Origin of the sequence: Shewanella putrefaciens (assembly GCF_016406305.1) — a bacterium.
GTDB lineage: Bacteria > Pseudomonadota > Gammaproteobacteria > Enterobacterales > Shewanellaceae > Shewanella > Shewanella putrefaciens_C.
This window is the reverse complement of record NZ_CP066369.1, coordinates 346,029-403,699: the sequence shown is the minus strand read 5'-3', so window position 1 is coordinate 403,699 and position 57,671 is coordinate 346,029. Positions and strand designations below refer to the sequence as shown.

Below are 57,671 nucleotides of genomic sequence, written 5' to 3'. Positions count from 1 at the left end.
CGAAGCGGCAATAGGCCCCATCAATACGATACAGTGGTTGTCGAGCTGACGTTTCAAACCTTGGGCATCAATCCGGCGCACTTTACCGCTCAGGCAAAAATCCACGCCATTATCCACACCCAGCGGCTGGGCAATCACAAAGTTGCCACTCACTAAGTTAATTTGCGCGCCCTGCATTGGAGTATTACTTAAACTCATGGATAAACGTGCGGTGATATCAAACTGCAGCGCACCGGCCACCTGTTTAATCACTTTGAGTGAGTCTTCATCCGTGATGCGTACACCATCATGGTAGGCAGGTTCAATACCGTTGGCAGCTAGCGCAGCATCTATCTGCGGCCTAGCACCATATACCAACACCACTTTAATCCCTAAACTGTGCAGCAAAGCGACATCATTTAAGATGGCGCGAAATTGATTTTGAGCCAAAGCTTCGCCACCCAGCATGACCACAAAAGTTTTACCTCTGTGAGCATTAACATAGGGGGCAGAATGACGAAATCCATCAACCAGTTCAGTGGTACGCACGCGTTATTTACACCTCATTTTTGAGCTGGCAACGTCACTATTAACACGCCAGGAATGAATCGTTAAGTTTCGCGTATGGTATTGCATTTTAATTCACATATAAAGAATTTATTCTCATTAAAATGCAGTTTTAATACATTAAAGTGCTTACATTCGCACAATTTTACACTTTCAGTAAGTGTTTACATTTTTTTAACTGTACGGCACAAAATTATAAGACTTAAGTTTGCGATAAAATTATCTCAACTTGATGACTTGCAGCTAAAAAAGCGTAAAAAAAAGCCCCTTAAATAAGGGGCTTTTCTCGAAACACTAACCAAGGATTACTTGATTTTGGCTTCTTTGTAGATAACGTGCTGGCGAATAACTGGATCAAATTTTTTGATTTCCATTTTTTCAGGCATGTTACGCTTGTTTTTTTCAGTTGTGTAGAAGTGACCAGTTTTAGCTGTAGAAACTAATTTGATCTTCTCACGATTACCTTTAGCTTTAGCCATGATCTATTACACCTTCTCGCCACGGGCACGAAGTTCAGCAACAACAACTTCAATACCTTTCTTATCGATCAGACGGATACCTTTAGTAGATACACGTAACTGTACGAAACGTTTTTCTTCTTCTAACCAAAAACGGTGGTTTTGTAGGTTAGGTAAAAAACGACGACGGGTCGCGTTTTTTGCATGCGAACGGTTGTTACCAACCATCGGCTTCTTGCCAGTAACTTGGCATACTCTTGACATGTCAATCTTCTCCAAAAAACAATTTTAACGCTCGAGCATTAATGTGCCTCGTATGGCCGTCGCCCGAGGCACAAAGAGGGCGCATTTTATACACGATCACAGAGTGAAGATCAAGTGTTAGATTAATTAATCCAGCCTCGTTCCGCAAAAGAAACTATCTCTCGATCACCGACAACCATATGATCCAACAAGGATACATCTATGGTTGCTAACGCATTTTTTAATCGCTCAGTTATTCGTCGGTCAGCCTGACTGGGCTCGGCAATCCCCGACGGATGATTGTGACACACTATGACGGCAGCAGCCTTTTTTTCAAGCACTAAGCTCACCACTTCACGTGGATATACTGAGGCTGAATCTATGGTTCCGCGGAATAATTCGACAAACTGAATTACTCTATGCTGGCTATCCAGCAGCAAAATTGCGAACACTTCATAGGAGCGGTCAGCTAATTGTCGCATTAAATAGTCCCGAGTTAAATCGGGATTTGTCAAAACCTGACCTCTCTGCAGGTTTTCTTGTGCCACACGCCGCGCTAATTCAGCCGCAGCTTGAAGCTGAGCGTATTTTACAGGTCCCACGCCCGGAAGTCGACACACCTGATGCTTTGGTGCACAAAGTAAGCTTCTTAATCCACCAAATTCCTGGATAAGTGAACGTGCCAAATCCACCGCATTGAGTCCAGATAAGCCATTACGCAGCAAAACGGCAAGCAATTCCGCATCGGACAGATGCGCGGCTCCTTTTTGTAGCAGTTTATCCCGGGGCCCTTCTCCCTCTGGCCAGTCCTTAATCGCCATACGACCTCCTGTCATTCCCCTTATTTGCAGTTTACAGAGTATGGACGAGATTTTTTGAACTGTGATAGTCACTAAAATTAGCCGCTTTGTGATATCGTTGGCGGCATTATTTCAATCTCGGATCATGTCTGTGAGTCTGACAAATAAAAACGTCCTTCTGGGCATTGGCGGCGGTATTGCGGCCTATAAAAGTGCTGATTTAGTGCGCCGACTAAAAGAACGCGGCTTTGATGTGCGCGTGGTGATGAGTCAAAGTGCGCAGGAGTTTATCACCCCCCTCACACTGCAAGCCTTGTCAGGGCATCCAGTCGCCTCGAGTTTGCTCGATCCTGCGGCAGAGGCCGCGATGGGGCACATTGAACTCGCTCGCTGGGCCGATTTAGTGATCATCGCCCCAGCAACGGCCAACTTACTCGCCCGTATCAATGCCGGTATGGCGGATGAATTAATCACCACCACGTGTCTTGCCACCGAGGCGCCTATCGCCCTGTGTCCTGCGATGAATCAGCAGATGTATCGCAATGTGGCGACTCAAGCGAATTTGACTAGCCTAGCTTCACGGGGTTACACACTGTGGGGACCCGCGAGCGGCAGCCAAGCATGCGGCGAAGTCGGCCCTGGACGTATGCTCGAACCGCTAGAAATTGCCGAGCTAGCCAGTGATTTTTTTGCAACAAAAGAAGTCTCTGCGCAGCCTCTTGCTGGCCAGTCGGTACTGATCACCGCCGGCCCGACCCGCGAAGCTATCGACCCCGTTAGATACATTTCGAATCACAGTTCGGGGAAAATGGGCTTTGCCCTCGCCAAAGCCGCGGCAGAGATGGGCGCAACTGTGACTTTGGTCTCAGGGCCAGTTAATCTAGCCACTCCCGAAGGCGTCACTCGTATCGATGTTGAATCAGCGCAAAACATGCTCGACGCTGTAATGGATAATGTTGATAAAAAACATATTTTTATTGGTTGCGCCGCCGTTGCCGATTACCGCATTAGCGATGTCGCCACCTGTAAAATCAAAAAATCCGCAGAAGAAATGCAACTTGCACTGGTGAGGAATCCTGATATCTTAGCCACGGTCGCAAGCTTGCCAAACCGTCCCTTTGTGGTGGGATTTGCCGCAGAGACCCATAATGTAGAAACCTACGCCCGCGATAAACTCAAACGTAAAAACTTGAATATGATCGCCGCAAACGACGTTTCCGTCGCAGGCCTTGGTTTTAATGCCGATGTCAATGCCCTGCGCGTGTTCTGGCCGCAAGGTAGCCAAGATTTGCCCGCCACTGACAAGCTCACGCTGGCACGGCAATTACTTTCGTTGATAGTGAAAGAAAAAACAAATACATGAAAACACCGATTGAATTAAAGATCCTCGATTCCCGTATTGGTTCTGAGTTTCCCCTGCCCGCTTACGCCACCCCAGGCAGTGCGGGTATGGATCTTCGCGCCATGATAGACACCACAATGACGATAGCACCCGGTGAAACTCGGCTTATCCCAACGGGGATTGCCATCCATGTAGCCGACCCAGGGCTGGCGGCGGTGATTTTACCCCGCTCCGGTCTTGGCCATAAACAGGGTATCGTACTGGGGAATCTGGTCGGGCTTATCGACTCCGATTATCAAGGCCCCTTATTGGTGTCTTGCTGGAATAGAAGCGATTGCCCATTTACCTTAGAAATAGGTGATCGTCTCGCACAGTTGGTGTTTGTTCCTGTGGTACAGGCCCAATTCAAACTCGTTGATGAGTTCGACAGTTCAGATCGTGGTGAAGGTGGATTTGGCCATTCAGGCACTAAATAATCCCCCAAGTCGTTATTAAGCCAAGGATACTGCAATGGCTGTAAGCCCAAAAATTAATCGTCGTGAACATATTTTGCAATGCCTAGCGCAAATGCTAGAAACCAGTCCCGGACAACGTATTACCACCGCCAAACTCGCCTCGGAAGTGGGAGTATCGGAAGCCGCGCTTTACCGCCATTTCCCCAGCAAGGCGCGGATGTTTGAAGGCTTAATTGAATTTATCGAAGAGTCACTGCTCTCGCGCATTAACTTAATCATGGATGATGAGAAAGACACCATGAAGCGCTGCCAACTGGTGCTGCAACTACTGCTGATTTTTGCCGAGCGTAATCCCGGGATTTCCCGCGTGCTCAATGGGGATGCGCTTCTGGGGGAAAACGAACGCCTGCGCAGCCGGATCAGCACCCTATTTGCCAAGATCGAAACTCAGCTAAAGCAAATTTTACGGGAAAAAACCCTGCGGGAAGGCAAAGGCTTTAATTTAGACGAAGCCATATTGGCTAATTTGCTATTAGCCTTTGCCGAAGGCCGAATCGCTCAATTTGTACGAAGTGAATTCAAACTCAAACCAACCACACACTTCGATGAACAGTGGCGATTTATCCAACACCAGCTTTTGCAAAGTTAATGAAATTACAGCATATGGGACGGTAAAACCGTCCTTTATTTTTATCTGCTCTCCCTTGCTCCACTGCAACGTTTGATTTAGTCTTTACCGCCATATAACAAAACACCAACATTAGAATACAAGGAATGTAGATGAAACATCTTCAAAGATGCTTGCTTCTCATTTGCGGGTTACTCGCAACAAACCTCTATGCAGAACCAAGCCAATTAATCAAAGCCTTCAGTGCCTCAGCTGAATTTACCGACATACAAATATCTCCAACGGGTGAGTATCTGGGTGGCATAACCATAGACAAAGCGGAAGATAAACGGGCTCTTATCATCCTAGATATGAAAACCATGAAACCGTCCTATATCGTCAACTTTGATGGAAAAGGTGAAGTCGGTGCCTATTATTGGGTCAATGATGAGCGGGTCGTTCTGCAGAAAACCTATAAACAAGAGCGTATAGAAACATCGGCTTACTACGGTGAAATGTTAGCGGTGAATGCCGATGGCAGTAAACCTAAATATATCTTTGGTTATAAAGGCGATGGCAGAATTTCTGCTGGCACTAACATTAAAAAATCAGAACCGATTTTTGCGACAAGTTACATGCTCGATCCACTGCCAGATGAAGAAGATGATATTTTAGTGTTCGCATACCCTTGGACAGGCACTAACCACGCAATAACCGAAATATATCGCGTCGACGTTTATTCCGGAAAACGCAAGAAGCTGGCCTCATCACCAGTACAGAACGCCAATTTTTTAATCGATCATAATCAAAATGTACGCTTTAGTTTTAGCCAAGATGCAAAGTTAAATGATTTGCTTTACTACTTTGATGAAAACCAAGACAAATGGATTTCAGGTGATAAATTTAAAGGAGACTTACTGGAGTTTAGACCGCTCGCCTTTACAACTGATAACAAGTCTATTTATGCAATTGGTGCGAAAAAGAATGAAACGCGCGCTATCTACAAGATTGAGCTAGCTACAGGCAAGCAGCATAAGATCATTCAGCATCCGGTGGTTGATCCTAACGAGATATTAATCGATAAAAAGACCAAAGAGTTATATGCCGTTGAATTTGAAAATGGTCATCCAGAATATGAGTTTTTAGATAAGGAAAGTAAAAAAGCCAAAGTGCTTAATCAGCTTATGCAGGCTGTTCCAGATCATCGTATTCAAATCATTAGTGAAACCCGAGATGGTGAAAAATTGATCGTGGTTGCGATGAATGACAGAAACCCCGGAGATTACTATCTATTTGATAGTAAAAAATTCAAGCTTAAACACCTTTTTGCACAAAAAAGTTGGCTAGACCCTGAATCAATGGCTGAAGTTAAACCAATTACGTTTACCGCCCGTGATGGTCAAGAACTCCATGGTTATTTAACGCTGCCAAATGGCCAAGAGGCCAAGAATTTACCACTAGTAGTCAACCCTCATGGCGGCCCCCATGGTCCAAGGGATTATTGGGAGTTCAACGCTGAAAACCAATTGCTAGCCCAACATGGCATTGCCGTACTTCAAGTAAACTTTAGAGGCTCTGGCGGTTACGGCCCCAAGTTCGAAGAAGATGGCTACCAGCAATGGGGCGAGAAGATCCAATATGACATTATCGATGCCACGCAATATGCTATCGATCAAGGCTGGGCAAACAAAGATAAAATCTGTATCTCTGGCGGTAGCTTTGGTGGTTACTCTGCGTTAATGGCTCCTATGCTCGCACCCGATATGTTCAAATGTGCAGTAGGGACTGCAGGAGTATATGATCTCGAAGAGTTACATGACAGTGGCGATATACCTCAATCATATTCGGGTGGTGCATTCCTCGATAGGGTGCTCGGCAATAATATACAGAAGCTGCGAGATATGTCGCCAACCCACAATGTCGATAAACTCAAAGCGTCTGTTTTACTGCTTCATGGTGAAGAAGATGTTCGTGCCCCGATGGAGCAATTCGATGCGATGGAAGCTGCATTGAAAAAAGCCAATTACCCTTATGATAAAAAGATTTGGGATAAGGCAGGTCATGGCTTCTATACACCTGAAAGTCGTGAAATCTATTACGAAAGCATGCTCAGCTTTATTAAGAAACACTTATCAATTTAGCCACTAAAACGCAGGTCAAATATCTGAAAGTCAGATATCAATCCTTTACCAGGCCGCACGCAATAGCGGCCTTTTTCATAGGTTTAATGTACGATTTTAGTATGAATTATCTGCGATTCACGCTATTCTCCCAACCCGTTTCTTGCCCATGCAAGACTCCCAATTTGCACCCTAGTTCGCCTAGGTTTCTGGTTATAGCCGCTACGATGTAGTGGAGGATAAGATGGCATTAAGTGAAGCAGCAGTAAAAGTACAGGCAGCCCTACAGGAACGCGGGCTTGAAACCCCGATGCTCCCAAACGTTTACAGCAGTGAAGAACGTAAGGACAAGATTGAGCATCATATGAAGGAGATACTGACACTTATGTCATTGGATCTTTCGGATGATAGCCTGGCCGATACGCCGCGCCGCATCGCAAAAATGTACGTCGATGAGATTTTCTCAGGCTTAGACTATGAAAATTTCCCTAAGATTACCGTCATCGATAACAAAATGGGTTTCGATGAAATGGTGCGCGTGCAAGACATAAGCCTGACCAGCACCTGCGAACATCATTTAGTGACGATCGATGGTACTGCGACCATTGCTTATCTACCACGCAAAAAAATTATTGGTTTATCAAAGATTAATCGTATTGTGCGTTTCTTTGCCCAGCGCCCACAGGTACAAGAGCGTTTAACTCAACAAGTGTTAGTCGCGCTGCAAACCTTGCTTGAAACCAAAGATGTTGCGGTCAAAATGGATGCGGTGCATTACTGCGTAAAATCCCGCGGCGTGATGGACTCCACCAGTTCCACCACTACCACGGCCTTAGGTGGCATTTTTAAATCCAACCCAGCGACCCGCGCCGAGTTTTTGCACCAGTCTAAATAGCCTTAACTCGGGGCACATAAGAGTGCTTGGCTGCCGCGAGTTAACGCCAGTCAAACCGCCAATAAAAAACGCTGCCACTCTAAGAGTCGCAGCGTTTTTTATTTATGCGTTACCCCGTCATTCGGCATTTGAGCGATGACTGTGCTCTTTTGTCACATCGCCCAACAGATGCTGGTTCAACCTATTTCGCTATGGCTTAAATTCCGTATTGCTCGCGGTATTGGCTCACCGCTGCAAGTTGGGCTTCCATTCCTGGTTTTTCAGACAGATAACTGATTAGGTCTGCCAGTTTGATAATCGCCACTATGCCGCAGCCAAAATCACGCTCAACTTCTTGAATCGCCGATAACTCGCCCTTGCCTTTCTCTTGTCTATCTAGCGCAATCAATACACCCGCTAATTGCGCTTTATGGGCTTCGATGATTTCCATCGACTCACGAATCGCAGTACCTGCGGTGATCACATCGTCCACCAGCATCACCCGGCCTTTCAGCTCGCTACCGACTAAGCTGCCACCTTCCCCGTGATCTTTTTTCTCTTTGCGGTTAAAGCAGTAAGGAATATCGATATTGTGGTGTTCACACAGTGCCACGGCGGTCGTCGTAGCAATCGGAATACCTTTATAGGCAGGGCCAAATAACAGGTCATACTCAATACCCGAATCCACTAAGGCCGCGGCATAAAAGCGGCCTAAACGCGCTAAGTCACGGCCAGTATTGAATAAGCCTGCATTAAAGAAGTAAGGACTGATACGGCCCGATTTAAGGGTAAACTCGCCGAATCGCAGTACCTGACGCTCTAGGGCAAATTCAATAAACTCACGTTGATAGGCTTTCACAATCTCTCCTTACGACTTTGTCTTTTATGGTTAACTGTTAATTCGGTACAGAGTGTGTATTCAATCTTGCTGCACACTAAAGTTACAGCTAATAAAAAGCCCCGCACTCTATAAATGACGGGGCTTGTTATCAATCGGCATTAGTTCAATGCGGCTTTCTGCACATCGACGATTTCACGAATACTGTTCTTCGCCAATCCGAGTAGCTCAATCAGTTCTTCGTGGCTAAAGGGCTCGCCCTCTGCAGTACCTTGGATCTCAATAATCTTACCAGTTTCAGTCATCACCACGTTCATATCGGTTTCGGCGGCGCTGTCTTCCACATATTCGAGATCGCTTATCGCTTCACCCTTATAAATACCGACGCTGACTGCCGCAATCAAAAACTTAAGCGGGTTAGATTTAATAATCCCCTTACCACGGGCCCAGTTCAACGCATCGACTAAAGCGACACAGGCGCCAGTGATAGAAGCGGTGCGCGTACCACCATCGGCTTGGATCACATCACAGTCGATCACTATTGTGTTTTCGCCTAGGGCCTTCATATCCACACAGGCGCGCAGCGCACGACCGATAAGACGTTGAATTTCTTGTGTACGACCAGATTGCTTACCGCGAGCGGCTTCACGGTCCATACGGCTATGGGTCGAACGTGGCAACATGCCGTATTCCGCCGTCACCCAACCTTGACCTTGACCCTTAAGGAAACGTGGCACACCTTCAGTAAAACTGGCGGTACAAAGCACTTTAGTTTCGCCAAATTCCACTAACACTGAACCTTCGGCATGGGCCGTAAACTGGCGAGTGATAGTGATGGGGCGTGTTTGTGCTGGCGTTCTGTTACTTGGACGCATGCGGGATTCCTGTATTCTGAGTCATTGACCGATTTTGGCTGCATATTATAGGGGCTTGCGCTCTAGGATGCCATGCCTAGGGCAATTCTCTGGCAAACTCATCTTGCCAATCTACCCTATAACTTGCACTAGTATACTGTATGCCTTTAATCCTAAAGCCATTGACTCTATAATCCCCTCTCATTATGACGATTACACCATTAGGACAACCCATGATCCAAAGCATGACAGCCTACGCTCGCATCGAGCACAAAGCACAATGGGGCACAGCCTCCTGGGAAATTCGCTCAGTCAATCAACGCTATCTCGAAACCTATCTACGTTTACCCGAGCAATTTCGCAGCTTCGAACCCGTACTACGCGACCGTCTACGTAAGCGTTTAAGCCGTGGCAAAGTCGAAGTCAATCTGCGCTACGAACTGGCCGACAATAGCAATAACGAACTGCAATTAAATCAAGGTCTAGCTAAGCAATTGCTCGATGCCGCCACTTGGCTCAAGCAAGAAGCAGGACAAGGTGAAGTGAATCTTACCGACATCCTCCGTTGGCCGGGCGTGCTCTCAAGCTCTGAGCAAGATATGGATGCCATAGGTGCCGATCTCATGGCAGCCTTCGATTCAGCCATAGATCAATTTATCGAAGCCCGCGGCCGTGAAGGCGAAGCCATCAAAGACATGCTGTTAAGCCGCTTAGAGGGTGTGAGCGAGCAAATCGCCATCGTACGCGAGCACATGCCAAAAGTGATGGAATATCAGCGCGAAAAGTTAACCAATCGCCTAGCCGAAATCAAAGGTGAACTCGACCCTGCCCGCATCGAGCAAGAAATGGTGCTACTGGCGCAGAAACAAGATGTCGCCGAAGAAATGGACAGACTCGAAGCCCATGTCGCCGAAGCCCGCCGCATCCTCAAAAAAGGCGGCAGCGAAGGTCGTCGTCTCGATTTTATGATGCAAGAATTTAACCGCGAATCTAACACCCTCGCCTCAAAATCCATCAGCACAGAAATCACCTCAGCCGCAGTGGAACTTAAAGTGCTCATCGAACAGATGAGAGAGCAGATCCAGAACGTGGAATAGTGTGTTGTGGTGTTTAACTGCAATCTAATAAATAAAAACCCTGATTTATCAGGGTTTTTATTTGGGTAAACTCAATCTAATTCACTTTTTTGCAAGTTTTAGGCTAATTGATGGGTGTGATTTAGCCCAGCGCTTGCACATTCGAGTATTTGAGGGCCAGTGTTGACTCTGGATGCAAGTCCTCTGTGGCCAGAGTTACCTGCTGGGACTGAGTATGGAAAGCGGGATCCTGCGCGACTTCTTTTATGCCATTAATACAAAATTGCATTCCCATACAAACAAGTAGAAAACCCATGATCCGCGTCATAGCATCGATCCCCGTAGCGCCGAGAACTTTACAAACGGGATCCGCCAGCTTAAGTACGCCCCAACTGATCAGGCTCATTAAAGCAAAAGCCGTCACCATACCGCTATAAATAGTAAAACGGCTGTATTCCTCCGGCAGTTCAGCAATTTGAGCCGCGCCACTAATCACCAATGCCATAGTCCCCGGCCCACACATGCTGGGCATAGTCAGCGGAACAAAGGCAATACTCTGATTAATATCAACATTATTAGCTTGTGTTGGCGCAGGGAACAGCATCCTAAACCCAATAAAACCGATAATCAGTCCGCCGGCTAAACGTAATCCCGGAATCGAAATACCAAATAATTCTAAGATTGAAGAGCCAATAAAAAAGCTAATGCACAGGGTGCAGAACAGATAAATAGCGGCTAAATTCACCTGTTGACGCACATGCTCCCGCGACATTCCCTTGCTAAGTCCGAGCAATAGCGTCGCTGTGGTGGGGGGATTAACCATTGGCAATAGTGCCAATAAAGCTAAAATCACGACTTGAAAATACATGTTATTCCTCGACTGATAGGGTCAATGTTTATCTAAACAGTAAATACCTAATGCATAGTATTCTATGCAGAATAAATGAAGCAAAACGCATCACTCGATCACAGCGCCATAGCTATATGCATTAAACAGCCTATATCAAAGCGATAAGCTACTGTTAACACATTCGAATCGATAATACTGATATTCACTCATGGCTGGCTCACGTTGATTTTCTCGTTCTGCATTATGGCGACAGGTCGAACTGACGCACTTCATCTTAAACTGAGGATCCACAAAGCTGAAGACAACTTTGGTACTTGTGGCTCAGCCTGACTACACTCATAAACAATCCTGAAATCCTGAATGTGTCACTCGGCTGAGGTCAATAAAATTGGCTGCGGATAAAATTCCCCTCTTTTATGACGATAGAGAACATGCAGAAACCATCCTCTATGAGCTGTCACTGCACGAAGATCTCTCGCTCATCAAAAAACGCCTAAAATTGGGTGATTACCAACTCAATGATTGGCTGATTGAACGCAAAACCTTGCCCGATCTTGTGCAATCGCTATGTGATGGGCGCTTATTCGCTCAAGTTGCCAGGCTAGCCACGAGTGCAAGCTATACGGCGCTACTCATCGAAGGCTGCACTCAAGATATCGCCGATTACCAGATCCGCAGAGAGGCGCTTATCGGAGCGCTGTGCTCCATTTCAATCAATTTCCATATCCCAATACTTCGCAGTTTATCGCAAACTGAAACGGCCAAAATACTGTATTTTTTCGCCACTCAGTTAAATCGCAGAGAAAATGAATTAACCCTCACGGGACGTAAGCCCAAACGCAAGAAAAATCAGCAACTGTTTATCTTGCAAAGCCTACCCGAGGTCGGCCCCAAGCTTGCCAGCAGGCTGCTATACCACTTCAAAAATATCGAGGCCGTTTTCACCGCTCCCGAAGAGGCATTAATCCGAGTCGAAGGCATAGGTAAGGAAAAAGCCCGAAAGATCCGTGAAGCGCTAACTGGGTGATTGAGCCGCTATTTAAAAATTATGCAGTTTACACCCCAAGCAACAGGCTATGCAGTTCTTGATGGGAGCGCACTTGATAGTGCGGCGCGATCCCTGCGGGCACATCGTGGCCGTGGACGTTATACCAGCAAGTATGAATACCCGCATTAATGCCACCTTGAATATCGGAATGGGGATTATCACCGACCATAAGCACAGTTTCACGCTCAGGATGTCCCATCAATTCAAAGGCATGTTCAAAGATGCCCACATCGGGTTTGGCCATGCCGACTTTTTCTGAAATCACTAAAATATCAAAATGATGCTGCAAGCCTGTACGCTCTAAACGCACGGTTTGTAGCTCAGTAAAACCGTTGGTGATAATGCCCAATTTAGCCTTACCCTGCAGCGCGGCTAACAACTCGCGGGCACCGGGTAGAGGAGAACAAATTTCAGCCATAGCCGCTAAAAAGGCACTATTGAGCGTCATTGCTGATACAGCTAATTTGGCCGCCCACGCTTCGAAACGTGTGATTTGCAATTCGGCGGCGGTGATTTTACCGTCTTGATAATCGACCCAAAGTGGTTTGTTAACTAACTGATACTCATCAAAATCAGCTTGAGTAAAATCGACACCAAAACCGGCGAACATCAGTTTAAGCCCTGCAAAGGCATCGAAATAAAATAAGGTTTCGTCGGCATCGAAAAGCACCCAAGTATAAGGTGTGGCCATGAAACTAGCTTGGCTTGAGGACAAGATAACACTCCTAACGAAAGATAAAATGTACTGATTAATCAGTAAAAATCTAAAAAAACAAACCAGTCGCAGTATTGAAAACCGCTACGCCATACCAGATTAACTAATCCCGAGATAAAGCAGGAGCATCATTCAAATGGGGTAACGAACTTACAGAACCTGCGACCACATTCTCTTAGTGGGGCATATTTTTTGTTGCAAAATAGTCTATAGTCTTTGCCTATGATTGATAATACCGTACTAATGCAACCTATCGTTGAGTATAACTCAACAGTAAACACCTTCTATCTTCTCAATCACACAGAGAGTTAAATCGAAGGTTGATAAAAATCCAACGGTAATTCAGCCATCTAGCTTAAAAGAATGGAGCACATATGGAACATTTTTCAGCTCTGCCGATTTTTGTCACTGTGGTGGAATGTGGTAGTTTTTCAGCGGCGGGACAAAAGCTTGGGCTCAGCAAATCGGCCATCAGCAAACGCATCACTCTGCTAGAACAACATTTAGGGATTCAACTATTACAACGCACTACGCGCAGCTTGAGTCTAACAGACGCGGGTGCGCGTTATTTCGAGTATGTTCGCCCCGCGGTGCAGCTCGCCCAAGAAGGTCTAGACGCCATCTCCGAGCTACAGCAAACGCCTAGAGGCAATCTGCGGATTTCGGTGCCTATGGTGTTTGGTCGCTTGTATATTGCGCCATTAATCGCTGAATTTTTAAGGCGTTACCCAAATATCCAGCTGCAAATGCAGATGGATGATAAGACTACAGATTTAATCTCAGGTGGCTTCGATCTCGCCATTCGCATCGGCGAACTACCCGACTCAAGCCTTATCGCCCGCAAGTTGGCACCTTGTTTAAGTGTGATTTGCGCATCCCCTAGCTACCTTGCTCAGCATGGCTTACCCAACACACCAGCGGTATTAACCCAGCACAACTGTTTGTTTTACTCATATTTTCAAGATGGTGTGGAATGGACCTTCCACAGTCCCGAAAGGGCGCAGCGTATCCAGCCTAAGGGCAACTATCAGGTCAATAATAGTGACGCCATCCATCAAGCCTGTCTCGATGGCTTAGGTATCGCCAACCTACCGCGTTTTATTGTAGAGCCCGATCTGCAAACCGGGCGTTTACAGGCATTACTCACGGACTATCCGCTGCCCGAACACGGTATTTATGCCGTGTATCCACAGCGAAAATACCTTCCAACCAAAGTGACGGTATTGATTGAATTTTTGATGGAGAAGCTGGGAAGTGGCAAGTTTGGATAATTTTCAATTTGTCGGTAATAAATAATGACAAATATCTTAATACCAATGAGAGATAAACCAGAGGCCATCAGACTAACGCTCTCGAGCGGCTGATACCGGGTCATTTGAACAATCCGATTTATGTTTTTAATCAACACTACACTTGCATTTTTAGCCCCTATTTATACGCCACAGCGCACAAGCACCATCTACACTCTATGGCGTATAAACCATAAATTATACGCTATAGCGCATTAAAAATTGACTATACGCTACAGCGTGTTAAATTGTGTTGATACTTTAAAGCGTATTGGGAAACCATGGGAATTCAAGATGAAGATCACCACAACCAAACAGCTTAGCGCTTATATACAAGATGTTCGCCAATCACAGGGACTCTCCCAGGCTAAAATTGGTGAGAAAATTGGCTTGCGCCAAGGCACAATTTCCAACTTCGAACAGAATCCCGACAGCACTAAACTTGATACATTTTTCAAACTCATATCAGCCCTCGAACTCGAAATAGAACTCAAACCTCGCAACGCAAGTGACAGTGATACAGGCACATCTGACAATAAACAATGGACTCAGGAGTGGTGATGGCTGCACTTGACGTTTATATGAATGGCTTTCTAGTCGGTGTTTTCTCTAAAGAAGAGACTGGCGCCCATCGATTTCAATACAATGCCGATTGGCTGGCAACTCCAGGAGCTCGTCCTATATCGCTGTCTATGCCTCTACGCCAACGACACTATCAGGGCGATGAAGTTTATAACTTCTTTGATAACTTATTGCCCGACTCGACGGAGATTCGCCAGCGTATCCTCGCACGCCATCACGCTAGTTCAACCCAACCCTTCGATTTACTGACGAAAGTCGGCCAAGATAGTGTCGGTGCCTTGCAACTGGTACCACAAGGTATTGAACCCAGAGACATCAAAAAAATTGAATGTGAACCGCTAGATGACTTAGCCCTTACACGGGTATTGGCAGGTTACCAATCCAAAATCCCATTAGGCATGCTCGAAGAATATGACGACTTTCGGATCTCAGTTGCTGGGGCGCAGGAAAAAACCGCCCTGCTGAAATATGATGGACAGTGGTGTTTACCCCATGGTTCAACGCCAACCAGTCACATAATCAAACTCCCTATCGGCCAGATAACCACCCATTCCCACACCTTAGATCTATCGGACAGTGTCGAAAACGAATACCTATGCATGTCTATTGCTCGAGAATATGGTTTACCAGTTCCCGATTGCGAAATCCTTAAGGTTGGGAATATCAAGGCGCTCGCAGTTGAACGCTTCGATCGCCGCTACGCAGCGGACAATAGTTGGCTGATGCGTCTACCACAGGAAGATTTTTGCCAAACCCTCAATATCCCCTCGGCGAGGAAATACGAGAACCAAGGTGGACCAGGCATTAGCGAAATAATGTACGTATTGATGGGATCGCTTGCCCCAGAAAGAGATCGGCGCATCTTCATGAAAGCACAAGTGCTATTTTGGTTACTGGCAGCGACAGATGGCCACGCAAAAAACTTTTCGTTATTTATCAGGCCAGAAGGTAAATACGAACTTACCCCACTCTACGACATCATCTCCGTTTATCCAGTGCTGGGGGGAACAGGACTTAACATCCGCGATGCGAAACTGGCCATGGGACTGTCAGCCACTAAAGGGAAAAAATACCAGATTGAACAAATCTTTCCCCGCCATTTTCTCGCTACTGCAAATCAAGTCGGCTTTAGCCAACACGCAATGAACGAGCTTCTAGAGGAGTTTGTTAAAAAAACGCCTATGGTTATCCAACGGGCACAAGCGCAACTGCCAGATGATTTCCCCCCGCATATCCAACACAGCATCCTGAGCGGGTTAGAGCATAGGGTAAGGCGACTGCTATAACAGCGTTCAAAAAGTGATGCCATCTACCATGCCACACTCGATGGCCTAGGTATAGCCAACCTACCGCGTTTTATTGCTGAGCCCGATCTGCAAACCGGGCGTTTACAGGCATTACTCACGGACTATCCGCTGCCCGAACATGGTATTTATGCCGTGTATCCGCAACGAAAATACCAACCGACCAAAGTGACGGTATTAATTGAATTTTTCATGGAGAAATTGGCGATTTTAGATTCCATATCCCCTTTATAGCAACTTAGATATTTAATATCTCTTCAGCTTGCCTTTGCTTTAATCGCGATGGATACACTGTATCCATCGCGATTAAAAACTCTACGATATTCGAATATACTTCGCTTTCATATACTAACTTAGCAACTTCCTCTGCAAGCCTTCGTCCATGGATCAAGATAATTGGATACTTGTCTTCAATCACTTCTCGTTGAACTGAATCAGAAAAATAACTGGTAGTTACATATACGCCTAGCCAACCACGCTTTAAGCGGGCCACAGTACGAGCAATATGATTACCACCCGTAGGCGTATTGAGTAACTCACATTTTGCCTGCCCTAGCACAATCAACTCCACTTTGGAGAATCCACTGCCCAACGTCACCTTACCGATAAAATCGGCACCACCGTCACCCGAGCCTTGAGTCACCCAGCCTTTTTGATAAATGCCAAGCTCTCTATCGATTACGCGTTCTGCAATAACCTCTGCAAGCGCCTCAAATCTATGTTTCTTGTTGGCATAGTAATCATAAATTTGATTTAAAATTTTATCGGACTCAGATCCCGGAATAGGCTTTTGATTTACCGTTTTCTCAAGACTCAGTTTGGAAACTCGGCGGCGTAATTTATTAAGGGAATTACTGCCTTCATTTAGCCATTGTCGCCAGCTTTTAGGGGCGGCGTTATTGGTTATCGCGAGCGAAAAGCCTTTCTTACGGCGGCTATTTATCCAATCCCATTCGAACACTTCATGCTCCGCAGCAATACAAAGAACAGTAAAATCAAAGGCATAATTTGTAAAAGTGCGAGCTAATTTATTGTCCCACTGAGTCACTAATTCGACACTATTGATGATCCCCAATCCATAAAATTGCGGATAGCCTTTAGCGACGCCATTAACTATCGCCCGCTTAAAAAACAAGATAGGTGGAGTTAATAATCTCTCGTCCACACTGTGTGAATGGGCTAAACGAAACGCTTCAAGTAGTGCTTTATTTCCTGGAGCTGTGGCAGGATCTTTACCAGGTTCTTTATTATCACCAAAGTAGCGAATATGACCGTTATCAGCATCATAAAAATCTTCCCAGGGGGTTTCTATTGATCCTTTTTTATTTGGGCTACTGGAAATCAGTATTGCCGGGCGGACGAGTTGACCCAGACTCGTTTTGATTTTGGCGCAGGGATTGATTCCCTTTTCAAGTTGCAGGTTGTTAGCGTCGATTGATTTGGTTAGAAAGTGGAAATTGAGGTAGCCATCTTCATACATGTTTTCTCCACATGCTGGCTTTTTATATCTCAGTACATCACCAATCTGAATTTCCATTATTCGTCACCAATCCTTATCTAAGCAGCTTGATGAAATATAACATACTGATATTTAATTAAAAGAAGTGTAGATATCAATTGTGAGTATGCGCTTATTCAACTGCTAATTTGTAACCCCATTTAAGGCTCACACTGAAGTTGACGCGATACGAGGGCTGAATGGTATCGATAAGCAGGCCCTCTGCGCCATGGATGGCGCGGTGGAGCCCTCATGGAAGAGTTTACGGCGTGCCTGCGGGCGATACCATTTTGTGGCCACTGTTGAGCCTTAAATCTAAGCACTCACTACTGCCCACTCGGCAATAAGTATCTGGTACTACGTCCGCCGGCGTCGGCTTTCACTAAAAAGCCTTGCTCGACCATTTGCGCAAGGTGACGGGTGGCGGTGGCGCGGCTCACCTTAGCGACCTTTTGATACTGGCTACTATTAATCCCTAATTCAAAATCGCCATCTAACATCCGATTGAGCACTTTGGCTTGCTCTTGAGTCAATAAGGATTGATCGACATTTTGCCAATACTGCGTTTTCCGCAGAGTCTTGTTCACATCAGCCATCGCATTGAGTAAGCAATCATTGAGGGTTTCAAAAAACCATTCTAACCAAGGAGTAATATCGACATCGCCCCTTTGGGTGGACTCTAAAATGTCATAGTAGGTTTGGCGACGGGCCAGAATACTGACCGACATAGCGTAAAAACGAATCGAGCGTTTTTCCGCTTGCGCCAAGGCTAAATCGGTCAATAAACGCGTGATGCGCCCATTACCATCATCAAGCGGGTGTAGAGTTACAAACCAAAGGTGAGTTATCGCCGCACGGATAAGCGGATCTAAGCCAGGCTCTTGCCGTGAAGCATTAAACCATTCGATAAACTGTGAGAGTTCAGCGTCCAAAGTCGCTCGAGAGGGGGCCTCAAAATGCACCGTTGGTTTATCAATCCGGCCTGAGACAACTTGCATAGGCGTATCGCCTCGCAGCATTCCACCCATAATAGGGTTTAGTAGTGTATAACCCGGGGGAAATAACTGCTGATGCCAGCCCAATATCCGCTCGAGGGTTAGCTCAGTCTCTAAATTTTTTAAGGCATCGAGCATAATGTCTGCCAAACCATCGGTTTGAGCAGTGGTCGGATACGGTTTATCTTCGGACACGCCGAGTTTTTTAGCCAAGGATGAACGCACCGAAGCCGCATTGAGCTTTTCACCTTCAATGGCACTGGAATGGATAATGTTAGCAAGCAAGGTGTCGAGTGCCGCCTCTGAGGTTAACTGGCTGTCGTCGTGACTTAGCATTTGCTTGCCGAGCAGTTGGCCCTGATTGAAATAAACCTGACGCAGTAAGACATCGATGCTGCTGGCATTCCAATGAAATTTAGGCCAATCGGCTTGCTGCCAAATCCACATATCTTACCCCATGAGTCAAATAACAAGCCTATTCTACTCACATAATGAGTCAATTAACAAACCTATTTGCCTCACATAATGAGGCAAATAATGCAGGTAATCGCCTCACCTAGCCCAATTGCTTATAGAGTACAGGGGATTAGCGCTGTTGATATGCTCCTACAGAGCAATGCAGACACACAGACAACAGCTTTGCGCTGCTAAAACCAGTGTGCTGCGATATACTGCCGGTGTTGATAAACACTCATATTGAAACCCAATTTACACACCAATCGCGACGACCACGCTGACAAGAATATGCTGAGCCCAATCCATGCCTGATAACGCAAATATTGCCACCTATCCCCATTCTCAGGCGCATAACGATGGCAGTGATGTGCAACCCAATCTGCCACAGTGCGATTCGACTGAGCCGAGTGCAATCGGGCCAAGTTCAATCAACCCAAGTGCAATCGGGCTAAGTTCAATCAAGCCAAGCGAAATCAAGTCAAGTGCAACCAAGCATGGCTCCGTGGCAGCCGAGCAAAAAAATAAGCTTATTATCATAGGCTTGCCTAGAACAGGGACGACAAGCGTGAGTGTGGCGCTATTAGAGCAAGGCTTAAAAGTGGCGCATATGGCCTTTACCAAAGCCGCCTTTATGCAGGCAGATGCCATTTCTGATGCGCCTTGTTTTAGCGATTTCAAGCAGTTAGATGAGTTATTCCCCGGAGCCAAGTTTGTTTATCTTGACCGCGAGCTAGACTCTTGGGTGCCATCGATGCAGATGTTACTCAGTCGCATGCTGCCACATTTAGATGATAAGACAGGCCGTTTTCATCCTATTATGAAGCGCAGTTTTCGCCATTGCTTCGGCGTGGGAGAAGTTCAAGACCCGCAGAATGAACAACATCTTATTGGCTGTTATCAGCGTCATCAAAGGGAAGTGTTTACTTACTTTGCTAGGCGAAATAACTTCTTGAGTATCGATGTTAGCCAGCAAGGCGCATTGAGTCAGCTGTTGCAATTTATGGCGCAGCCAAGGGATGCAACATCAGTTGAGGCCCATCATCCGCTGACGGATTTAAGTTTTCCAAGGCTCAATATTGGCCGCAATGTGGCCAGTTGGGATGAATATAAACATCCCAATAAGATCAGCGCCAATGCATCTGGCCCAGACAAGCGTAAGTTCTTTGATTATAAAATCTCGATTCTAGATTCTAGATTCTAGCTAGATTAATCATTATTTTTCCTGCGCTTAACCACAGTCAACCAGTCGAGACTCACGCCGGAGATCGCATTAAAGCCACGAATACGGAAGACTAATTTAAGCAGTTGTGGCCTTGGTCTTACCTTAGGTTCGACCGAGCGCGGAATAAACCATAGGGTCACTAAGGTTCGCATTAGGGTCGATACCAGAAAAACCACAAAAATCGGGCTTGTGAGCCAACTATCCCAGCCGGACCAAATCAAAAAATCCGCCGCATGGGAGGCAATAGTGCCTCCGACCATAGCCCCCACAAACACCAATCCCGCACTGAGTGACGCCTGCAGCGCAGCGTAAGTGGCAAAGTCACTGCGAAAGGGACGAATATCATAAAGGTAGTTGGCGGTACTTAAGGTAAAGCCACTCCAAGCGAGGCCAGAGAATGCTTGGATGGCCAAAATATACCCATAGTTATCGGAAAACAGCCATAACAACGGCAAGCTTGGGATCATGCAACTGGTAATAATCATCACCAAACGATTACCGAATTGATCGCTAAATCGCCCCCAAAACTTTAACGTCACAAACTGAGTCGCTATCGAGGCCACGCTCGCGAGCACAAATTCGATGTAGCTAAAGTGCAGGTCTTCCAGCATATACACAGCGAAAAACGGCGCCGAGATGGCGACCATTGCCTGCATACTGGCCACAAACAAGCTGTACTGGCGAAAGGTTTTATCCTTCCATGCGCCGCGAAAATTGCCTAAGGTCTGGACAAATACCCCGCGCTGTTTCGGCTCGCGGGGATCGGGATCGTGCATCTGCAGCAGTAACCAGGCGGAGACAAAGCGCCCCATGGCGGCAATTGAAAACAGCAAGGTAAAACCCAGCCACGCCATCTGCATCGAATCGGTAAAGGTCAGAATACCGCCACCAACAAAAAACACACTTAAGGATGCACCCATGGTGAGCCGAGTGCGCGCGGCAAAAAACGCACCGCGGCGGCGTTCGGGCACTATAGAGCCCATCCACGCCCGCCAATGGGGTTGAATTAAATTGATAAACCCATGATAACAAACCGCTAAACCAATAAAGATCCACACGCCGTGTTCTGGCCGCAATGCCGCGAGGGCACCCATAGCCAACACAATCCCGGCTTGAAAGGTCGCGCAAAACACAATAAAAGTGCGGCGGGAAAAATGGCTGGCGAGCCAAACGGATAAGAGTTGGGAGAGTGCGCCAAAAAGCTGTGGTAATCCAGTGACAAAGCCCATTTGCGCTAGGCTAGCGCCGAGAAAAATGGCATAGGCATTAAAAAAGTTATCGCTGGTTGCCGTCATCATAGACGAGGCAACGGCCTCCTGTTGCGAGCGGCGCAGAGTACATCTTAACCACAAATTGCGTTCGCTACGCCGCGAATAAGTTGATGCTGCTGGTGTCGCAGTGGAGTCCATACCAAAACACCTATATTCACGCGCTGAGATCACCCAGCACTAGTTAAAAATTGGCTTTAAGTTCAACCTCTTGATCGAGCAGGCTCTGGTACAGGGTGAACTGGTTGGCCGCGCGGTCTAGATTATGGCCTTCACGGTGGATATGGAAATACACATCACCGTTCAAATAATCCGTTAAAAAACGCACACCTATCATCAGGCAAATCACCCGCGCGCCGAGCCACAGACTGCGTTTTTCGTCTTCCGTTAAGACGTCCCCCAACTCGCTCAAGTAGCCACGGCAAATCGCGGCGAAAATATCTTGGCGCACTTGGACTTTATCCAAGGCCGTAGAATCTTCTTCCTCTGGCGAGCAGAAAGTACGCACCATATCGCCAAAGTCATACATCAGATGACCCTTCATGCAAGTATCTAAATCGATAATCGCCATGCTGGACATATCGCGCTTATCGAAAAGCATGTTGTTGATTTTGGTGTCGTTATGGCAAATTCGTAGCGGCAGCTTTGGCGATATTTCCGCTAACTCATCCAGCAAAGCCTGCTGGGATAACGCATAATCGACCCAATGACGGCAGAGCGCTAAGCGATGTTGACTATCGAGTTCAGCGGCCTGCTTTAGCAAGGTCATGCGTCCCGGTAGATGGTGAAATTGAGGGATCACATCTTCAAGCTCTGTCGCATCAAAATCACTCAAGGCCGAGGCAAAATGTCCAAAGGCCTTGGCCGCCATTTCCGCCTGCTCTGCGGATTTAACCACCTCAATGCTTAAACTATGGGGTAAATAACTAATGGCACGCCAAAAGCCCTGCTCGCCTAAATCAATGGCTAATTCACCCTCTTGGGTTAGGCAAGGGCTGACGACTTTAAGCCCGTATTGCTGCTGCAACGACTTAGCGCATAAATGATGGCTAATTTTATCGGCATTGCTGACTAGAGCCCTAGGCGTCTTAAACACTTGGGTATTAATACGTTGCAGCACTAATTCGCCTGCAGGCCAACGCACTAACAAAGTGTCGTTAATATGACCATTACCTAACGCTGAGATTTTTGCCTCTGTGGCTTCAATTCCAAAATGAGGCAACACTGACTGCCTGATGAGTTTAATCACTCAATAACTCCGTTAATTTCTGTTTTACCCAGACAGTGTCCTGCGGATAAGTCACGCCGAGCCAAGGCTCAGAGGCAACATCGACATATACAGGCAAACCTTGCTCAATTCCCGCCTGTACTATGGCGGGCAAGTAACATTCAGATTTAGGCAGTTTGCCCTGCTGGCCTATAAATGCCGTTAATTCCTGTTTAATAACATCAAAAATACTTGGGGAGAAGCCCCAGCACGTCATTGACACCAAAGACTGTGGCGAAAGTTTTGCCAATCCCCTAGGGCCTTCGCCGACAAAACCATTATCCTGCGCTTGAATATTTAACCATTCGACCACAGAGCGCAGTTGCCCCAGCTCAACCTGGCACAATCCACGATTGACCCCGCCATGTTCAGATAACGTCAGCTCGATAGGATAAGCCACCATCATCCAATCATTGGGTCTGGCGGTTAAGCCTTTGGCTAGGGAGACAAAAGCACTGTCACCGTAAAAGTCATCGGCATTGATCACCGCCATCGGGCCTTTTACCCAATCGCGGGCACACCATAGCGCATGGGCCGTGCCCCAAGGTTTAAGCCTGTGGCTATAATCCGGCAACTGCGCGGCCTCGGGCAAATCATTGATGTTTTGATAGCAAAAATGGTACTCAAAATCGGCGGGCAAAAACCGCGTCAATATCCCAGTTAATTCAAGCGCTAACTCAGGACGGATCACTAATACCGCACACTTAAATCCACTGCGGATCGCGGACATGATCGACAATACCAACATGGGCTCACCCGCGGGGCCGAGGGCGGCTAATTGCTTATCGCCACCGAAACGGCTACCTAGCCCCGCCGCCATAATGACTAAGGTCAATTCAGTATTCATGTTGGGTTGATATATTCAGTTCAAATTTAAAGGTGTTTCCCCAAAACGCGCGACCTAAACAACCTAAAGTACGGTTTGAGAAAAAGAGGAGCAAAAGTGTAATCTACCCCTCCGATTGTGACTAGAGTATCGGCGCCATTATTGGGCTAAATAATCAGCAAATGTACGATTTTGTTCCAAAATCGCTTGGCTACCCTTTAAGCTAAACTTGTAACCGCATAGGCCAATGCTGCCGCGGCGGGCAAGGTCAACTATGATACCTGCGCTATCCAGAGGTGAAAACCGCGCTTCGGTAGCTGAATCCGCCTTCAAATCAACCGTCATAGGGCGATACTCAGTGCCATTATTAAACACTAAGGCGCGGCAGGTCTTATCCCCCTGCGCCGTGGCTAATGACCAAATATTTTGCGCTTTACCCTGCTCGCCCAACCAACGCATGATCAATACATCACCCTCTAAGGCGACGGAAAAACCATCGGGCATCTCCAATGTCACTCTATCGCTTGCGATAGGGGCTGCGGGAATCGCACTGACCACTTGTTCCTGCGCCTGTTGATCACTACTTGGCCATAGTCCCCACACTAAAGCCACCAATGCCAGTCCACCTAAACCTATTGCCGCGGGGCGCCAATAGCGGCGGTTCGGCATAGGGAACTTAGGCAACACTAAGTAACGGCGATAGGGCGAAAGAAACTCGATTAAGCCACGGAGTAACTCCGTCATAGAACCCGAATCTTTATCCTCGGCGCGGCGACGGCGCATTTCTTCAGCGTCCTCGGCCTGATTAGCACTATGGAGCTCATCATCGGGGTCGAAACGCCACACGGGCTCATCATTGAGTTCGGCGGGATCTAAAGGAGCGTGTCGTGAATTGCCGTGCTGTAAATCCACCTGCGCGAGATCCACATTAATTACTTCAATATGTGTTTGTTCCACGCGGCCTTGATGTGCGGGACGAAAATCTGCCTGAGCCTCAATAATGGCATCCTGCACCACAAAATCCGCCGGATTTTGGGTCATTCTGGTTAATTCATCAAAACGCAATTCATCTTGACGCAGCGCCTCCAAATCCACCGCTGCCAATGTGGGCGCGCCCGTAGGCTCGGTTTGAGCAGAGGTTGGCGCCGGCGCAGCGGTTTTAGGGGCCAGCACCGGCTCTACACGGCGACGGGGTATCGCCTGGGAAGTGGGCGAATCTAACGCTGGGCCGTAATAGCCAAAACGATAATCCACTATGGTTGGCGAGGGTAAACGCGTGCCCCAAAAGGTTGCCCCAGCGGCTAACACTAAACCCAAAACCGCAATGAAAGGCGGCGCACCAACAATTAATAGCGCAAGATACACAGGAAGAGGCAATACTAATAAAGCCGCTAAAAACTTAGGCTTATTGGCATCCATTAAACGGCGCAGGCTAGTTAATGCCAGTAATGGCAAACCTAATAGCGCCAATAAATACATTAAGAAATTCGCCCCAAACCCTGCAACAGCAAGGGAAATGCAGACATAAACGCCCACACTAATAGCGGCAAAACGGGGACGGGAATCACGCCCATGAAGGCAGAAAAGAGATTTTAACAGCACGACCCTTCCTTTATAGTTGAATAATCCAAGCGCAAATACGACTATCAGTCGTCGTATGGACACGAGCGTAACGAATTTAGCCGCAATTGTCAGTGTCTACGACCTTAGTCAGGCAAAAATGCCCATGAAATAGTAAATAGACTGCAATTGCCGGGCAACAAGCCCTAGCGTTTTTAAGGTCAAAATCTGTATAATGCTCGGCTTTCTGGGCCCTTCTTGCGTTAACAAACTGGATATTTAGCTCATGACCGCACGCGGAAATTTATTTATTGTGTCGGCACCCAGTGGTGCTGGTAAATCCTCGCTGATCTCGGCACTGCTTAAAGATAAGCCCGCCGATATGCAGGTTTCGGTATCCCATACCACCCGAGCGCCGCGCCCAGGCGAAGTCGATGGACAACACTATCACTTTGTTAATGTTGAACAATTTAAAGCACTAATTGCTGAAAATGCCTTTTTTGAATGGGCCGAAGTCTTCGGCAATTACTATGGCACTTCACGCCATGTGATTGAGCATACCCTCACCCAAGGTATCGATGTATTCCTCGATATCGACTGGCAAGGTGCAAAGCAAGTCAAAGCTGTGATGCCAGAGGCGGTTGGGGTATTTATTCTGCCGCCATCCAAGGCAGAGTTAGAACGCCGCCTGACCGGCCGCGGCCAAGATAGCCAAGACGTGATCGCCAGCCGTATGGCCCAAGCCGTATCGGAAATGTCGCACTTTAAAGAATATGATTTTATTATCGTCAACGACGATTTTGACACTGCCCTCGCCGATCTGCGTGCCATCATTCGCAGTCAACGCTTAACGGGAGCTAGTCAGATCCACGCGCAAAATGATATGCTTAACGATCTGTTGGCAGGCTAACTGCCTTAGTGTACAATTTTGCGTCATTTTTTCCCTAGATAAACTGGAGTTTCAACACATGGCTCGCGTAACTGTAGAAGACGCCGTAGAACAAATCGGCAACCGTTTTGATATGATCCTGGTTGCGGCGCGTCGTGCTCGCCAAATCGCCGTGCAGGGTAAAGACCCTATGGTTGAAGAGATGAACGACAAACCCACGGTTATCGCCCTGCGTGAAATCGAACTAGGTTTAGTTAACGCTCACACCTTAGATGCCGATGAGCGTCAAACCGTGCGTGAACGTGAAGCCGCTGAAATTGCAGCGGTTGCAGCGATTGCTGAAGGTCGTTCACTATAAGCGTTATTGAGTAAACCTGTTTAGGTAAAAGGAGAGCTGCCACTTGTATCTGTTTGAAGGTCTAAAGGAGTCTGCTTCCGGTTACTTAGAACCTGAACAGGTAGAATTGCTCAAGCAGGCGTACCAAGTTGCGCGTGATGCCCATGAAGGGCAAATGCGCACTAGCGGCGAACCTTATATTACTCATCCGGTTGCGGTTGCCCGCATCCTGGCCGAAATGCGCCTCGACCATGAGACGCTGATGGCAGCACTGCTACACGATACGATCGAAGACACCCATGTCACGAAGGATGACTTAGCCGAATTATTCGGTGAGTCAGTGGCAGAATTGGTCGAAGGCGTGTCGAAACTCGATAAGCTTAAATTTCGCGACAAGAAAGAAGCGCAAGCGGAAAACTTTCGCAAAATGATGATGGCGATGACGCAGGATATCCGCGTTATCCTCATCAAGCTTGCCGATAGAACCCACAACATGCGCACCTTAGGCGCCCTACGCCCCGACAAACGTCGCCGTATCGCCCGCGAAACCCTAGAAATCTACGCTCCTATCGCTAACCGTCTCGGTATCCACAATATCAAAACCGAGTTAGAAGACTTAGGTTTCCAAGCCTATTATCCGATGCGCTATCGGGTGCTTAAAGAAGTGGTTAAAGCCGCCCGCGGCAATCGCAAAGAATTGATCCAAGGCATTGAAGCCGCGGTTTATACACGCTTAAACGATGCGGGTATTCCCGGTAAAGTCAAAGGCCGCGAGAAAAACCTCTACTCCATTTATAACAAGATGCAGAGTAAAGAGTTGCAATTCCAAGAAGTGATGGATATCTACGCCTTTCGGGTGATAGTCGATTCCATCGACACTTGCTACCGCGTACTCGGCGCCATGCATGGCCTTTACAAACCTCGCCCCGGTCGTTTCAAAGATTATATCGCTATCCCGAAAGCCAACGGCTATCAGTCACTCCATACCTCTTTGTTTGGTCCACACGGCGTACCCGTTGAGATCCAAATTCGTACCGAAGATATGGATCAGATGGCCGACAAAGGGGTGGCTGCACACTGGGCCTACAAAGGCGGTGCGCAAACCGGCCAAGGCACGACGACCCAAGTGCGTGCCCGTAAGTGGATGCAAAGCTTGTTGGAATTACAACAGAGCGCCAGCACCTCCTTCGAATTCGTTGAGAACGTGAAGACCGAGCTCTTCCCCGAAGAGATTTATGTGTTCACCCCAGAGGGCCGCATTCTGGAATTACCGGTTAACGCCACCGCGGTCGATTTTGCCTATGAAGTGCATACGGACGTGGGTAATACCTGTGTCGGCGCCCGCGTTAACCGCCAAGCGTATCCGCTTAGCCAGCCGTTAATCTCCGGCCAAACCGTTGAAATTATTACCGCTAAAGGCGCGCGCCCCAATGCTGCCTGGCTTAACTTTGTGGTCACGGGTAAAGCCCGCGCGAAAATTCGCCAAGTGCTCAAGAGCCTTAAGGGTGATGATGCGATCGCCCTCGGTCGTCGCCTGCTGAACCATGCTCTGGGTAAAACCAAGCTCGATAGCATAGCGCCGGAACAGATTGAAAAAGTCGTCCGCGACACTAAGCATGCCAATTTAAATTCGCTATTAGCCGATATTGGTCTTGGCAATGCCATGAGTATCGTGATCGCCCAGCGTTTGATTGGCGATAACCTTGAAAATCAAGAGAGCCGCGATGCCCATTTGATGCCAATCCGTGGCGCCGAAGGCATGCTAGTCACCTTTGCCAACTGTTGTCGCCCTATTCCTGGCGATGCGGTTATCGCCCACGTCAGTCCAGGTAAAGGCTTAGTGGTGCACATGGAAAACTGCGCCAACATTCGTGGTTACCAAGGTGAGCCAGATAAGTACATTCCGGTTCAGTGGGATAATGTTGATGGGGTCGAATACCAAGCCAATCTGCGGGTGGAGATCGTCAATCACCAAGGCGCACTGGCAAAGATCACCTCGATCATTGCCGCCGAAGGTTCGAACATTCATAACCTGAGCACAGAGGAACGCGATGGCCGCGTGTATCTGATTAACCTGCGTATTTCGGTGAAAGATAGGATCCATTTAGCCAACGTGATGCGCCGCATTAGGGTGCTTCCCGAAGTGCTGCGTACGTCCCGTAATCGTTAATTAATTCAATATTAGAGAGAGCGTCATGGCAGAAAAAATTATCATAGCGACCGAAAATGCCCCAGCGGCCATCGGCACCTATTCACAGGCCGTTAAAGTAGGCAATACAGTGTATTTATCTGGCCAAATTCCGCTGGTGCCAAGCACTATGCAAATTGTGAGCGATGATTTTGAGGCCCAGGTTGTACAAGTATTTGAAAACTTAACTGCCGTTTGTACCGCTGCCGGTGGTTCGATCAACGATATCGTTAAGCTCAATATCTTCCTCACCGATTTAAGCCACTTCGCTAAAGTGAATGAAATCATGAGCCGCTACTTCAGCCAGCCCTATCCTGCCCGCGCCGCCATTGGTGTAAAGCAGTTGCCGAAGGATTCGCAGGTTGAAATGGACGGCGTGATGGAGCTGTAAGCTTCACCCGATATCAGAGGCGCTTAGGCGCCTTTTTTATTGCGCCACATTCTTCCCCTTGCCTTTCTATTCATCTTATTTTCATACTCAGCTTATAGTCTGCGTATTCCCACTCAGGATTTTACAAGCTCGCAAACTATTTGCGTGGCCCCACAAAACTCGCCATACTGAGAACCGATAGTCATGGGGTTAAAATAACAATAAAGAACAAGGAATTGCCAATGGATACAGCGATTAAGACGCCAATTGAAATGCTGGCGCACTGGGCTAAGACGCGTGGGGATCAGATTTATTTACGCCAACCTATCAAGGGCCAATACCTCGATTTCACTTGGGGTGAAGTACAAGAAAAAGTCCAACAACTCGCCGGAGCCCTACGCCACTTAGGCCTAGAACCTGGTGATAAAATTGCCGTGCTCTCTAAAAACTGTGCCGAGTGGTTTATCACCGACCTCGCCCTGATGCACGGCGGCTATATTAGCGTGCCCATTTATCCAACGGCCAACCCAGATACGATTCGCTATGTGCTGCAACACAGCGGCGCTAAAGCGATTTTCCTTGGTAAACTCGACCACTGGGCCGATCAAGAAGCGGGCGTTGGCGGCGAATTACTGCGCCTTGCCATGCCCTACGACACCATGCCAGCCCAATATCAATGGGAACAACTGCTGAATATGGGTAATCCCTTGATTGAGGCGCCGCTGCCTACGGCGGATCAAGTGATGACGCTTATCTATACCTCGGGTTCAACGGGCCAACCTAAAGGTGCAATCCAGACCTTCGCCAGCTATGGCTGGACCTGTCAGGCGGTAGTACGGGATCTGCGTACCGATGGCGATGATCGCCTGCTGTCCTATTTGCCCTTAGCCCACATCACCGAACGGGTCGCGATTGAAGGCTCATCTTTTTATTCGGGCAGCACTGTCGCCTTCGTCGAGAATCTAGACTCCTTCGTCCTAGATGTGCAGCGGGCTAAGCCAACGGTCTTTTTCTCGGTGCCACGCTTATGGAGCCTATTCCAGAAGAACATTATCGATAAAATCGGCGTCAGTAAGCTCAATTTATTGCTGAAGATCCCACTCATCAGCAGCCTAGTTAAATACAAAATCCACAAAGGATTAGGACTCAACCATTGCCGTTTACTAGGCTCTGGCTCGGCGCCGATCCCGCCCTCTTTAATCCACTGGTATCACAGCATTGGGCTGGATATTTGTGAAGCTTGGGGCATGACGGAAAACTGCGCTTATTCCATCATCAACTACCCCTTCGATGTCCGTAAAATTGGCACTGTGGGTAAACCTGTTCTGGACTGCTATATCCGCCAGGGTGAGGATGGCGAGCTATTGATTAAGAGCCCAGGCTTGATGACGGCCTATTATCTGCAACCCGAAGCCACGGCGGCGGCATTCGATGCCGATGGTTTCTTCCACACTGGCGATTTGTGTGCTATCGATGCCGATGGTTGCGTGACTATTACCGGCCGAGTGAAGGACAACTTCAAAACCGCCAAGGGCAAATATGTCGCCCCCGTACCTATCGAACGTAAATTGGCACAGGACCCCCATGTGGAACTGATTTGTGTGATTGGTTCTGGCCTGCCCCATCCTGTTGCTTTAGTGCAATTATCCGAAGGCGCGAGTCTACAGGCCCGCGAAGAAGTGCGCGCCTCGCTAAAGGCGACATTAGATAGCGTGAACCCGCACTTAGAGTCCCACGAACATGTGGATGCGATAGTCGTGGTTAGCGATCCTTGGACGATTGAAAATGACGTGCTAACCCCCACCTTAAAAATCAAACGCCATGTGCTTGAAAAGGCTTTTAGTGAGCGCGTTGATGGCATTCGTGGTGCCCAAGTCTGTTGGGAAGATGAAATAAAGAAGAAATAATTCACCTAAAACAGTAGGATAGTGTATTTCACAGTAGATTAAAAAACAGCACGCTCAACGGCGTGCTTTTTTGTGACATATTCTGTCAAACTGTGACGAAAACACGTATTATGTGCAGCTGTCGGTTAGGATAGTCCATCCCGATCCCTATTCACTTAATCAAGGTTTAACAGAGTCCAAAAATGCTAATTGCACTTTCAATTATTGGCGGTTTTATCATTTTAACCTTAGGCGCAGAAGCATTGGTTCGCGGCGCGAGCTCTATCGCCCTTCGCCTAGGTATCACTCCACTCGTTATCGGCTTAACCATTGTGGCCTTTGGTACTAGCGCTCCCGAATTGGCGGTCAGTGTCAAATCTGCCCTAGCTGGCAACAGTGGCATAGCACTAGGTAACGTGATTGGTTCAAACATCGCCAACATAGGTTTGATCCTAGCGATTACCGCACTGATCCGTCCTATCGAAGTGCAGTCTCAAATGGTAAAACGTGATATACCCTTGATGATCTTGGCCTCTATGTTGTTCTGGGGCTTATTGCTCGATGGCGAACTCAGCCTAATCGATGGCGCTGTGCTGTTATCGCTACTGGTGGGTTACTTAGCGTTTAGCTATATCAGTTCCAAAAACACTACGGATGAAGATGGCGAAGTTATCGAAGAAGGCCCTAAAAACCCCTTGCTCTCTATGCTCTTCATCGCTGTCGGTATTAGTATGCTTGTCGGTGGCGGGATTCTATTTGTGAATGGTGCCGTCGATTTAGCGAAAACCTTCGGTGTGAGCGAAGTGATTATCGGCCTAACCATTGTTGCGATTGGCACGAGTATGCCGGAATTAGTGACCTCAGTTATTGCAGCTTTCAAAGGCCAGAGCGATATTGCTATCGGTAATATTGTTGGTTCCAATGTGTTCAATATATTAGGTATTCTGGGCGTGACTGCGATAGTGCATCCAGTATCAGGGCTAGGTTTCCAACCCCTAGATTTTATCGTTATGCTTGCACTGACCGTAGTCGTTTTACCCTTCGCTTGGTCTGGTTATCAGATAGGCCGTCGCAGGGGCGCGGTATTGTTACTCAGCTATTTAGGCTATATGAGTTACTTAGTCAGCCAAGCGAGCACACAAGCTTTGGGATAAAGATCAGGACTAATACACAAAACACCGGAGCTATTCCGGTGTTTTGCTATCTGGCCTTAGGATCCATTCAACCGGTGACATTTGTCATGCCTAATTGATGACCTTTGTGCCTGCATTTCACCTATGGCATTGCTGATAATGAGTCTGTACCCAAGCAATGGGAAACTGACTCAATAAGGAAATACCATGAAAGCATTACTCCTCATCTCTAGTCTGACTTTAATCGCGGCGCCCGCACTGGCTGCTGTATCTAATCCCAATATCACCCACATTGATGCCGCCGCCAATTCGATGAATATCGCTAAATTGCAGCAATTGAGTGCCAGCACCCAAGACTATGATCAAGCCTATGCCAACTATCGTCTCGCCATCAGTGCCAATGTGATGGGGCAAAAGTCCCTTGCAGGTAGCGCACTGACGGCGGCCCAAGCCACACTGGAAGCATTACAGGACAGCCAAGCGAATGCCGAATCCCTAGCGCTTTTGTCCTCCGTCTATGGAATGCAAATCGCCTTAGACACCACTAAAGGCGCCGTGTTAGGTTTTAAATCCGCCAAGGCTATTGCTAGTGCAGAACAGCTAGAGCCACAAAATCCAAGAGTCGCCCTCGTCAAAGCCATTGCCGCCTATAATACTCCCGCCCTCTTTGGCGGCAGCATGCAAAATGCGAAAACCTTGGCTAGCACAGCAATAGAAAGATTCGCCGGTCCCTGCGATAACATCTGCTGGGGTGAGGCCGAAGCCTATACCTGGCGAGGACTCGCGAAACAGGAGCTTGGCGATAATCAAGGCGCGATTGAAGATTGGCAGCAGGCGCTAAAAGTACAAGCGGATTACGGTTGGGCTAAATTTTTGCTTCAACAAAATCAGCAATTAAGTGCAAAATAGCCATATTAGCAAACGGGGATCTAGGCGCTGAACACGGCGCCAATCCCTAGGTGAAATAAATCGAAGCAGATAATCCAACAACCAGTACAGCTTCACAGAGGCGCTATGACGAGCACACCCCTTCAGATTGAGCGAAAACTCGCATGGATATATCTGATAAATTTAGCATTTTATCTTATCCCTTTGTTTCTAAGCCCCTATCCTTTATGGAAAATTGCCTTAAGCTTAGCCGTGCTTATTCCCTTTATCGCCAGTTACTTTTGGGCCTATAAATGCAATTATCGCAGCGCCTATAAACCGATTCTGGTGATGGTGCTCATCGGAGCCGCCATCACCCCCATCAACCCAGGCTCTATCTCACTGTTCACCTTTGCGGGCTTTTTTATTGGTTTCTTTTACCCACTCAAATCCAGCATATTCTTCCTGCTCGGCCTAGTGGGTTTGTTATTTGGCTTAAATGAGGTGTGTAACTTTGGAAATTTCTATTTCCCCCTTTACGGCTCGGCACTGGTGCTCGGTGTCGGCATGTTAGGGCTGGCCGAACGCAAGCGCTATCAACATAAGTTAAAAGCTCAACAGAGTGCCCAAGAAATTAGCACCTTAGCCACTATGCTCGAACGGGAGCGTATAGCACGGGATCTACACGACATCATGGGCCACAGCTTATCCTCCATTGCCCTTAAGGCCGAGTTAGCCGAAAAACTCATCGCAAAACAAGAATATGAACTCGCCTCGACTCAACTTATTGAGCTCGGGCAAATCGCAAGGGAGAGCCTGAGTCAAATTCGTCATACAGTCTCAGACTACAAGCACAAAGGGTTAGAGACTTGCGTCACCCAGCTGTGTAAATCCTTAAGGGATAAAGGATTATGTGTCGAACTCCATGGTGAGATCCCTAAACTGCCCACCAGAATGGAGAGCCAACTGGGCTTGATCCTCACCGAACTGGTGAATAACATTCTCCGCCATAGCGGTGCCAGTGAATGTTATATTGCCTTTGATAAACAAGCCGACCAGCTACTGGTTGAAGTCAAAGACAATGCGACGGCTAAACCCTTGGTCGAAGGCAATGGACTCACAGGGATCCGCGAACGCTTAGACAGCCTAGGCGGCAGCTTGAATTACAATCTCGACCAAGGATACGCCTTTAGCGTCAGTTTACCTCTGCAGGGAGAAGCAACTTAATGAAGATTTTACTGGCTGAAGACCAAGCCATGGTCCGTGGCGCGCTCGCAGCCCTGTTAACCCTCGCGGGGGGATTTACTATCACCCAAGCCAGTGATGGCGATGAGGCCCTAACTTTACTCAAACAGCAGAGCTTTGATCTACTACTCACGGATATAGAAATGCCGGGACGCACCGGCCTAGAACTCGCCGCTTGGCTCAAAGATCAACAAAGCCACACTAAAGTGGTAGTGATCACTACCTTTGGCCGCGCAGGTTATATCAAACGCGCCATTGAAGCTGGCGTCGGTGGCTTTCTGCTAAAGGATGCGCCCTCGGAAACCTTAGTCAATGCGATTCAGCAAGTTATTGCGGGAAAACGGGTGATAGATCCTGAGCTTGCCATGATGGCCATAGGCGATATCGATCCCCTCAACGATAAAGAACGCCGCGCCCTACGCCTTGCCAGTGAAGGAAAATCCACCGCAGAGATTGCCGAAACCCTGTTTATTGCCGAAGGTACAGTGCGCAATTATCTATCGGAAGCCATCGCCAAACTCAATGCCAGCAACCGAATAGATGCGGCGCGTATCGCCAGACAGAAAGGCTGGCTATAGCCAACCTTTCGATGAACTAATAATCATATATGCAGTAAATACGGTCGAATTTGCCTAGCGCTAAATCCGCTTGGTGGATAATAAAATTCAACTGCATCGAGTGCTCACTATAGACGACTTTGAACAGCACCAGATAATCTTCGGCATTGCCGCCTAATTCAGCCGCAGCGTGGAGCTCGGGGGCTTTATAGCGACTATCTCCATGGCCATTAATGCTGGCGATACCATCGTAATACGGCAGCGGCTGCTCGGGGACGAGCAATGCCCGGAAGTTGGATGACTGCCACTCGGTATTAGCCCATTGCGATTGAGTGAGAATCTGACCGGGGATTAACCCGTGCTCATTCAATTGTATCAGCTCATAGCCCTTGAGCTGATCTTGCCACTCTGGAGCTAATTCATCATCCACAACCTCTATGGCCTCCAACACCATAGCTTGTTGCGGTTCAGGTAGCGCTTGTAAACGTGCCTTGGCTAACTTTACTAAATGCGGGTTGTCACTATTAATCATGTCAGGGGCTATCATCTTAATGCTGGCAATCCCTTGCAGTTGATAAGCCGCCTCATACTCATAGTTTGCACATACAGCATCGTCGAACTTAAGTTCGGCAATCGCTTTCCCAGAGTTCAGTTGCTGATCTTCAGCGACATAATAAACATGGCCGCGAAGCATTTCCGAGAATCGCCAGCGCTCCAAAAAGAACAACAATCGCCCCTCTCGGGGCAAGTAGGATTGTAACGCCTTCAGTTCACTACAATTGAGCTGTGCGATAAATTGCATGGGCACACGGAAGGCTTGCGCTGCCTCGTCCCAGTCCCAAAGATGCGCCTCATCTGTCTCCCAATAGTCCTGCCAGTCCTCACGCCAATGCTCATTAATAAACTCGCGGGTATGGCCAAAGCTCTCAACATAGCCATCAAGCATCGCCTCCCGTCCGACCAGAGTGACAGGATAAGCCATTCCCACGGGCAAATCCGGTAAACCACCCAACCGGCTATTGCCTAACTGGGTATAGTCTTCAATTGCACAGGGATAGAGATCGACACTACTGCGAATAAACGCCGATAGTGTGTGGGCAAGGTTTGGGTCTTTAAACTGCGCCAGCTTTTGCTCTAACTGTTGCTGACGGATGGGGGAATTTTCTGCTAACAACATATCCATATTTACCTCACGACTCCAATGTTTGCTTTTTATCATTTCTATCAACTATTTGCCACCGCCTAATACCGTGCTGGCCGATTTGATCCTCCATCAGCAATCCGGCCACTTGGAAAAACAGGGGAAAACGAAGACACATCCAACCTTAATCATGGAAGGAAAACTGAGACATCCATCCTTAATGGCGCTTCAATTAACCTCCGACTGTACTTTGGTTAAGCATTGAACAAGGGGGGTTGTATGCCGCGCCCTCGCAGAACTCAGACAATTAAGCCAAGCCATCAAGCAAGTCACCCTGGCAGAAATTGGCCCACGCAGCTCTAGATTACGAACTAGTATTATGCTCAGTAAAGCGTGAAAGTTTGGCTAAGCGAGGGATTATGCGGCACAGGGTTAACTTGTCATTACTGCAAAAAATAAGTGGAATATTGTTAACTATCACAGCCTTGTCTGTTCTTGCCGATGGGAAGTTACAGATTGCCGGGCAAGAGGGAGATGAACGTTTTTTCCCGTTACTGCAGGCCATCTATGCCCAGCTGGGATTTCAAGTTACGTTTGAAACCCTTCCCTCGGCTCGGGCGATGCAACTCGTCGATCAAGGTGGCTACGATGCTGAAGTCGGGCGGATCCCCGATATTGCCGTCAGTTACCCTAATTTGACCTATTCCCAGGAGCCTTTACTCACGGTAAGACTCGTGGCTATGGTCCGCAAAGATGCCGATATCCAGCTAAACAACCCGGATGATCTGCAGCAATATCGCATCGGCTATGTGATCGGCATGAGTGTCGCCGAAGACTTTGTGAAAAGTGCCCCAAACAACACGATTGCGGTGACCACACACGAGCAATTAGCGCAAATGCTAGAGCGGAAACGCATAGATATTGCGCTCATGGGCACAGCATTTCCAAACTCTCCGGTTTACAGTGTCGGCGTCGAACGCCTATCGATTGCCACTTTTAGTGTCTACCACATACTCCACAATAAACATGCCCAATTGATACCTCAGTTTGACCAGGTTTTGTTGAGGATGAAGCAGAATGGTCAATATGATCAGCTGCTGTTGCCCCTTGACTAACCCACTGAGGTGAAGAACGGCAGAAGAGTTAAACCTAGGGCCACCTCAGTACCCAATCCAAAGCTACGCATTAAAACCATTTATTAGCAGTCAATTGATTAGATATTATTTATTTACCAATTTCCATTTGCACTAACCTAAATGCACTACACTTGTACCCGATGACACTATTCCAATGGAGGGAAAATTGAAATTGACTACCCGTTCAAGTATTAGTGCAGTGGGCATCATTGCCATAGATGAATACGGCCTTATCCGATCCTTTGATGCCGTCTCCGAACGAATTTTTGGCTACCGTGAAGCAGATCTGCTAGGTAAAAACGTCTCAACGCTGATGCCAATGCCCTACACGGGTGAACATGATGAATATCTGGCACGTTACCTACGCGAAGGCGCACCTAGGGTAATTGGCATGGGTCGAGAAGTCGTCGGCCTACATAGCAATGGGGACAAATTCCCCATCTGGTTAGCGGTAAACGAAGTGCACTTTGGCAGCGAACGGATTTTTATCGGCTCGATCGTTGAACTTACTGAGCAAAAAAATACCGAGTCCAATCTGGCCAAGAGTCTAGAAACCACACGGGCAATCCTAGATACCGCCATCAACCCTATTATCACCATTGATGCCAAGGGCAGCATAGCGTCCTTTAATCCGGCGGCGGAGCAGCTATTTGGTTATCACAGGGAGGAGGTGCTGGGTAAAAATGTAAAAATGCTCATGCCAGAGCCCTACCAGTCGGAACACGATGGTTACCTGTCCCGTTATCTGCACAATGGCAGTCCACACATTATCGGTACAGGACGCGAGGTCGTCGGGCGTAAAAAAAATGGCGATACGTTTCCCATGCATTTGTCGGTCGGACAGATGGATGTGGCTGGTGCACCTATGTTTGTCGGCATTATCGTCGATATCACAGAGCGTAAAGCCTCAGAGGCGGAATTACTGCAACATCGTGATCGGCTGGCCGAAATGGTGGCCAGTGCAACGGCCGAACTACTGCAGGCTAAAGAAGATGCCGAAGCAGGGGCCCGCGCTAAATCGGCCTTTCTCGCCAATATGAGCCATGAAATCCGCACACCCATGAATTCCATTATTGGTTTTGCTGAGGTGGTGCTGCAGGACGAAGCCATAAGTGCAGTCACCCGAGATCATGTCAAAATTATTCTACGCTCGTCGCGGGCACTGCTGGGCATTATCAATGACATTCTCGATGTGTCGAAGTTGGAAAGTCAGAAGTTTGTGCTAGAGCAAATCCCATTCAATTTACCGAATGTCCTGCGCGATCTGGAACGTACCATAGAACATCAGGTAGCCGAGAAGGGATTAACCTTCAGTTGTTCGATTGCCGCCAATGTGCCTGTCAGGGTGGTGGGCGACCCAACGCGCCTGCGGCAAATTTTACTTAACCTGCTAGGCAATGCGATTAAATTCACTCGCCATGGCAATATATCACTGCATATTCAACCAGATACGCAGGAGAACTTCTTGCATTATGCCATTACCGATACCGGTATTGGTATGACAGAGAGCCAGTTGGCTAAGGTATTTGATGCCTTCACCCAGGCCGATGCCAGCACTACCCGCCATTTTGGGGGTACGGGTTTAGGGACGACCATCAGCAAACAGTTGGTTGAGCAAATGCAGGGCAACATCTGGGCAGAAAGTGTCTGGCAACAAGGTTCAACCTTTCATTTTACCGCCTATCTACCCGCGGCGGCCCCAGAGCAACGCTGCCAGAACGAAGTCGAATCCCTCGGCGATGATTACCATTCACCTAGGGTATTTAATATTCTGCTGGCAGAGGATATTGAAACCAATGCATCGTTAGCAATATTGCGCCTGACAAAACAGGGGCACAGCGTGGAGTGGGCCAAGAATGGCCGCGAAGCACTGGCCTTAGTGCAGCGTGGCGGCATTGACTTAGTGTTGATGGACGTGATGATGCCAGAGATGGATGGGCTGGAGGCCACCATCGCCATTCGCCAATATGAACAGGATAAAGGGCTCGCGGCCGTCCCCATTATTGCCCTGACGGCCAGCGTGATGCGGGAGGACCATGATCGCTGCATCAATGCAGGCATGGATCGGGTCGAACCTAAACCGATTGAATTTGAAAGCTTATTGCGGGCAATGGAAGAACTTGTCCCTGATTCTGCTGGCCAAGTGGTGGAGGACTTTAAGCTCCAGCCGACACTGGATACCACTGAATCATCGGAGCTTGAATGGCTAAGCCAAGTTGCCGATACCGGCAAAGCCCTCTGCGTTTGGGTCGACCCACGCGCCTATTGCGATTCATTGATCCTGTTTGCCGAATTACAGGGTGATGCGGTCGATAAATTACGCTCAGCCTTTGCCTTAACCCCGCCAGACCTTGCCGCAGCACATCGTTTACTGCATACCCTGAAGGGCGCCGCCGGCAATTTGTACCTTAGTCAAGTCACTAAATTGGCGGTGTTACTGGGCGAGGAGGTCAAACTCATGCAGGAGCCAGACAGTGAGTTATCAGCTCTCGATGAACCGCTAGTCGCAGAGCTAGAACAGGCGATGGCTCAGGCATCGGCGGCCATCGCAAGGTTAGCAGAATCCCGCGTCGTCACATCACCGCCAATGGCCGAACAGTTTGATCGCGATGCCGTGATTGCGCTATTTATCGCACTGGAGCAAGCGCTAGAACAGGTAAATCCAGACGTAGTAGAACCTTTGCTAAACAGTTTAGCGGCGCAGATACCGGCAGAGCAGTTGTCACCTCTGTGGCGCGCATTACACGCTTTTGATTTTGCTGGCATCAGAGAACATATGCGGCAGTTAACCGAACGCCTGGAGCTAACACAATGAAAAAAATCCTGATTGTCGATGACGAACCCAATAATTTACAGGTATTACGGCAGGTATTGCGCCACAGTTATCAACTTTACTTTGCCACCGATGGCGAAACGGCATTAACAATAGCAGAGAAGCATAGGCCAGATCTCGTGCTACTCGATATCATGATGCCGGGCATGGATGGCTATCAAGTGTGCCAACGCTTAAAGCAAAATCCACTGACCTCACATGCCCCAGTTATTTTTATTACGGCAATGGCCGAAATGGAAGATGAAGCCCGTGGTTTCGATGTCGGGGCCGTCGACTACATCCAAAAGCCCATCTGCGGCCCGTTGGTTCATAGGCGCGTACAGACCCACCTGTCATTAGTACGTGCACGGGAGCTGGAAAGCAGTCAGCGCGAATCCATCTATATGCTGGGGATGGCCGGACATTACAACGATACCGACACGGGCCAACATATCTGGCGTATGGCCGCCTATAGCGCCTTTTTAGCCAAGGCAGCCGGCTGGGATGAAGCCGCGGTCGAACGGATGGAACTGGCCGCCCCCATGCACGATACGGGCAAGATAGGCATTCCTGATCAAATCCTTAAAGCCCCGCGGCGACTAACTCCACAGGAGTGGCAGATTATGCAAAGCCACGCACAAATTGGTTATGAAATCCTGCGCCGTGGCCATTCACCACTATTTGAGCTGGCGGCAGAAGTCGCCCTAACCCACCATGAACGTTGGGACGGCACGGGTTATCCCAATGGCCTAGTTGGCGAGGCGATTCCCGAATCGGGTCGAATCGTTGCGCTGACGGATGTATTTGATGCATTGACAACAAAACGGCCCTATAAGGAGCCCTGGCCAATTGATGACGCAGTGGCTGAAATTCGCCGCGGCTCAGGCACACAGTTTGACCCTCGTCTAGTCGAGATTTTCTGTGCAAATCTGGTCGAAGTCATGTGCATTAAGCTAGAGTGGGACGAGAAAGAAGCGCAGCAATAATGTGCCCAGCATATAATCCAATGCAACAGAGATTACCAACCACTGCAACTTACGTATTACACTTCAGCGTGACAATGGGGATTTCTATCTGCTTTTTCCATTAAGCGACAAAAATCAATTATTCGGAATTAATGCATGCCATCACGCGAGCAACTGCTGCAAGTAATTAATATTCAAACTGAAATAGCCAAACTAGGGCTCGATTTAGGCGGGGTAATGCAATATGTTGTGGAGCAAACACTGCCCTTGATCGATGCCGATGGCGCCGCGATTGAGTTAGCCGAAGAGGGCGACATGGTGTACCGGGCGGCTTCGGGCATAGCCGCACCTCAGCTTGGCCTACGACTAAAGGTTGACGCTAGTTTGTCTGGTTTATGCATTAAAACGGGAGAAGTACTCACTTGTATCGATGCGGCAACAGACACCCGAGTCGATCTCGCCGCCTGTAATAAAGTCGGTTTACGCTCTATGCTGGTCATGCCCCTAACATACCAAGGTGCCACAGTTGGTGTGCTTAAAGCCGTATCGCGGCATGTCGGTAAGTTTCAACAACCGGATATCACACTGCTGAATATGCTCTCGGAAGCCGTGGCTGCCGCCATGTATTTTTCGGTTAAATACGATAGCGATAATTTGTTTTTCAAAGCCACCCACGACTGCATGACGGGCCTTGCCAACCGGGCATTATTTATGGATAGGCTGCACAATGCGATCGCCCGGGCGAAGCGAGAACAACTCCCCACAGGCCTGTTGATGATGGATATGGACGGGCTGAAACAGATCAATGATACGCATGGCCACCGCGCCGGAGATGCCGTGTTGTTAGAGTTTGCTAAGCGCCTGCAACAGACAACCCGCGACACAGATCTCGCGGCTCGACTCGGCGGGGATGAATTTGGGGTCATTCTAACGCCGCAAGAAAATCCAGAGGCAGTCACAACGGCGCTCCAGCGTATCGAAGCGGCCATGGCGTCACCATTAACATTTGAAGGCCGCAACTACCAGTTACAAGTCAGTATTGGCGCGATTGTATTGCCACAGGATGGTATGGAACCCGATCAACTGCTGGAACTGGCCGATAAGCGCATGTATGCGGCAAAAAACTTACATAAAAATCAGCCCTAAAAGTCATTATGCTCGCCAGCGCTAAGGTAAACACGGATAACCTATTGCTGAAGCAAGAATAACGTACTGATAGCAAAGCCACCGCCACAATTGCTGCTACACTCAAATTCTGCGCTATATCTCTACAAAAGGATTTGTTTATGGCGATTGCCTGCGTCAATACCCGAGCCAGCTGTGGGGTCGAAGCCCCCGAAGTCACGGTTGAAGTGCACCTCAGCAATGGCCTACCCGCATTTAACCTAGTGGGATTACCCGAAGCCTCGGTCAAAGAAGCGCGCGAGCGAGTCCGCAGCGCACTGATCAATGCGGGGTTTGAATTCCCGATGCGCAGAATAACCGTCAACCTCGCGCCAGCCGACCTCCCGAAGCAAGGGGGTCGTTACGACTTACCCATTGCCATAGGTATACTCGCGGCCTCGGAGCAAATACCCACTAACAGCCTCAAAAATACCGAGTTTGTAGGTGAATTAGCCCTATCAGGGCACATACGTTACTGCCAAGGCTTGCTGCCGGCGATTATTGCGGCCAAGCGTCAAGACAACACTTTGATTTTACCGCTAGAAAATCGCCACGATGCCGAGTTAGTCGGCTATCACAGGGTATTTTTTGGCTCGCATTTACAGAGTCTTGCTGCCTTTTTGCTCGGCCAAGCACCACTGCCAGAACTCGATAGCCACCTTGAATGGGTGAGCGAAACAGCGCCAGAGTCAGAGCATTGCCTAAGCGATGTGATAGGCCAATATCAGGCAAAGCAAGCACTGGAGATTGCCGCCGCGGGCAACCATAACTTGCTGATGTTAGGCCCACCGGGAACCGGCAAAACCATGCTGGCGAGCCGCATGATGGCACTGCTCCCCAGCTTAAGTTATGAAGAAGCCTTAGAAGTTGCTGCCATTCACTCAGTTGCCGGCCTCGATATCAAGCCGCAACATTTTTTAAAACGCCCCTTTAGGGCGCCTCACCATACAAGTTCATCCATCTCCCTCGTTGGCGGTGGCAGCATACCTAAGCCAGGTGAAATATCCCTCGCCCATCGCGGCGTATTATTTTTAGATGAGGTGGCTGAATTTCCACGTAAAGTGCTCGACTGTCTACGGGAACCTATGGAAACGGGCGAAGTTGTGATTTCCCGCGCCGCCGCTAAACTCACCTTTTTAAGCCGCTTCCAATTGATCGCCGCCATGAACCCTAGCCCCAGCGGCGATATAGATTCCCATAACCGCGCTACCCCAGATCAAGTGCAGCGCTACCTTGCAAGATTGTCGGGCCCCTTCCTCGATAGATTCGACCTCACCATAGAGGTACCAAAACTGCCCGCTGGCACCCTCACCCAAGCCACGGCGCCGAGCGAAACCAGCCAAGAGGTCGCCAAACGCGTCAAGCGCGCCCGGGATATTCAGCTCGCGAGGGCTGGAGTGCTCAATAGCGAACTTACGGGTAAACAGCTAAAACAGTTCAGTGGCTTAAGCGAGGCCGATCTGATTTTTCTAGAACAAAGCGTGGTCAAACTCGGGCTCTCCGTGCGCAGTTTCCACCGTATACAAAGGGTTGCCCGCACCATTGCTGACCTCGAACAAGCTCCCAATACCGAAAGGCGTCACTTAGCCCAAGCCTTAGGTTACCGCGCCATGGATAGGCTGCTAGCGCGATTATCCCAGCAGTATTGACACAATAATTGCGACAATAAATGTTAACAAATGCACCGACCAGCTGACCGATGATTGAGCCAAAGGCCGACACCGAGTAACATAGGCCTCCAATTTTTGTCAGGGGGCGCTAAATAGTGACGCTGTTTTCACAGATCAAAGGCTGTATAGCCTTCTTAGGCTATGTCGTTAATACGATATTTTGGGCGATCCCGATTATCTTGGGCAGTGTGATCAAACTTATCCCCTTTGCCCCACTAAGAACGGCCACCAGCTATGTACTCGATTTTTGTGCCAGTGCCTGGATTAGTGTTAATGGTGTCATTGAGCGTTTACTGCATCCGGTAAAAATCGAGCTAACGGGCGATACCCAATTTTCAACCAAAGAGTGGTACATGGTGATCGCTAACCACCAATCTTGGGTGGATATTTTGATCCTGCAGCGCATATTTAACCACAAGATCCCCTTCCTCAAATTCTTCCTAAAACAGGAACTGATTTTTGTGCCCATACTTGGACTCGCCTGGTGGGCGCTGGACTTTCCTTTTATGCGCCGTTATAGCACAGCGCAGCTTAAGAAAAACCCCAAGTTAAGGGGCAAAGATATTGAAATTACACGTAAAGCTTGCGCTAAGTTTAAAGCTAAGCCCGTGAGTGTAATGAATTTTGTTGAAGGCACACGCTTCAGCAAAGCCAAGCATAAGAAGCAAAACTCTCAGTTCCAACACTTGTTAAAACCCAAAGCGGGCGGCATGGCCTTCGCGCTATCGGCCATGGGAGACCAAATCCATAAGTTAGTGGATGTGGCTATCTACTATCCCGATCAGGTCCCCAGCTATTGGGACTACCTGACAGGCAAGCTGCCAAGCGTTAAAGTACACATCAAAATATCCGATATCGATCCCGCCATGCGCGGCGATTATATGAATGACCGTGATTTCAAAATTGGCTTTCAAGAACAGTTAAATCAGCTCTGGCTCACTAAGGATCAAGTGATAAGCCAACTCGCTGGCCAAGTGCATAAAGAATAAGGGTGACGCCAATATGTTGAATTTTCTTCCCGGTCCCTTGCTGTTTATTCTCAGCTTGAGCCTATTGATCATTAATACCGCCCTTTGGGGCTCGCTGGTTTGCCTCGGCGGATTAGTGAAAATACTGATGCCAGTGCAAGGGGCCCGTAATGCGGTCACAGCACTAATGAACCGCTTTATGTGGGCGTGGGCAAGCTGTAATGGCGGCATCTTATTTTTGATCGCTAAAATCGAATGGGATGTTCAAGGGCTTGATGGACTTGACAAAAATGGCTGGTACTTACTGATCAGCAACCATCTGAGTGGTTTTGATATCGCGGCGCAAACTTACTTATTGCGCAACCATATCCCTATGCTGAAGTTTTTTCTCAAGAAAGAACTGATCTATGTGCCCATTATGGGCCTAGGTTGCTGGGCGCTGGATATGCCATTTATGGACAGAACCAGCCCAGCAAAACTCAAAAAGAACCCTAAGCTTAGGGGGAAGGACTTAGCCACGACTCGCAGTGCCTGTGAAAAATTTAAGAATATGCCTACCTCAATTATCAACTATGTTGAGGGCAGCCGTTTTACCGAGGATAAGCGCCAGCGTCAGGATTCACCCTATCAATATTTATTACGTCCCAAGGCCGGAGGCATCGCCTTTACCCTGTCAGCCATGGGCGAACAATTTACTAACCTGCTGGATATGACAATTGTCTACCCAGATGCGCCTCAAGATATTCTGTTTGGCGTGATGAATGGTAAAGTGAATAAAATCATAGTTCGAGTGCGCGCTCTCCCCGTTCCTCAGGTCGATGCTAACCGTTATTTTTCCGAGTCCGAATACCGTGTCGAATTCCAGCGCTGGTTAAATCAGCTTTGGGCTGAAAAAGATCAACAGATCCATTGCCTGCTCCATAGCCCGCAAACACAAAGCGATAACGCCACCAGCACTAATCACACAGCTCACTAAGCTACTATCATTTAAGTGGCTTTCATTTAGGTTCCCTCATCAAAATATACCCAACCATGCCCTAGGGGCTGTTGGGTCACCGGGGCTGCTTGAATATAGCCCCATGCCACTCACTAATAGAATTCCCCCCACTACGCCATTTTTGGGCTTTGCTCTGCCCCAGTCCCTCTTTTTCACAACGATTAAAACCAGAAATTGTTGACAATATTTCATTTAAAACTTTAGATCAAAAAATTAATAAAATTACAAATTAACAATAAAACCATATTAATCAAAAATTTAATTAAAGTACCCCTATAATGTGGACATATACAAATTAATCACATTGTTGACAACATTCCGATAGAGGGCTATTTTTTATCCATTGTCGACAATCCTCTGAATAGTGATGCGCTATGTTAAAGCAAGACGCGAGGTTCCCAATTGATGACACCCCAAGCCAAACGGCCGACAAGGTGAAATCTGTTACTCCCGAAAAAACCTCGACCACATTAGCCGATCAGATTTTGGTGCAGATCCAAACCAGCATCATCAAAGGCGAGTTGCCAGCGGGCAGCAAGATTAACGAACAAGCACTGGCCGAAAAATACGGCATCAGCCGCGGCCCAACCCGCGAAGCCCTGCAAACCTTAGAAAGACAACGCTTAGTCGTGCGCGCCCCCCATATTGGTGCCCGCGTTGCCCAACTGACAGTGAGCGAACTTAACGATTTATATCAACTGCGTAGCGTACTCGAAGGCATGGCCTGCGAACTGGCCGCCAGCCGTATCACCCCAGAGCAACTCGCTAAGTTAGAAGATCTGCTCGCGGCTCAAGAGGCGGCGCTGATTAAGGGGGATACCTATTTCCAAGAGGAAGGTGATGTCGATTTCCACTACCAAATCATTCAAGCCAGTGGCAATAAACATCTGCAGGAAACCTTAATCGGCGGCCTGTATCACCTACTGCGGATGTACCGTTACCAGTGCACCAATCAGAATCGCCCCGTTAAAGCCATTGCCGAACACAGACGCATAGTGGAAGCCATAGCCCAGCGCGATGGTGAATTAGCGGGACTCCTCATGCGCCGCCATATAGAACAAGGCCGCAAAAATACCGAATTACGTTTGATTGAATTGCAAGCCAATGCCGCCGCTAAAGACACCTTAGCCAACTAACGCTAAGTACATGCGGCCCAATATGCCTACAGGAAAGATAAGGACAAAGACCATGACCCAAAGTGCAGGATTACGTTTTCGCCAAGCCCTCGCCAACGCCAAACCGTTGCAAATCCTTGGCACCACCAATGCTTACTTTGCCTTAATGGCAGAGCAAACCGGCTTTCAAGCCCTTTACCTCTCTGGAGCCGGTGTCGCTAACGCCTCCTACGGCTTGCCCGACTTAGGCATGACGTCGATGAACGATGTGCTGATCGATGCGGGCCGCATCACCTCGGCAACCCAATTGCCTCTGTTGGTCGATATCGACACTGGTTGGGGCGGCGCATTCAATATCGCCCGCACCATCAAAGAATTCGAAAAAATCGGCGTCGCTGCCGTGCATATGGAAGACCAAGTGTCACAAAAACGCTGTGGCCATAGACCCAATAAAGCCGTAGTCAGCACCGAAGAAATGGTCGATCGCATTAAAGCCGCCGTCGATGCCCGCACCGATCCTAACTTTGTGATCATGGCGCGTACCGATGCGGTCGCCGTTGAGGGCTTAGAAGCAGGAATCGAGCGCGCCAAAGCCTATATTGCCGCCGGTGCCGATATGATTTTCGCCGAAGCCTTAACCGAGCTGGACCAATATCGCCACTTCAAGGCCCAGGTTAACGCCCCGATTTTGGCGAACATGACCGAATTTGGCCAAACCCAGCTATTCAATAAAGAAGAACTCGCCGAAGCGGGCGCCGATATGGTGCTGTATCCCCTCGGCACTTTCCGTGCGGCCAACCAAGCGGCATTGAAGGTGATGCAAGCGCTGATGAATGACGGTCATCAACGCAATGTATTAGACACTATGCAGAGCCGCACGGATCTGTATAAGTATTTGGGCTACCACGCCTTTGAAGACAAGTTAGATCAACTGTTTAACCAAGATAAATAACCGACAAGCTGCAACCCTACACTCAGTTGAACCCAACAGGCACTCAACCGTTCAGGCCTTATGCCTTGCAGCATTAACCCATAAAAGCCAGTAGCCTAATAAGGTCTGGCAATACTAAACAGAGTTAACGGAAGGGAAGAATTATGTCAGAAGCTAAAAAGTTAAGTGGCGCAGGATTACGTGGTCAGAGCGCTGGGGAAACCTCATTAAGTACAGTGGGCGTTTCAGGCAGTGGTCTCACATACCGCGGTTATGATGTGAAGGATCTAGGCGAAAACGCCACCTTCGAAGAGGTTGCCTACCTTATTCTTTACGGTGAACTGCCAACCCAGGCCCAATTAGACGCCTACAAAACCAAACTCAAAAGTCTGCGCGGCCTGCCACAGGCATTAAAAGAAGTGTTAGAACGTATTCCCGCCGACACTCACCCAATGGATGTGATGCGCACTGGCTGTTCAATGTTGGGTAACTTAGAAGCCGAGCATAACTTTAGCGAACAGAGTGAAATTGCCGACCGTTTACTGGCCGCCTTCCCATCGATCATCTGTTACTGGTATCGCTTTAGCCATGATGGCGTGCGTATCGACACCGAAACCCAAGACGAGCAAATTGGCGCCCACTTCCTCCACCTATTACACGGTAAAGCGCCGTCGGCACTGCATGCTAAAGTGATGGATGTATCCCTCATTCTTTATGCAGAACATGAGTTTAACGCATCAACCTTTACCGCCCGTGTATGCGCTTCAACCCTGTCAGATATGCATTCCTGCGTGACAGGTGCTATCGGTTCACTGCGCGGCCCACTCCATGGCGGCGCAAACGAAGCGGCGATGGAACTTATCCAAGATATGAAAGATGAAGCCGATGCTCGCGATATTCTGATGGGTAAGTTAGAGCGTAAAGACAAGATCATGGGCTTTGGCCACGCGATTTACCGCGAATCGGACCCACGTAACGCCATTATCAAAGAATGGTCTGAAAAGCTGGCCGCCGATTATGGCGATGATCGCCTCTATCGCGTATCGGTTGCCTGTGAAGCCCTGATGTGGGAACAGAAAAAACTCTTCTGTAATGCTGACTTCTTCCACGCCAGCGCTTATCACTTTATGGGCATTCCGACTAAATTGTTTACCCCAATCTTCGTGTGTTCACGGGTAACGGGTTGGGCGGCGCATGTGATGGAGCAACGCTCTAACAACCGCATCATTCGCCCAAGTGCCGATTATGTGGGCGTCGCACCCCGTAAAGTGGTGCCGATTGCTAACCGTTAATGTTTAAAAACATGAACTGGCGCTAAGGCGTCAGTTTCTCTTTAAGATCTCCAATAGATCATGTGATGAGCACCGATGTTATGAGCACTATCATAAATACCCAGTACCGCAAGCCCTTACCAGGCACTGCACTCGACTATTTCGATACCCGTGAGGCCGTTGAAGCCATTGCTCCCGGCAGCTACACCAAACTCCCCTACACCTCGCGCGTTTTAGCAGAGAACTTAGTCCGCCGCTGCGATCCGGCGGACTTAACCGCCTCGCTAAAACAAATTATTGAATCTAAACAAGAGTTGGATTTCCCTTGGTTTCCTGCCCGCGTGGTGTGCCACGATATTTTAGGCCAAACAGCCCTCGTTGACCTTGCGGGTCTGCGCGATGCCATTGCCGCTAAGGGTGGCGATCCGGCCAAAGTAAACCCTGTAGTGCCAACCCAACTGATTGTGGATCATTCCCTCGCAGTGGAATACGGCGGCTACGATAAAGATGCCTTTGCCAAAAACCGCGCCATCGAAGACAGACGCAACGAAGACAGATTCCACTTTATCAATTGGACGCAAAAGGCCTTTAAAAACATTGATGTTATCCCGCAAGGGAACGGCATCATGCATCAAATTAACCTAGAGCGTATGTCGCCCGTGGTCCATGCCCGTGACGGCGTTGCTTTCCCGGATACCTTAGTCGGCACCGACAGCCATACGCCACACGTAGATGCACTCGGCGTGATCGCCATTGGCGTTGGCGGCTTAGAAGCCGAAAGCGTGATGCTGGGGCGCGCATCCTATATGCGTCTACCGGATATTATCGGGGTTGAGTTAACGGGCAGACCGCAACCAGGTATTACCGCTACCGATATAGTATTAGCGCTCACCGAATTTTTACGCGCACAAAAAGTCGTTTCCTCTTATTTAGAGTTCTTCGGTGAAGGCGCAGCGGCGCTGACACTGGGCGATCGCGCCACAATTTCGAACATGACACCTGAATTTGGCGCCACCGCCGCCATGTTCTATATCGATCAACAAACGCTGGATTATTTAACCTTAACGGGCCGCGAAGCCGAACAAGTTAAACTGGTTGAAACCTATGCCAAAACCGCAGGTTTGTGGGCCGACAGCTTGACCGAAGTGCACTATCCGCGCGTACTGCATTTTGATTTATCCTCGGTGGTGCGCACCATTGCGGGCCCGTCAAACCCACATGCACGGGTGCCCACATCTGAACTCGCGGCACGTGGTATTAGTGGCGTAGTCGAAAACGAGCCCGGTTTAATGCCTGATGGTGCTGTGATCATCGCCGCGATTACCAGCTGTACTAATACGAGTAACCCTCGCAACGTGATTGCCGCGGGTCTGATTGCTCGCAACGCCAACGCTAAAGGCTTGAGCCGCAAACCTTGGGTCAAAACCTCACTCGCCCCCGGCTCTAAAGCGGTGCAACTCTATTTAGAAGAAGCCAATTTGCTACCCGAGCTTGAGCAACTCGGCTTTGGGATCGTCGGCTTTGCCTGTACAACCTGTAACGGCATGAGCGGCGCGCTGGATCCTGTGATCCAGCAGGAAGTGATCGACCGCGATTTATACGCCACCGCCGTGTTATCCGGTAACCGTAACTTCGATGGCCGTATTCACCCCTATGCAAAGCAAGCGTTCCTAGCATCGCCGCCATTGGTGGTCGCCTACGCGATTGCGGGCACTATACGTTTCGATATCGAAAAGGATGTACTGGGCTTAGATAAAGACGGTAACCCCATCAAACTTATCGATATTTGGCCATCGGATGCAGAAATCGATGCTGTGATTGCCAAAAGCGTTAAGCCCGAGCAGTTCCGCAAAGTGTACGAACCCATGTTCGATTTAGTCGTCGATTACGGCCAAAAAATCAGCCCACTATACGATTGGCGCCCGCAATCCACTTATATTCGCCGCCCTCCATATTGGGAAGGCGCCTTAGCGGGCGAACGTACTCTCAAGGGCATGCGACCGCTGGCAGTATTGGGTGACAACATCACCACAGACCATTTATCGCCATCCAACGCCATTATGATGGACAGCGCCGCGGGCGAATATCTGCACAAAATGGGCTTGCCGGAGGAGGACTTTAACTCCTACGCCACCCACAGGGGCGATCACTTAACTGCCCAGCGCGCAACCTTTGCTAACCCTAAGCTTAAAAACGAAATGGCGATTGTCGATGGTAAGGTGAAACAAGGCTCACTTGCCCGTATCGAACCCGAAGGTCAAGTCACCCGCATGTGGGAAGCGATTGAAACCTATATGGATCGCAAGCAGCCGCTGATCATTATCGCGGGCGCCGACTATGGCCAAGGCTCATCACGCGACTGGGCTGCCAAAGGCGTGCGTTTAGCGGGGGTTGAGGCCATTGTCGCCGAAGGCTTCGAGCGCATTCATCGCACTAACTTAGTGGGTATGGGCGTGTTACCGCTGGAGTTTAAGGCGGGTGAAAACCGCGCTACCTATGGCATAGATGGCACGGAAGTGTTCGATGTACTCGGCACGCCATCACCAAGAGCGGACTTAACTGTGGTTATCACCCGTAAAAACGGTGAGCGCGTCGAAGTGCCAGTCACCTGTCGCCTCGATACCGCAGAAGAAGTGTCGATCTATGAGGCTGGCGGCGTATTGCAACGCTTCGCGCAGGACTTTCTTGAATCGAACCTTGCTTGAACCGAACCTGAACTAACCGCTGACTAACTCAAGGTCACTCGATATCAATAGGCAAGCTTCCCCATAGGGAAACCAGCCTTTGATATCGAGCATGATCTATGCACATAACCGCTATTCCCTTTGGAGCCAATAGCATGAGCGATAAAGTGTATCCCCCACAAATTAAAGTCGCCGCAACCTATATGCGCGGCGGCACCAGTAAGGGCGTGTTCTTCCGTCTGCAAGACTTACCCGAAGCCGCCCAAGTCCCCGGCCCCGCCCGCGATGCGTTATTACTGCGCGTGATAGGCAGCCCTGACGCTTACGGCAAACAGATCGATGGTATGGGCGGCGCCACATCGAGCACCAGCAAGACAGTGATCCTCTCTAAGAGCACCCGCTCGAATCACGATGTCGACTACCTGTTTGGCCAAGTCGCGATCGACAAACCCTTCGTCGATTGGAGTGGCAACTGTGGCAATTTAACCGCCGCCGTAGGCGCTTTCGCCATCAGCAATGGTTTAATTGATGCGGCACGTATTCCACAAAATGGCATTTGTACCGTGCGAATTTGGCAGGCCAACATAGGCAAAACCATTATCGCCCATGTGCCCATCACTAATGGTGAAGTGCAGGAAACCGGTGATTTTGAGCTCGATGGTGTGACCTTTCCCGCCGCCGAAGTGCAAATCGAATTTATGAACCCGGCTGCTGATGGTGATAATAGTGGTGAAGGAGGCAGCATGTTCCCTACGGGTAATGTTGTCGATGTGCTAGAAGTGCCGGGTATTGGCAGCTTTAACGCCACTATGATCAACGCAGGCATTCCTACCATTTTTATTAATGCAGAGGACTTAGGCTACACAGGCACTGAGTTACAGGATGCGATCAACGGCGACAACGCCGCACTGGCTAAATTTGAGACGATTCGTGCCTATGGCGCAATGCGTATGGGCTTGATTTCACATATAGATGAAGCCGCATCACGCCAGCACACGCCTAAAATTGCCATTGTCGCTAAACCACAGACCTATGTGTCCTCTAGCGGTAAAACCGTCAATGCAGATGAAATTGACCTACTGGTACGCGCCCTGTCTATGGGCAAACTACACCACGCTATGATGGGCACGGCTGCCGTTGCGATTGGTACGGCGGCGGCAATTCCCGGCACCCTTGTCAATCTCGCCGCAGGTGGTGGTCAAAAAAGCGCAGTGCGTTTCGGCCATCCCTCAGGCACATTACGGGTTGGCGCAGAGGCGTCACTCGTTGATGATGAATGGACAGTGGTTAAAGCCATTATGAGCCGCAGTGCCCGGGTACTTATGGAAGGCTTAGTGCGAGTACCGAGCGAGTGTTTATAGTCGTTTATCAGGATCTGGATCTCGGTAATATCAATAACTGAGCCACAGCCCCTATCGCCTTAAATAGTTCAACCAAAGACCTTGCTTCCCCCCTTCCGGCAAGGTCTTTTTTTATGTATATACCTTCCACAAAAGAACGACTAATTGTATGTTGGCGTACTGTAAAAAATGCTAAGCTTCCTAGGCCGCATAAAAATAATAAATATGCTAATACCCTGTGAATACGCCAATGTTGGGCTGATCTACCTTTGTTTTTACTGAATGAGTGTATTTGCTCGGTTATACGCTATCCCCCAATAAAACCAAGGTGAATGACACCCGTACTAGGGGATAAAAGGGTTATTTGATAGGGGTAAATTTGAGTCTACCAATCCATCGACTAGTGCTAATCGCTCTTTGCGTCCTGAGTGTATGTAGTTTTTCACTCAAAGGGCTAGCCATACCTTTAAGTGCAGCTAATACTCAACTTAAGTTTGAACATTTCAGCAGCGAGAACGGACTCAATCAAAACACTATCACCAGTCTATTTATGGACAGTGCTGGCATGCTTTGGATTGGCACGCAAGATGGCCTGCATAGCTACAATGGCCATCACTTTAACCTGTTTATCCACACCCCTAACGATCCTACTAGCCTTTCTGAAACTTATATTTCAGATATCATCCAAGATGCCGATGGCTACATTTGGGTGGGCACCTTTAGCCAAGGGATAAATCGACTCGATCTCAAGACGGGCTCCTTTGAGCGTTTCGGGCAAGAGCAAGGGTTAACCGATCTGAGGGTGACTAAACTCAATATCGTTGGCAATACTCTCTGGATCGGCACTCAGGGGGGGCTATTTTCCCTATCAACCAAAACGCAGCGGATCAGTAAAGTCAACTTAGGGAACAATGCCGAACCCTATATCACTAGCCTTGCCAATGTTGAAAACACCTATTTGCTCGCGGGTTCGAAAAATAGCGGCACCTTTGCGGTCAGCAGCAACACTATTACCCGCCTCAATGTGCCGCAAAACTTGACCGCCCACCAGATTAAAGCCAATTCGACACGCTCTATTACTTTGGCGCTTGGTAATCAACTGTGGCACTACGATCTCATCAGTCAACAGGGTGAAGTGCTATGGCAAACCGAAAAGAACATTGCTTATATTAAAGATTTTATTCAAACACCCCTTGGTCGCTTTTGGGCTGTCGGCCCCGAGGCGGGCCTCATCCAATTGGATAGAAAAGGAGGACAGCTAACGGCAACCTACCATAAATACGATACCAAACGCGCAGACAGTATCAGTGAAAACAATATCTTAAGTATGTTACAGGATCCCTTTGGTAATCTATGGCTAGGTGCCAACTACTCAGGGCTAAATAAGATCAACACTCGCCGCCAGTATTTTCAGCATCTCTTTGAATATACAACTGAACTACCTCAGCAAAGTAATAACATACGTTCCCTATTTCGCAGCCAGGATGGTGCTCTCTGGATAGGCACAGAAGGTGCGGGCCTTAAGCGGCTCCCCGCCGATAGCGACAAGTACGAGTATTATTCGTCTCACTTTGCTAAGGCGCTCGGGGTCGAGCTGCGTAATCTAAATTTAATACTGCGCGATATTGCCCAGGATAAGCAGGGGAGCATCTGGTTTGCCAGCAACTATGGTTTAGGACGACTCACCACTAATGGTAAGTTCACCCTACATAACGTCAGCGATAGTCAAGACCAGACCTCAGAGGCAAACTATATTCGCAGCCTAGAAATAGACAGCCAAGATAGGCTTTGGGTGGCCACTTCCCATGCCCTCTATCGCAAAGCCACAGATAAAGATGAGTTTATCTCTGTGCCGCTCACCGATATTGAAGGCTTTTATCCCGCACAAAATCTGTTATTTACCCTCAAAGCAGACAAAAATATCCTGTGGATAGGGTCACTCAATGGGTTGGTTAAGCTCGATATGCAAACGGGATTCGGCCAAGTATTTACCCACCAACCCGAAGACAAAAACAGCATTATCAATAACCGCATACGGGACATTTTAGTCACAGCCAATGGGGATACTTGGTTTGCAACCCATGGCGGGATAAGCAAACTCTCCTCTAATGCACCCCATGTGGAGTTTAGCCACTACAGCCGCGAGCAGGGCCTACCCAGCGATACTATCTACGCCCTACTCGAAGATGAAAAACATGATATTTGGTTTAGCAGTAACGCAGGCATAGGCAAGCTGAATCCCGTCACCAACAAGGTCATCAATTTCAATGAGCAAGAAGGTCTACAGGCGCTGGAGTTTAATGGTGGCGTAAAACTCAAGGACAGTGATGGTGACCTCTGGTTTGGCGGCATTCACGGCATAAACCGCTTTAATCCCAATACCATCCCCAATCAACGCAGTGAGGCCAAAGTGGCGTTAACCGCCTATAAGATCGCAGGCAAAAAACACACTATCTTAGATCTAAGCCGTCCCCCACAAATAGTGATGCACTACGATGATCAGCTAGTGAGTTTTGAGGTGACATCATTGGACTTCAGTTATACGGGCAAAAACCGGTTTAGCTATTTCCTCGAAGGTTTTGATAATCAATGGCACGATTTACCTTCGGGCAATGAAATCACCTTTACCAATATCACCCCCGGGAAATACGTGCTACATGTGCGTCATTCACTGCAATACAACGGTGAAGGCGATTATGCGCTGCTCGTCGATCTCAGAGTGCAGTCCCCTTTCTATCGCACTCAACTTGCCTACGCTTTTTACGGTCTCATCGCCATTATTCTATTGGCGTGGAGCATTGCGAAACGCAAACGAAAACGCCAACAGCAGCGGGAATTTGAAACCAGTATCCGCGCCTCAGAGGAACGCCTCAAACTCGCCCTATGGGCATCTGGGGATGGAATGTGGGACTGGAATATTAAAGAAAACCGAGTCTACCGAACCAATATGGATAGCGCTATTCCCCAGTGGAGCGGCCATCATCTGCTACATGAAAACATCCATCCCGAAGATAGAGATAAATTTAAACATGAATTAGCCGAGCACCTGCAAGGCCGTACGCCCTTTTTTGAGGTCGAATATCGCATTGAACACTCACCTGGCAATTGGGTTTGGATCTTAGAGCGCGGCAAAGTTGTAGAGAGTGACGACAATCATCAAGCCATACGCATGACGGGTACTAGCCGCAATATCACCTCCCGTAAACTGATTGAAAATGAGCTAATACTCTCCTCTCAAGTGCTCAACAGCATGAACGAGGCCGTGGTCGTGGCCAGCTTAGATTATCGGATCCGCTCGGTGAATCCGGCGTTTTGTGCCATTACGGGTTATACCGAGCGCCAAATTTGCGATAAATATCTAGTGCAACTAGCCTATAGCAGGCAACAAAGGGGCCTATTTAACAACATAGAGCAACAGCTATTACGCCATAAACATTGGGCCGGTGAAATTTGGATCCGCAATAGAGGGCGCAAGGCACTGTTAGTCTGGCTTGAGATCAACCAAGTCATCGATATCAAAGGTGAAACCAGCCATTTTGTGGCGGTTTTTACCGATATTACCGAGCGTAAAAAAGCCGAAGAAGATCTGCGTTTCCTCGCCAGCTTCGATACTTTAACTGGCCTGCCGAATCGAACTCTTTTCCAGGATCGGCTCAACCATGCCATTACTCAGGCCCATAGATCGAATAACATCGTTGCCCTGCTGTTCTTAGATCTGGACCGATTCAAACATATCAATGACTCCATGGGTCACCATATAGGCGATCTGCTGCTCAAAGCGGTTGCTGGACGGTTACAAAACGCGGTGCGAGAGGGTGATACGGTTGCACGCCTAGGCGGCGATGAATTTACCATTATTTTAGAAGGTGTTGCCAAAACTAAGGCGGCAACCCTGATCTCGGAGAAAGTACTACGGGCCTTCCAAGTCCCCTTTTTATTAGATGATAAATCCCTGGCCATCTCAACGTCGATAGGGATTAGCCTCTATCCCAACGATGCGGACAATGCGGACTCATTAATTAAGTTTGCCGACACCGCCATGTATCATGCCAAATCCTTAGGTAGAAATAATTTTCAATTTTATACCCATGAACTCAACGAGATAGCCACCCGCCACGTACAGCTCGAAGCGGGGTTAAAACAGGCCATAGCACGCAATGAGCTGAGCCTAGTTTATCAACCTAAGTTCTCCCTGCGCGATGGTTCACTCACGGGCGTAGAAGCCTTGCTCCGCTGGCACCATGCAGAGCTCGGCCCTATTTCTCCGGTAGAATTTATTCCGCTGGCAGAGGAAACGGGCATTATTAATCACATTGGTCTCTGGGTGATTAACCACGCCTGCCAACAATTAGCCCAATGGAATGAATTGGGCTTTAAAGACTTCAGCATGGCCATTAACCTATCGGCCCGCCAACTCAAAGCGGATATTATTTCGACGATTGAAGTGGCACTCGCGGTGTCGGGACTGCCGGCGACATCACTCGAACTCGAACTGACAGAGTCGATGATCATGGGTAACCCGCAGGAATCTGTGACTATTTTAGCTAAGCTAAAAGCCCTAGGATTAACCATTGCCGTAGACGATTTTGGCACGGGTTATTCGAGTCTGAGTTACCTTAAACGCTTCCCCATCGATACCCTAAAGATTGATAGGGAGTTTGTCCGTGATATCACTAACGACCCAGATGACGCGGCCATTACCAGTGCCATTATCGCCCTGGCACACAGTCTCGAACTCAATGTGGTAGCAGAAGGGGTCGAAACCCAAGAGCAGCTCAACTTCTTAGCCCAACAGGGTTGCGATCAGGTTCAAGGATTCTTACTCAGTAAACCCCTTAGCGCGAAAGATTGCCTCGTACTGCTTAGCAATCAATCTAAGCCATTGTCGCAGCCGTCCTAAAGGACAAAACGT

General features: G+C 48.5%; 48 protein-coding genes and 1 pseudogene (1 of these 49 only partly in view). 34 read left to right on the top strand and 15 right to left on the bottom strand.

The window, feature by feature from the left end; translation table 11 throughout:
- The 4 genes from argA to radC form a co-directional block, all read right to left on the bottom strand.
- Nucleotides 1–528, bottom strand: the beginning of a protein-coding gene (gene argA, locus JFT56_RS01815) for an amino-acid N-acetyltransferase (RefSeq protein WP_198782037.1). Its footprint begins 792 nt before the window's first position; only the first 528 of its 1,320 coding nucleotides appear in the window; the start codon lies at nt 526–528; its stop codon lies beyond the left edge, outside the window.
- 323 nt (nt 529–851) lie between these two features.
- Complete coding sequence (gene rpmG / locus JFT56_RS01810) at nt 852–1,025, bottom strand: 50S ribosomal protein L33 (protein WP_006079871.1); 174 nt, start codon at nt 1,023–1,025, stop codon at nt 852–854.
- A 6-nt stretch (nt 1,026–1,031) separates the two neighbouring features.
- A complete protein-coding gene (rpmB, locus tag JFT56_RS01805; RefSeq protein WP_006079870.1) occupies nt 1,032–1,268 on the bottom strand; it encodes a 50S ribosomal protein L28 in 237 nt (78 codons plus the stop codon).
- Between the two features lie 122 nt (nt 1,269–1,390).
- Entirely contained in the window at nt 1,391–2,068 is a 678-nt protein-coding gene (gene radC / locus JFT56_RS01800) for a RadC family protein (protein WP_198782036.1), read from the bottom strand.
- Between the two features lie 121 nt (nt 2,069–2,189).
- On the opposite strand from radC, the gene coaBC reads away from it, so the two are divergent.
- From coaBC to folE, 5 genes are all read left to right on the top strand, one after another.
- Entirely contained in the window at nt 2,190–3,410 is a 1,221-nt protein-coding gene (coaBC, locus tag JFT56_RS01795) for a bifunctional phosphopantothenoylcysteine decarboxylase/phosphopantothenate--cysteine ligase CoaBC (protein ID WP_198783472.1), read from the top strand.
- Nucleotides 3,407–3,865: a dUTP diphosphatase gene (gene dut, locus JFT56_RS01790; protein ID WP_198782035.1), complete on the top strand. Its 459-nt coding sequence runs from the start codon at nt 3,407–3,409 to the stop codon at nt 3,863–3,865. The genes coaBC and dut overlap by 4 nt, the downstream gene beginning before the upstream one ends.
- 34 nt (nt 3,866–3,899) lie before the next feature.
- A complete protein-coding gene (slmA, locus tag JFT56_RS01785) occupies nt 3,900–4,493 on the top strand; it encodes a nucleoid occlusion factor SlmA (protein ID WP_007651298.1) in 594 nt (197 codons plus the stop codon).
- A gap of 131 nt (nt 4,494–4,624) precedes the next feature.
- On the top strand, nt 4,625–6,592 hold the full coding sequence (locus JFT56_RS01780) for an alpha/beta hydrolase family protein (RefSeq protein WP_198782034.1): 1,968 nt from the start codon (nt 4,625–4,627) through the stop codon (nt 6,590–6,592).
- A 223-nt stretch (nt 6,593–6,815) separates the two neighbouring features.
- On the top strand, nt 6,816–7,466 hold the full coding sequence (gene folE, locus JFT56_RS01775; RefSeq protein WP_198782033.1) for a GTP cyclohydrolase I FolE: 651 nt from the start codon (nt 6,816–6,818) through the stop codon (nt 7,464–7,466).
- 196 nt (nt 7,467–7,662) lie between these two features.
- Here folE and pyrE read toward each other — a convergent pair whose 3' ends face one another.
- Entirely contained in the window at nt 7,663–8,304 is a 642-nt protein-coding gene (gene pyrE / locus JFT56_RS01770; protein WP_198782032.1) for an orotate phosphoribosyltransferase, read from the bottom strand.
- Between the two features lie 140 nt (nt 8,305–8,444).
- Nucleotides 8,445–9,158, bottom strand: coding sequence for a ribonuclease PH (gene rph / locus JFT56_RS01765; RefSeq protein ID WP_007651307.1), 714 nt, complete (start codon nt 9,156–9,158; stop codon nt 8,445–8,447).
- A gap of 212 nt (nt 9,159–9,370) precedes the next feature.
- Here rph and JFT56_RS01760 point away from each other — a divergent pair, with 212 nt between their 5' ends.
- Nucleotides 9,371–10,234 (top strand): YicC/YloC family endoribonuclease, encoded by an 864-nt coding sequence (locus JFT56_RS01760; protein ID WP_198782031.1) that lies wholly within the window; start codon nt 9,371–9,373, stop codon nt 10,232–10,234.
- Between the two features lie 121 nt (nt 10,235–10,355).
- Here the strand turns inward: JFT56_RS01760 and JFT56_RS01755 are convergent, their stop codons facing one another.
- Complete coding sequence (locus JFT56_RS01755; protein WP_233095558.1) at nt 10,356–11,081, bottom strand: MarC family NAAT transporter; 726 nt, start codon at nt 11,079–11,081, stop codon at nt 10,356–10,358.
- Nucleotides 11,082–11,451: 370 nt separating this feature from the next.
- On the opposite strand from JFT56_RS01755, the gene JFT56_RS01750 reads away from it, so the two are divergent.
- Entirely contained in the window at nt 11,452–12,090 is a 639-nt protein-coding gene (locus JFT56_RS01750; RefSeq protein ID WP_198782030.1) for an ERCC4 domain-containing protein, read from the top strand.
- Between the two features lie 28 nt (nt 12,091–12,118).
- Here JFT56_RS01750 and yjjG read toward each other — a convergent pair whose 3' ends face one another.
- On the bottom strand, nt 12,119–12,802 hold the full coding sequence (yjjG, locus tag JFT56_RS01745; RefSeq protein ID WP_198782029.1) for a pyrimidine 5'-nucleotidase: 684 nt from the start codon (nt 12,800–12,802) through the stop codon (nt 12,119–12,121).
- A gap of 398 nt (nt 12,803–13,200) precedes the next feature.
- Between yjjG and JFT56_RS01740 the strand changes: the two genes are divergently transcribed.
- The 4 genes and pseudogenes from JFT56_RS01740 to JFT56_RS01725 all read left to right on the top strand — a co-directional run.
- The gene (locus tag JFT56_RS01740; RefSeq protein ID WP_198782028.1) at nt 13,201–14,097 is read left to right on the top strand and encodes a LysR family transcriptional regulator; all 897 of its coding nucleotides are present in this window, start codon (nt 13,201–13,203) and stop codon (nt 14,095–14,097) included.
- Between the two features lie 312 nt (nt 14,098–14,409).
- Nucleotides 14,410–14,676, top strand: coding sequence for a helix-turn-helix domain-containing protein (locus JFT56_RS01735; RefSeq protein ID WP_198782027.1), 267 nt, complete (start codon nt 14,410–14,412; stop codon nt 14,674–14,676).
- Nucleotides 14,676–15,983 carry a type II toxin-antitoxin system HipA family toxin gene (locus tag JFT56_RS01730; RefSeq protein WP_198782026.1) on the top strand — a complete coding sequence of 436 codons (1,308 nt, stop codon included), beginning with the start codon at nt 14,676–14,678 and terminating at the stop codon, nt 15,981–15,983. Before JFT56_RS01735 ends, JFT56_RS01730 begins: the two co-directional genes overlap by 1 nt.
- Nucleotides 15,984–16,235 (top strand): annotated as a pseudogene (locus tag JFT56_RS01725) (LysR substrate-binding domain-containing protein); the annotation flags it as partial.
- A gap of 4 nt (nt 16,236–16,239) precedes the next feature.
- Here JFT56_RS01725 and JFT56_RS01720 read toward each other — a convergent pair.
- The gene (locus tag JFT56_RS01720) at nt 16,240–17,538 is read right to left on the bottom strand and encodes a restriction endonuclease (RefSeq protein WP_198782025.1); all 1,299 of its coding nucleotides are present in this window, start codon (nt 17,536–17,538) and stop codon (nt 16,240–16,242) included.
- Nucleotides 17,539–17,825: 287 nt separating this feature from the next.
- Nucleotides 17,826–18,941, bottom strand: a complete 1,116-nt coding sequence (locus JFT56_RS01715; RefSeq protein WP_198782024.1) for a Fic family protein — start codon at nt 18,939–18,941, stop codon at nt 17,826–17,828.
- Between the two features lie 313 nt (nt 18,942–19,254).
- Between JFT56_RS01715 and JFT56_RS01710 the strand changes: the two genes are divergently transcribed.
- Nucleotides 19,255–20,151 (top strand): sulfotransferase family protein, encoded by an 897-nt coding sequence (locus JFT56_RS01710; RefSeq protein WP_198782023.1) that lies wholly within the window; start codon nt 19,255–19,257, stop codon nt 20,149–20,151.
- Between the two features lie 5 nt (nt 20,152–20,156).
- On the opposite strand, the gene JFT56_RS01705 is transcribed toward JFT56_RS01710, so the two are convergent.
- From JFT56_RS01705 to JFT56_RS01690, 4 genes are all read right to left on the bottom strand, one after another.
- Complete coding sequence (locus JFT56_RS01705) at nt 20,157–21,581, bottom strand: MFS transporter (protein WP_198782022.1); 1,425 nt, start codon at nt 21,579–21,581, stop codon at nt 20,157–20,159.
- A gap of 43 nt (nt 21,582–21,624) precedes the next feature.
- A complete protein-coding gene (locus JFT56_RS01700; protein ID WP_198782021.1) occupies nt 21,625–22,689 on the bottom strand; it encodes a phosphotransferase enzyme family protein in 1,065 nt (354 codons plus the stop codon).
- A complete protein-coding gene (locus JFT56_RS01695) occupies nt 22,682–23,554 on the bottom strand; it encodes a nucleotidyltransferase family protein (RefSeq protein WP_198782020.1) in 873 nt (290 codons plus the stop codon). Before JFT56_RS01695 ends, JFT56_RS01700 begins: the two co-directional genes overlap by 8 nt.
- A gap of 138 nt (nt 23,555–23,692) precedes the next feature.
- Nucleotides 23,693–25,135, bottom strand: coding sequence for a hypothetical protein (locus JFT56_RS01690; RefSeq protein ID WP_198782019.1), 1,443 nt, complete (start codon nt 25,133–25,135; stop codon nt 23,693–23,695).
- 244 nt (nt 25,136–25,379) lie between these two features.
- Between JFT56_RS01690 and gmk the strand changes: the two genes are divergently transcribed.
- From gmk to JFT56_RS01645, 9 genes are all read left to right on the top strand, one after another.
- Nucleotides 25,380–26,003: a guanylate kinase gene (gmk, locus tag JFT56_RS01685; RefSeq protein ID WP_198782018.1), complete on the top strand. Its 624-nt coding sequence runs from the start codon at nt 25,380–25,382 to the stop codon at nt 26,001–26,003.
- Nucleotides 26,004–26,061: 58 nt separating this feature from the next.
- Entirely contained in the window at nt 26,062–26,340 is a 279-nt protein-coding gene (rpoZ, locus tag JFT56_RS01680; protein WP_007651394.1) for a DNA-directed RNA polymerase subunit omega, read from the top strand.
- 43 nt (nt 26,341–26,383) lie between these two features.
- The gene (spoT, locus tag JFT56_RS01675) at nt 26,384–28,489 is read left to right on the top strand and encodes a bifunctional GTP diphosphokinase/guanosine-3',5'-bis pyrophosphate 3'-pyrophosphohydrolase (RefSeq protein WP_198782017.1); all 2,106 of its coding nucleotides are present in this window, start codon (nt 26,384–26,386) and stop codon (nt 28,487–28,489) included.
- Between the two features lie 25 nt (nt 28,490–28,514).
- Nucleotides 28,515–28,898 carry a RidA family protein gene (locus tag JFT56_RS01670; RefSeq protein WP_198782016.1) on the top strand — a complete coding sequence of 128 codons (384 nt, stop codon included), beginning with the start codon at nt 28,515–28,517 and terminating at the stop codon, nt 28,896–28,898.
- A 221-nt stretch (nt 28,899–29,119) separates the two neighbouring features.
- Nucleotides 29,120–30,784 carry an AMP-binding protein gene (locus JFT56_RS01665; RefSeq protein WP_198782015.1) on the top strand — a complete coding sequence of 555 codons (1,665 nt, stop codon included), beginning with the start codon at nt 29,120–29,122 and terminating at the stop codon, nt 30,782–30,784.
- Between the two features lie 182 nt (nt 30,785–30,966).
- Nucleotides 30,967–31,917, top strand: coding sequence for a calcium/sodium antiporter (locus JFT56_RS01660; RefSeq protein ID WP_198782014.1), 951 nt, complete (start codon nt 30,967–30,969; stop codon nt 31,915–31,917).
- Nucleotides 31,918–32,103: 186 nt separating this feature from the next.
- Nucleotides 32,104–32,805, top strand: a complete 702-nt coding sequence (locus tag JFT56_RS01655) for a hypothetical protein (protein WP_198782013.1) — start codon at nt 32,104–32,106, stop codon at nt 32,803–32,805.
- A gap of 105 nt (nt 32,806–32,910) precedes the next feature.
- Nucleotides 32,911–33,990: a sensor histidine kinase gene (locus JFT56_RS01650; RefSeq protein ID WP_198782012.1), complete on the top strand. Its 1,080-nt coding sequence runs from the start codon at nt 32,911–32,913 to the stop codon at nt 33,988–33,990.
- Nucleotides 33,990–34,586 (top strand): response regulator transcription factor, encoded by a 597-nt coding sequence (locus JFT56_RS01645; RefSeq protein ID WP_198782011.1) that lies wholly within the window; start codon nt 33,990–33,992, stop codon nt 34,584–34,586. Before JFT56_RS01650 ends, JFT56_RS01645 begins: the two co-directional genes overlap by 1 nt.
- 16 nt (nt 34,587–34,602) lie before the next feature.
- On the opposite strand, the gene JFT56_RS01640 is transcribed toward JFT56_RS01645, so the two are convergent.
- Nucleotides 34,603–35,748: a DUF1963 domain-containing protein gene (locus JFT56_RS01640; RefSeq protein WP_198782010.1), complete on the bottom strand. Its 1,146-nt coding sequence runs from the start codon at nt 35,746–35,748 to the stop codon at nt 34,603–34,605.
- Between the two features lie 425 nt (nt 35,749–36,173).
- On the opposite strand from JFT56_RS01640, the gene JFT56_RS01635 reads away from it, so the two are divergent.
- From JFT56_RS01635 to JFT56_RS01575, 13 genes are all read left to right on the top strand, one after another.
- Nucleotides 36,174–36,821: a substrate-binding periplasmic protein gene (locus JFT56_RS01635; RefSeq protein ID WP_198782009.1), complete on the top strand. Its 648-nt coding sequence runs from the start codon at nt 36,174–36,176 to the stop codon at nt 36,819–36,821.
- 187 nt (nt 36,822–37,008) lie between these two features.
- Nucleotides 37,009–39,657: a PAS domain-containing hybrid sensor histidine kinase/response regulator gene (locus tag JFT56_RS01630; RefSeq protein WP_198782008.1), complete on the top strand. Its 2,649-nt coding sequence runs from the start codon at nt 37,009–37,011 to the stop codon at nt 39,655–39,657.
- Complete coding sequence (locus JFT56_RS01625; RefSeq protein WP_198782007.1) at nt 39,654–40,640, top strand: response regulator; 987 nt, start codon at nt 39,654–39,656, stop codon at nt 40,638–40,640. The genes JFT56_RS01630 and JFT56_RS01625 overlap by 4 nt, the downstream gene beginning before the upstream one ends.
- 135 nt (nt 40,641–40,775) lie before the next feature.
- Nucleotides 40,776–41,765, top strand: coding sequence for a sensor domain-containing diguanylate cyclase (locus JFT56_RS01620; RefSeq protein ID WP_198782006.1), 990 nt, complete (start codon nt 40,776–40,778; stop codon nt 41,763–41,765).
- A 140-nt stretch (nt 41,766–41,905) separates the two neighbouring features.
- Complete coding sequence (locus JFT56_RS01615; protein WP_198782005.1) at nt 41,906–43,432, top strand: YifB family Mg chelatase-like AAA ATPase; 1,527 nt, start codon at nt 41,906–41,908, stop codon at nt 43,430–43,432.
- A gap of 113 nt (nt 43,433–43,545) precedes the next feature.
- Entirely contained in the window at nt 43,546–44,442 is an 897-nt protein-coding gene (locus tag JFT56_RS01610) for an acyltransferase (protein WP_198783471.1), read from the top strand.
- A 13-nt stretch (nt 44,443–44,455) separates the two neighbouring features.
- Nucleotides 44,456–45,397, top strand: a complete 942-nt coding sequence (locus JFT56_RS01605; protein ID WP_198782004.1) for an acyltransferase — start codon at nt 44,456–44,458, stop codon at nt 45,395–45,397.
- 395 nt (nt 45,398–45,792) lie between these two features.
- Nucleotides 45,793–46,554, top strand: a complete 762-nt coding sequence (locus JFT56_RS01600; protein WP_198782003.1) for a GntR family transcriptional regulator — start codon at nt 45,793–45,795, stop codon at nt 46,552–46,554.
- Nucleotides 46,555–46,606: 52 nt separating this feature from the next.
- Complete coding sequence (prpB, locus tag JFT56_RS01595) at nt 46,607–47,485, top strand: methylisocitrate lyase (RefSeq protein ID WP_198782002.1); 879 nt, start codon at nt 46,607–46,609, stop codon at nt 47,483–47,485.
- A 143-nt stretch (nt 47,486–47,628) separates the two neighbouring features.
- Nucleotides 47,629–48,756, top strand: coding sequence for a bifunctional 2-methylcitrate synthase/citrate synthase (prpC, locus tag JFT56_RS01590; RefSeq protein ID WP_198782001.1), 1,128 nt, complete (start codon nt 47,629–47,631; stop codon nt 48,754–48,756).
- Nucleotides 48,757–48,836: 80 nt separating this feature from the next.
- A complete protein-coding gene (acnD, locus tag JFT56_RS01585; RefSeq protein WP_198782000.1) occupies nt 48,837–51,440 on the top strand; it encodes a Fe/S-dependent 2-methylisocitrate dehydratase AcnD in 2,604 nt (867 codons plus the stop codon).
- A gap of 134 nt (nt 51,441–51,574) precedes the next feature.
- Complete coding sequence (gene prpF, locus JFT56_RS01580; protein ID WP_198781999.1) at nt 51,575–52,780, top strand: 2-methylaconitate cis-trans isomerase PrpF; 1,206 nt, start codon at nt 51,575–51,577, stop codon at nt 52,778–52,780.
- 343 nt (nt 52,781–53,123) lie between these two features.
- Nucleotides 53,124–57,659, top strand: a complete 4,536-nt coding sequence (locus JFT56_RS01575) for an EAL domain-containing protein (RefSeq protein ID WP_198781998.1) — start codon at nt 53,124–53,126, stop codon at nt 57,657–57,659.
- Nucleotides 57,660–57,671: the final 12 nt, after the last annotated feature.

Excerpts from the sequence above, each read along its gene's own strand:
- rpmG (WP_006079871.1), bottom strand. The coding sequence starts at position 1,025 with ATGGCTAAAGCTAAAGGTAATCGTGAGAAGATCAAATTAGTTTCTACA.
- rpmB (WP_006079870.1), bottom strand. The coding sequence starts at position 1,268 with ATGTCAAGAGTATGCCAAGTTACTGGCAAGAAGCCGATGGTTGGTAAC.
- radC (WP_198782036.1), bottom strand. The coding sequence starts at position 2,068 with ATGGCGATTAAGGACTGGCCAGAGGGAGAAGGGCCCCGGGATAAACTG.
- dut (WP_198782035.1), top strand. The coding sequence starts at position 3,407 with ATGAAAACACCGATTGAATTAAAGATCCTCGATTCCCGTATTGGTTCT.
- slmA (WP_007651298.1), top strand. The coding sequence starts at position 3,900 with ATGGCTGTAAGCCCAAAAATTAATCGTCGTGAACATATTTTGCAATGC.
- JFT56_RS01780 (WP_198782034.1), top strand. The coding sequence starts at position 4,625 with ATGAAACATCTTCAAAGATGCTTGCTTCTCATTTGCGGGTTACTCGCA.
- folE (WP_198782033.1), top strand. The coding sequence starts at position 6,816 with ATGGCATTAAGTGAAGCAGCAGTAAAAGTACAGGCAGCCCTACAGGAA.
- rph (WP_007651307.1), bottom strand. The coding sequence starts at position 9,158 with ATGCGTCCAAGTAACAGAACGCCAGCACAAACACGCCCCATCACTATC.
- JFT56_RS01760 (WP_198782031.1), top strand. The coding sequence starts at position 9,371 with ATGATCCAAAGCATGACAGCCTACGCTCGCATCGAGCACAAAGCACAA.
- JFT56_RS01755 (WP_233095558.1), bottom strand. The coding sequence starts at position 11,081 with ATGTATTTTCAAGTCGTGATTTTAGCTTTATTGGCACTATTGCCAATG.
- yjjG (WP_198782029.1), bottom strand. The coding sequence starts at position 12,802 with ATGGCCACACCTTATACTTGGGTGCTTTTCGATGCCGACGAAACCTTA.
- JFT56_RS01740 (WP_198782028.1), top strand. The coding sequence starts at position 13,201 with ATGGAACATTTTTCAGCTCTGCCGATTTTTGTCACTGTGGTGGAATGT.
- JFT56_RS01735 (WP_198782027.1), top strand. The coding sequence starts at position 14,410 with ATGAAGATCACCACAACCAAACAGCTTAGCGCTTATATACAAGATGTT.
- JFT56_RS01730 (WP_198782026.1), top strand. The coding sequence starts at position 14,676 with ATGGCTGCACTTGACGTTTATATGAATGGCTTTCTAGTCGGTGTTTTC.
- JFT56_RS01720 (WP_198782025.1), bottom strand. The coding sequence starts at position 17,538 with ATGGAAATTCAGATTGGTGATGTACTGAGATATAAAAAGCCAGCATGT.
- JFT56_RS01715 (WP_198782024.1), bottom strand. The coding sequence starts at position 18,941 with ATGTGGATTTGGCAGCAAGCCGATTGGCCTAAATTTCATTGGAATGCC.
- JFT56_RS01710 (WP_198782023.1), top strand. The coding sequence starts at position 19,255 with ATGCCTGATAACGCAAATATTGCCACCTATCCCCATTCTCAGGCGCAT.
- JFT56_RS01705 (WP_198782022.1), bottom strand. The coding sequence starts at position 21,581 with ATGGACTCCACTGCGACACCAGCAGCATCAACTTATTCGCGGCGTAGC.
- JFT56_RS01695 (WP_198782020.1), bottom strand. The coding sequence starts at position 23,554 with ATGAATACTGAATTGACCTTAGTCATTATGGCGGCGGGGCTAGGTAGC.
- gmk (WP_198782018.1), top strand. The coding sequence starts at position 25,380 with ATGACCGCACGCGGAAATTTATTTATTGTGTCGGCACCCAGTGGTGCT.
- rpoZ (WP_007651394.1), top strand. The coding sequence starts at position 26,062 with ATGGCTCGCGTAACTGTAGAAGACGCCGTAGAACAAATCGGCAACCGT.
- JFT56_RS01670 (WP_198782016.1), top strand. The coding sequence starts at position 28,515 with ATGGCAGAAAAAATTATCATAGCGACCGAAAATGCCCCAGCGGCCATC.
- JFT56_RS01665 (WP_198782015.1), top strand. The coding sequence starts at position 29,120 with ATGGATACAGCGATTAAGACGCCAATTGAAATGCTGGCGCACTGGGCT.
- JFT56_RS01660 (WP_198782014.1), top strand. The coding sequence starts at position 30,967 with ATGCTAATTGCACTTTCAATTATTGGCGGTTTTATCATTTTAACCTTA.
- JFT56_RS01655 (WP_198782013.1), top strand. The coding sequence starts at position 32,104 with ATGAAAGCATTACTCCTCATCTCTAGTCTGACTTTAATCGCGGCGCCC.
- JFT56_RS01650 (WP_198782012.1), top strand. The coding sequence starts at position 32,911 with ATGACGAGCACACCCCTTCAGATTGAGCGAAAACTCGCATGGATATAT.
- JFT56_RS01645 (WP_198782011.1), top strand. The coding sequence starts at position 33,990 with ATGAAGATTTTACTGGCTGAAGACCAAGCCATGGTCCGTGGCGCGCTC.
- JFT56_RS01640 (WP_198782010.1), bottom strand. The coding sequence starts at position 35,748 with ATGGATATGTTGTTAGCAGAAAATTCCCCCATCCGTCAGCAACAGTTA.
- JFT56_RS01625 (WP_198782007.1), top strand. The coding sequence starts at position 39,654 with ATGAAAAAAATCCTGATTGTCGATGACGAACCCAATAATTTACAGGTA.
- JFT56_RS01620 (WP_198782006.1), top strand. The coding sequence starts at position 40,776 with ATGCCATCACGCGAGCAACTGCTGCAAGTAATTAATATTCAAACTGAA.
- JFT56_RS01615 (WP_198782005.1), top strand. The coding sequence starts at position 41,906 with ATGGCGATTGCCTGCGTCAATACCCGAGCCAGCTGTGGGGTCGAAGCC.
- JFT56_RS01605 (WP_198782004.1), top strand. The coding sequence starts at position 44,456 with ATGTTGAATTTTCTTCCCGGTCCCTTGCTGTTTATTCTCAGCTTGAGC.
- JFT56_RS01600 (WP_198782003.1), top strand. The coding sequence starts at position 45,793 with ATGTTAAAGCAAGACGCGAGGTTCCCAATTGATGACACCCCAAGCCAA.
- prpB (WP_198782002.1), top strand. The coding sequence starts at position 46,607 with ATGACCCAAAGTGCAGGATTACGTTTTCGCCAAGCCCTCGCCAACGCC.
- prpC (WP_198782001.1), top strand. The coding sequence starts at position 47,629 with ATGTCAGAAGCTAAAAAGTTAAGTGGCGCAGGATTACGTGGTCAGAGC.
- acnD (WP_198782000.1), top strand. The coding sequence starts at position 48,837 with ATGAGCACTATCATAAATACCCAGTACCGCAAGCCCTTACCAGGCACT.
- prpF (WP_198781999.1), top strand. The coding sequence starts at position 51,575 with ATGAGCGATAAAGTGTATCCCCCACAAATTAAAGTCGCCGCAACCTAT.